The 57,671-nt window shown below is 57.5% G+C and carries 49 protein-coding genes and 1 pseudogene (2 of these 50 cut by a window edge); 18 read left to right on the top strand and 32 right to left on the bottom strand.

Translation table 11 applies throughout. The features are described 5' to 3' along the window. The 7 genes from phaC to RHM59_RS14715 all read right to left on the bottom strand — a co-directional run. Positions 1 to 522: the beginning of a class II poly(R)-hydroxyalkanoic acid synthase gene (gene phaC, locus RHM59_RS14745; RefSeq protein WP_322224532.1), read on the bottom strand. It extends 1,158 nt beyond the left edge of the window; the window shows 522 of its 1,680 coding nt (coding positions 1–522); the start codon lies at positions 520 to 522; the stop codon falls past the left edge of the window. Between the two features lie 344 nt (positions 523 to 866). Further along, a complete protein-coding gene (locus tag RHM59_RS14740) occupies positions 867 to 1,244 on the bottom strand; it encodes a DUF971 domain-containing protein (RefSeq protein WP_322224530.1) in 378 nt (125 codons plus the stop codon). Positions 1,245 to 1,332: 88 nt separating this feature from the next. Beyond that, positions 1,333 to 2,670: an ATP-dependent protease ATPase subunit HslU gene (gene hslU / locus RHM59_RS14735; protein WP_322167233.1), complete on the bottom strand. Its 1,338-nt coding sequence runs from the start codon at positions 2,668 to 2,670 to the stop codon at positions 1,333 to 1,335. A gap of 67 nt (positions 2,671 to 2,737) precedes the next feature. Then, a complete protein-coding gene (hslV, locus tag RHM59_RS14730; RefSeq protein ID WP_322167234.1) occupies positions 2,738 to 3,268 on the bottom strand; it encodes an ATP-dependent protease subunit HslV in 531 nt (176 codons plus the stop codon). 277 nt (positions 3,269 to 3,545) lie between these two features. Beyond that, the gene (locus RHM59_RS14725; protein WP_322167235.1) at positions 3,546 to 4,241 is read right to left on the bottom strand and encodes an SPOR domain-containing protein; all 696 of its coding nucleotides are present in this window, start codon (positions 4,239 to 4,241) and stop codon (positions 3,546 to 3,548) included. Position 4,242: 1 nt separating this feature from the next. Beyond that, on the bottom strand, positions 4,243 to 5,979 hold the full coding sequence (argS, locus tag RHM59_RS14720; RefSeq protein WP_322167236.1) for an arginine--tRNA ligase: 1,737 nt from the start codon (positions 5,977 to 5,979) through the stop codon (positions 4,243 to 4,245). Between the two features lie 232 nt (positions 5,980 to 6,211). Next, complete coding sequence (locus RHM59_RS14715) at positions 6,212 to 8,431, bottom strand: primosomal protein N' (protein WP_322224528.1); 2,220 nt, start codon at positions 8,429 to 8,431, stop codon at positions 6,212 to 6,214. Between the two features lie 166 nt (positions 8,432 to 8,597). Here RHM59_RS14715 and rpmE point away from each other — a divergent pair, with 166 nt between their 5' ends. From rpmE to RHM59_RS14700, 3 genes are all read left to right on the top strand, one after another. Continuing rightward, positions 8,598 to 8,840: a 50S ribosomal protein L31 gene (gene rpmE, locus RHM59_RS14710; protein ID WP_322167238.1), complete on the top strand. Its 243-nt coding sequence runs from the start codon at positions 8,598 to 8,600 to the stop codon at positions 8,838 to 8,840. A 21-nt stretch (positions 8,841 to 8,861) separates the two neighbouring features. Further along, entirely contained in the window at positions 8,862 to 9,665 is an 804-nt protein-coding gene (locus RHM59_RS14705) for a thermonuclease family protein (RefSeq protein WP_322224526.1), read from the top strand. A 180-nt stretch (positions 9,666 to 9,845) separates the two neighbouring features. Next, complete coding sequence (locus RHM59_RS14700) at positions 9,846 to 11,114, top strand: malic enzyme-like NAD(P)-binding protein (RefSeq protein ID WP_322167240.1); 1,269 nt, start codon at positions 9,846 to 9,848, stop codon at positions 11,112 to 11,114. 143 nt (positions 11,115 to 11,257) lie between these two features. On the opposite strand, the gene RHM59_RS14695 is transcribed toward RHM59_RS14700, so the two are convergent. Then, a complete protein-coding gene (locus RHM59_RS14695) occupies positions 11,258 to 13,702 on the bottom strand; it encodes a penicillin-binding protein 1A (protein WP_416194780.1) in 2,445 nt (814 codons plus the stop codon). 211 nt (positions 13,703 to 13,913) lie between these two features. Between RHM59_RS14695 and RHM59_RS14690 the strand changes: the two genes are divergently transcribed. The 13 genes from RHM59_RS14690 to RHM59_RS14630 all read left to right on the top strand — a co-directional run bounded on the left by RHM59_RS14690 (position 13,914) and on the right by RHM59_RS14630 (position 33,907). After that, positions 13,914 to 14,978 carry a pilus assembly protein PilM gene (locus tag RHM59_RS14690; RefSeq protein WP_322167242.1) on the top strand — a complete coding sequence of 355 codons (1,065 nt, stop codon included), beginning with the start codon at positions 13,914 to 13,916 and terminating at the stop codon, positions 14,976 to 14,978. After that, positions 14,978 to 15,544 (top strand): PilN domain-containing protein, encoded by a 567-nt coding sequence (locus RHM59_RS14685; protein WP_322167243.1) that lies wholly within the window; start codon positions 14,978 to 14,980, stop codon positions 15,542 to 15,544. Before RHM59_RS14690 ends, RHM59_RS14685 begins: the two co-directional genes overlap by 1 nt. Further along, positions 15,541 to 16,164 (top strand): type 4a pilus biogenesis protein PilO, encoded by a 624-nt coding sequence (gene pilO / locus RHM59_RS14680; RefSeq protein WP_322167244.1) that lies wholly within the window; start codon positions 15,541 to 15,543, stop codon positions 16,162 to 16,164. Before RHM59_RS14685 ends, pilO begins: the two co-directional genes overlap by 4 nt. Next, positions 16,161 to 16,688: a type 4a pilus biogenesis lipoprotein PilP gene (gene pilP / locus RHM59_RS14675; RefSeq protein ID WP_322184269.1), complete on the top strand. Its 528-nt coding sequence runs from the start codon at positions 16,161 to 16,163 to the stop codon at positions 16,686 to 16,688. Before pilO ends, pilP begins: the two co-directional genes overlap by 4 nt. A 55-nt stretch (positions 16,689 to 16,743) precedes the next feature. Beyond that, positions 16,744 to 18,831: a type IV pilus secretin PilQ gene (gene pilQ, locus RHM59_RS14670; RefSeq protein ID WP_322224523.1), complete on the top strand. Its 2,088-nt coding sequence runs from the start codon at positions 16,744 to 16,746 to the stop codon at positions 18,829 to 18,831. Between the two features lie 4 nt (positions 18,832 to 18,835). Beyond that, positions 18,836 to 19,354: a shikimate kinase AroK gene (gene aroK / locus RHM59_RS14665; protein ID WP_322167247.1), complete on the top strand. Its 519-nt coding sequence runs from the start codon at positions 18,836 to 18,838 to the stop codon at positions 19,352 to 19,354. 157 nt (positions 19,355 to 19,511) lie between these two features. Then, positions 19,512 to 20,618 carry a 3-dehydroquinate synthase gene (gene aroB, locus RHM59_RS14660; protein WP_322167248.1) on the top strand — a complete coding sequence of 369 codons (1,107 nt, stop codon included), beginning with the start codon at positions 19,512 to 19,514 and terminating at the stop codon, positions 20,616 to 20,618. 10 nt (positions 20,619 to 20,628) lie between these two features. Beyond that, complete coding sequence (locus tag RHM59_RS14655; RefSeq protein WP_322224521.1) at positions 20,629 to 22,242, top strand: AAA family ATPase; 1,614 nt, start codon at positions 20,629 to 20,631, stop codon at positions 22,240 to 22,242. Positions 22,243 to 22,608: 366 nt separating this feature from the next. After that, positions 22,609 to 27,054 carry a glutamate synthase large subunit gene (gene gltB, locus RHM59_RS14650; protein WP_322224519.1) on the top strand — a complete coding sequence of 1,482 codons (4,446 nt, stop codon included), beginning with the start codon at positions 22,609 to 22,611 and terminating at the stop codon, positions 27,052 to 27,054. A gap of 120 nt (positions 27,055 to 27,174) precedes the next feature. Beyond that, positions 27,175 to 28,593: an FAD-dependent oxidoreductase gene (locus RHM59_RS14645; protein WP_322167251.1), complete on the top strand. Its 1,419-nt coding sequence runs from the start codon at positions 27,175 to 27,177 to the stop codon at positions 28,591 to 28,593. A gap of 220 nt (positions 28,594 to 28,813) precedes the next feature. Then, on the top strand, positions 28,814 to 32,149 hold the full coding sequence (locus RHM59_RS14640) for a dermonecrotic toxin domain-containing protein (protein WP_322224517.1): 3,336 nt from the start codon (positions 28,814 to 28,816) through the stop codon (positions 32,147 to 32,149). 101 nt (positions 32,150 to 32,250) lie between these two features. Beyond that, complete coding sequence (hemE, locus tag RHM59_RS14635; protein WP_322167254.1) at positions 32,251 to 33,321, top strand: uroporphyrinogen decarboxylase; 1,071 nt, start codon at positions 32,251 to 32,253, stop codon at positions 33,319 to 33,321. A gap of 73 nt (positions 33,322 to 33,394) precedes the next feature. Next, positions 33,395 to 33,907 carry a cytochrome b gene (locus tag RHM59_RS14630; protein ID WP_322167255.1) on the top strand — a complete coding sequence of 171 codons (513 nt, stop codon included), beginning with the start codon at positions 33,395 to 33,397 and terminating at the stop codon, positions 33,905 to 33,907. A gap of 52 nt (positions 33,908 to 33,959) precedes the next feature. On the opposite strand, the gene RHM59_RS14625 is transcribed toward RHM59_RS14630, so the two are convergent. Further along, positions 33,960 to 35,252 carry an MFS transporter gene (locus RHM59_RS14625; protein ID WP_416195020.1) on the bottom strand — a complete coding sequence of 431 codons (1,293 nt, stop codon included), beginning with the start codon at positions 35,250 to 35,252 and terminating at the stop codon, positions 33,960 to 33,962. Between the two features lie 116 nt (positions 35,253 to 35,368). Between RHM59_RS14625 and RHM59_RS14620 the strand changes: the two genes are divergently transcribed. Further along, on the top strand, positions 35,369 to 36,268 hold the full coding sequence (locus RHM59_RS14620; protein WP_322184263.1) for a LysR family transcriptional regulator: 900 nt from the start codon (positions 35,369 to 35,371) through the stop codon (positions 36,266 to 36,268). Between the two features lie 69 nt (positions 36,269 to 36,337). Here RHM59_RS14620 and RHM59_RS14615 read toward each other — a convergent pair whose 3' ends face one another. From RHM59_RS14615 to RHM59_RS14525, 19 genes are all read right to left on the bottom strand, one after another. Then, positions 36,338 to 37,564: a beta-ketoacyl-ACP synthase gene (locus RHM59_RS14615; protein ID WP_322184261.1), complete on the bottom strand. Its 1,227-nt coding sequence runs from the start codon at positions 37,562 to 37,564 to the stop codon at positions 36,338 to 36,340. Then, positions 37,564 to 38,292 carry a 3-oxoacyl-ACP reductase FabG gene (gene fabG / locus RHM59_RS14610; protein WP_322224515.1) on the bottom strand — a complete coding sequence of 243 codons (729 nt, stop codon included), beginning with the start codon at positions 38,290 to 38,292 and terminating at the stop codon, positions 37,564 to 37,566. The genes RHM59_RS14615 and fabG overlap by 1 nt, the downstream gene beginning before the upstream one ends. Further along, entirely contained in the window at positions 38,289 to 38,744 is a 456-nt protein-coding gene (locus RHM59_RS14605; RefSeq protein ID WP_322224513.1) for a hotdog family protein, read from the bottom strand. The genes fabG and RHM59_RS14605 overlap by 4 nt, the downstream gene beginning before the upstream one ends. Then, a complete protein-coding gene (locus RHM59_RS14600) occupies positions 38,741 to 39,937 on the bottom strand; it encodes a beta-ketoacyl-[acyl-carrier-protein] synthase family protein (RefSeq protein WP_322167262.1) in 1,197 nt (398 codons plus the stop codon). The genes RHM59_RS14605 and RHM59_RS14600 overlap by 4 nt, the downstream gene beginning before the upstream one ends. Continuing rightward, a complete protein-coding gene (locus RHM59_RS14595; protein ID WP_322224511.1) occupies positions 39,934 to 40,422 on the bottom strand; it encodes a DUF3261 domain-containing protein in 489 nt (162 codons plus the stop codon). The genes RHM59_RS14600 and RHM59_RS14595 overlap by 4 nt, the downstream gene beginning before the upstream one ends. Next, positions 40,419 to 41,165 carry a class I SAM-dependent methyltransferase gene (locus RHM59_RS14590; RefSeq protein WP_322224509.1) on the bottom strand — a complete coding sequence of 249 codons (747 nt, stop codon included), beginning with the start codon at positions 41,163 to 41,165 and terminating at the stop codon, positions 40,419 to 40,421. Before RHM59_RS14590 ends, RHM59_RS14595 begins: the two co-directional genes overlap by 4 nt. After that, complete coding sequence (locus tag RHM59_RS14585; RefSeq protein WP_322224508.1) at positions 41,162 to 42,409, bottom strand: NAD(P)/FAD-dependent oxidoreductase; 1,248 nt, start codon at positions 42,407 to 42,409, stop codon at positions 41,162 to 41,164. Before RHM59_RS14585 ends, RHM59_RS14590 begins: the two co-directional genes overlap by 4 nt. 76 nt (positions 42,410 to 42,485) lie before the next feature. After that, positions 42,486 to 44,813 (bottom strand): MMPL family transporter, encoded by a 2,328-nt coding sequence (locus tag RHM59_RS14580; protein WP_322286707.1) that lies wholly within the window; start codon positions 44,811 to 44,813, stop codon positions 42,486 to 42,488. Between the two features lie 25 nt (positions 44,814 to 44,838). Further along, complete coding sequence (locus RHM59_RS14575) at positions 44,839 to 45,441, bottom strand: outer membrane lipoprotein carrier protein LolA (protein ID WP_322224507.1); 603 nt, start codon at positions 45,439 to 45,441, stop codon at positions 44,839 to 44,841. Continuing rightward, positions 45,438 to 45,863 (bottom strand): acyl-CoA thioesterase, encoded by a 426-nt coding sequence (locus RHM59_RS14570; RefSeq protein WP_322167267.1) that lies wholly within the window; start codon positions 45,861 to 45,863, stop codon positions 45,438 to 45,440. Before RHM59_RS14570 ends, RHM59_RS14575 begins: the two co-directional genes overlap by 4 nt. Beyond that, positions 45,853 to 47,400 carry an aromatic amino acid ammonia-lyase gene (locus tag RHM59_RS14565; protein ID WP_322167268.1) on the bottom strand — a complete coding sequence of 516 codons (1,548 nt, stop codon included), beginning with the start codon at positions 47,398 to 47,400 and terminating at the stop codon, positions 45,853 to 45,855. The genes RHM59_RS14570 and RHM59_RS14565 overlap by 11 nt, the downstream gene beginning before the upstream one ends. Further along, on the bottom strand, positions 47,381 to 48,319 hold the full coding sequence (locus RHM59_RS14560) for a glycosyl transferase (RefSeq protein WP_322167269.1): 939 nt from the start codon (positions 48,317 to 48,319) through the stop codon (positions 47,381 to 47,383). Before RHM59_RS14560 ends, RHM59_RS14565 begins: the two co-directional genes overlap by 20 nt. Further along, the gene (locus RHM59_RS14555) at positions 48,316 to 49,050 is read right to left on the bottom strand and encodes a glycosyltransferase family 2 protein (RefSeq protein WP_322167270.1); all 735 of its coding nucleotides are present in this window, start codon (positions 49,048 to 49,050) and stop codon (positions 48,316 to 48,318) included. The genes RHM59_RS14560 and RHM59_RS14555 overlap by 4 nt, the downstream gene beginning before the upstream one ends. Next, positions 49,043 to 50,722: an AMP-binding protein gene (locus tag RHM59_RS14550; RefSeq protein WP_322224506.1), complete on the bottom strand. Its 1,680-nt coding sequence runs from the start codon at positions 50,720 to 50,722 to the stop codon at positions 49,043 to 49,045. The genes RHM59_RS14555 and RHM59_RS14550 overlap by 8 nt, the downstream gene beginning before the upstream one ends. Next, positions 50,719 to 51,264 (bottom strand): hypothetical protein, encoded by a 546-nt coding sequence (locus RHM59_RS14545; protein ID WP_322224505.1) that lies wholly within the window; start codon positions 51,262 to 51,264, stop codon positions 50,719 to 50,721. Before RHM59_RS14545 ends, RHM59_RS14550 begins: the two co-directional genes overlap by 4 nt. Continuing rightward, the gene (locus RHM59_RS14540) at positions 51,261 to 51,515 is read right to left on the bottom strand and encodes an acyl carrier protein (RefSeq protein WP_322170669.1); all 255 of its coding nucleotides are present in this window, start codon (positions 51,513 to 51,515) and stop codon (positions 51,261 to 51,263) included. Before RHM59_RS14540 ends, RHM59_RS14545 begins: the two co-directional genes overlap by 4 nt. A gap of 24 nt (positions 51,516 to 51,539) precedes the next feature. Continuing rightward, positions 51,540 to 51,800 (bottom strand): phosphopantetheine-binding protein, encoded by a 261-nt coding sequence (locus RHM59_RS14535; protein WP_322167274.1) that lies wholly within the window; start codon positions 51,798 to 51,800, stop codon positions 51,540 to 51,542. Then, positions 51,775 to 52,587 carry a 1-acyl-sn-glycerol-3-phosphate acyltransferase gene (locus RHM59_RS14530; RefSeq protein ID WP_322170672.1) on the bottom strand — a complete coding sequence of 271 codons (813 nt, stop codon included), beginning with the start codon at positions 52,585 to 52,587 and terminating at the stop codon, positions 51,775 to 51,777. The genes RHM59_RS14535 and RHM59_RS14530 overlap by 26 nt, the downstream gene beginning before the upstream one ends. Further along, complete coding sequence (locus tag RHM59_RS14525) at positions 52,563 to 53,282, bottom strand: beta-ketoacyl synthase chain length factor (RefSeq protein ID WP_322224504.1); 720 nt, start codon at positions 53,280 to 53,282, stop codon at positions 52,563 to 52,565. Before RHM59_RS14525 ends, RHM59_RS14530 begins: the two co-directional genes overlap by 25 nt. A 320-nt stretch (positions 53,283 to 53,602) precedes the next feature. Here RHM59_RS14525 and RHM59_RS14520 point away from each other — a divergent pair, with 320 nt between their 5' ends. Further along, positions 53,603 to 54,382, top strand: a complete 780-nt coding sequence (locus RHM59_RS14520) for a ParA family protein (protein WP_322167277.1) — start codon at positions 53,603 to 53,605, stop codon at positions 54,380 to 54,382. 6 nt (positions 54,383 to 54,388) lie between these two features. Here RHM59_RS14520 and RHM59_RS14515 read toward each other — a convergent pair whose 3' ends face one another. The 4 genes and pseudogenes from RHM59_RS14515 to mscK form a co-directional block, all read right to left on the bottom strand. Continuing rightward, positions 54,389 to 54,799 (bottom strand): PAAR domain-containing protein, encoded by a 411-nt coding sequence (locus RHM59_RS14515; RefSeq protein ID WP_322167278.1) that lies wholly within the window; start codon positions 54,797 to 54,799, stop codon positions 54,389 to 54,391. Between the two features lie 130 nt (positions 54,800 to 54,929). Next, positions 54,930 to 55,364: a thioredoxin TrxC gene (trxC, locus tag RHM59_RS14510; protein ID WP_322167279.1), complete on the bottom strand. Its 435-nt coding sequence runs from the start codon at positions 55,362 to 55,364 to the stop codon at positions 54,930 to 54,932. A 174-nt stretch (positions 55,365 to 55,538) separates the two neighbouring features. Next, positions 55,539 to 57,002 (bottom strand): protein adenylyltransferase SelO, encoded by a 1,464-nt coding sequence (gene selO / locus RHM59_RS14505; RefSeq protein WP_322224503.1) that lies wholly within the window; start codon positions 57,000 to 57,002, stop codon positions 55,539 to 55,541. Between the two features lie 142 nt (positions 57,003 to 57,144). Beyond that, positions 57,145 to 57,671 (bottom strand): annotated as a pseudogene (gene mscK, locus RHM59_RS14500) (mechanosensitive channel MscK); its annotated part runs 2,740 nt beyond the window's last position; the annotation flags it as partial.

The raw sequence follows: 57,671 nt of genomic DNA, 5'->3' as shown, positions 1-57,671 counted from the left end.
GCTGGGCATCCCGCCGTTGTGTACCAAGTCCTTGGCCAAATGTGACAGGCCGTCGAGAACGCTTTTACCGCCGGTTTCGAAGAAGCGTTTAACCGCCGCGGGGTTAGCGGCGGTATTGGTCGGCGACATGGCCTCGGTCATGAGGTTAATCACAAAGTGACCGCGGCTGATGTCCTGCGGCGACAGGTTACTGTCGCCGATCCAGTCGTGCAGTTCTTTGCGCCAGGCAAGATAGGTCTGCAAATAGCGCCGGTACAGCGGGTTCTGGCTCCATGCGGGATCCGCGAAACGGCGGTCGTCGGCGGCAGGTTGCAGGGTGGATTTACCGAGTAATACGTTCTTCAGCTCGATACCGAAATGGGCCACATGCTTGACGCTATGGATAGGTTGTCTGAGGGCTTGGCTTAGCACCATGCGTGCGGTCGTCAGTAAATCTTTACGCCGCAGTCCCACAACCGGGTTCAAGTTCAACGTGCTTTCAGAGGCTTGACGCTGCAGGTCATCGTTGTTGTTGCTACTCATCTATGACGCTCCATTGTCCTGAGACGAGTACTGAATATTCCTGTGAAAGGCAGCAACACAGGTCAATTCCAGTACTACTGCTCGGGGTAATCGATGATGGCTAAACCAGACGTTCCCAGTCGGCATCTACGAACGAAACGCCGTAAACAAAAACGGCAGCGGGACTTCATTCGTTACGTATTTGCACGTACTGGTTCTGCAGAAATTAAATGCAGGGAACTTGCCAGATCTATTGGTTACCCGAGATTTCACAAAATCGCAAGCAGGGCCAATCGTTGGCCTCTGCGAGGGACATTGGAGCAAACAAAATTAGAATGGTCGCCCTAAAAGGCTAGACGGTTGAGCTAGAGCATCAGCTTGATGATTTGCTCGGAGGGGTCGCGGGACTTTCCAGCCGCTTTCAGCTCAGCAAGATAATCGTCCCATAACTGTTCCTGGCGTTGCGCCAATTGGTACAGATATTCCCAAGTGAACAGTCCGCTGTCATGACCGTCGTCGAAGGTCAATTTTAGTGCGTACTGCCCAACCGGTTCGATCTTGCTCAAGCCGACACCCAGCTTGCCGAATTGCAGGATCGGATGACCATGGCCCTGAACTTCCGCCGACGGCGAATGCACGCGCAAAAATTCGGCAGGCAGGTGGTACTCCTCACCGGGTGCGTATTTCAGCGTCAGGGTTTTCGAGGCTTTGTGGAGATTGATAGCAGAGGGAAGGTTGGGCATAGGACGAGAGCCTAAAGGGGTGAGTTACAAGCTGCAAGCTACAAGCGGATCGCAATCCACTTGCCGCTTGCGGCTTAAAGCTTGCCGCTTACAGTATGTACCTTGATAGATCTTCGTCTTTGGCCAGTTCGCCCAGGTGAACGTTGACGTACTCGGCGTCGATGCGGATGGTCTCCGCGCCCTGCGCGGCGGCGAGGTCACCGGCGCTGAACGACACTTCTTCAAGCAAGCGTTCGAGCAAGGTGTGTAGACGACGGGCACCGATGTTCTCGGTTTTCTCGTTCACCTGCCAGGCAATCTCGGCGATGCGCTTGATGCCGTCGGGCAGGAACTCGATGTTCAGGCCTTCGGTTTTTAGCAACTCGCGGTACTGCTCGGTCAGCGATGCATGGGGCTCGCAGAGGATACGTTCGAAGTCTTGCGGCGTCAGGGCTTTGAGCTCGACGCGGATCGGCAGACGACCTTGCAGCTCGGGTACCAGATCGCTCGGCTTGCTCAGGTGGAAGGCGCCGGAGGCAATGAACAGGATGTGGTCAGTCTTGACCATGCCCAACTTGGTGTTCACGGTGCAGCCTTCGATCAGCGGCAACAGATCACGTTGCACGCCTTCACGGGACACGTCGACACCACTGGTATTACCGCGTTTGGCGACTTTGTCGATCTCATCGATGAACACTATGCCGTGTTGTTCAACAGCTTCCAGCGCTTTGGCCTTGAGTTCTTCTTCGTTGACTAAACGCCCGGCTTCTTCATCACGCACCAGTTTCAACGCGTCTTTGACCTTGAGCTTGCGACTTTTCTTTTTGCCTTTGCCCATGTTCGCGAACAAGCTTTGCAACTGGTTGGTCATCTCTTCCATGCCGGGTGGCGCGGAGATATCGACACCCACCGTGTCGGCGACTTCGATTTCTATTTCTTTGTCATCCAACTGACCTTCACGCAGGCGTTTGCGAAACAGCTGACGGGTGTTGGAGTCAGAGGCCGGCGCGGCATCTTCGTTGAAACCCACTCGCGCAGGTGGCAGTAAGGCATCCAGGATCCGGTCTTCCGCCGCGTCTTCGGCACGGTGCTGAACCTTCGTCATTTCCTGTTCGCGCAGCAGTTTGATTGCGGCATCGGCCAAGTCGCGGATGATCGATTCGACATCGCGGCCGACGTAGCCCACTTCGGTGAACTTGGTGGCTTCGACTTTGATGAACGGCGCGTTGGCCAGTTTCGCCAGGCGACGGGCGATCTCGGTCTTACCGACACCGGTGGGCCCGATCATCAGAATATTTTTCGGAGTCACTTCAACACGCAGCTCTTCAGGCAGCTGCATCCGGCGCCAGCGGTTACGCAGTGCAATGGCGACGGCGCGTTTGGCATCGTCCTGGCCAATGATGTGCCGATTGAGTTCGTGGACGATTTCGCGGGGAGTCATAGACATGATAGTGGCGGTCCTCTAGCTGAAAAAAGCGCTCTTGCCGCTCAAAGTGGGCGGCCTGGAAAATGGCTTATTCGGCGAGGTCCTGCTCCTCAATGGTGATGTTGTGGTTGGTGAATACGCAGATGTCGGCAGCGATGCCCAGCGCGGTTTCGGCAATTTCACGCGCTGAGAGTTCGGTTTTCATCAACAGGGCGCGGGCGGCGGCTTGAGCGAACGCACCACCGGAACCCATGGCAATCAGGCCATCTTCGGGCTCAACGACGTCGCCGTTGCCGGTAATGATCAGCGAGGCATCTTTGTTGGCAACCGCGAGCATTGCTTCAAGGCGGCTCAGGGAGCGGTCGGTTCGCCATTCTTTCGCCAATTCAACGGCGGCGCGAACCAGATGGCCTTGATGTTTTTCCAACTGGCCTTCAAAACGCTCGAACAGCGTGAAGGCGTCGGCGGTGGCCCCGGCGAACCCGGCGATCACTTCGCCGTGGTATAGGCGCCGCACTTTTTTCGCGTTGCCTTTCATGACGGTATTGCCGAGGGAAACCTGGCCGTCGCCGGCCATGACGACTTTGCCGTTACGGCGCACTGAAACGATGGTGGTCAAGGGAGAGTCTCCACGCAGCGGGGCGAAAATGCCCTAGTGGAAACTCATATGGGGGTGGGGACTGGCATTTCAACCGTGGGGGATGAAAGGGTGAGTGTGGCGGCAGCTTCAAGTTTCAAGCTTTAAGCGGTAAGAAGAACAACATGCCCCCACAGGGCTGCATCAGACCTGTGGGAGTAGGCTTGCCTGCGAAGCATTCAACGCGGTGTTACAGATACACCGTGTAAAGCCATTGGCAGGCAAGCCCGCTCCCACAGGATAGATGTCATGTCCGAATTTACTTACCTTGGCGCTGCTGTAACAACAAGTTGCTAAAGCCGCTGCCGGCCAATTGCTTTTGGGCAATGGTCAGTTGTTCGCGGTTGCTGAACGGGCCGACCAGCACCCGGAACCAGGTTTCATCTTTCACCGTGCCCGACTCAACCTGTACCGCTTGCCCGAGCAAAATAATCTGCGCACGGACTTTATCGGCGTCAGTCTCTTTACGGAACGAACCGGCCTGCAAGAAGAACTTGGTCACGGCTGCCGGACCTGGTTTGACCACCGGCGGTGCCGGCGGCGGAGTGACGCCACTGAGGGCCGCTTGGGCGCGGGCAGTGTCAATTTTCGCCGCCTGCTCCGGGGTGACTGGCGCCACGATGGGCGCAACAATCGGTGGGGTTTTCTCCGGCACCGCTTCGTTGGGCACGATAACTTCCGACTCAGGCAGCAGGGTATAGAAGTCGTATTTGGGCTTCACTGGCGCCTGAGGGCTGGGCGGCACTTTGTTGGCTTCGGCGATTTTTGCCGCTTTAGTTTCTTCTTTGACGCGTTTGACCTCTGCGCCACTCGGTCCGATTTTCATCAGCACAACCACAAAAGCGCCTACCGCAAGGCCAATCGCTAGCCATAACCATCCCGGAATCGGCTTCTTTGCGGGTGCCTGATAACGGCTGGCGCCGCGCTTGGGAGCAGGTTTTTTCTTCACAGCCAACTTACATGCGCTCCAGAGTGTCCAGACCCAAGAGTTCCAGGCCTTGCTTGAGGGTGCGACCGGTTAACGCGGCAAGGCGCAGACGGCTTTGCTGTTGTTCCGGATTTTCCGCACCGAGGATCGGGCAGTTCTCGTAGAAGCTGGAGAACAAACCGGCCAGGTCGTAGACGTAAGCGCACAACACGTGCGGCGTGCCTCTTTCGGCGACGTTATTCAGGGTCTCACCGAATTGCGCCAATCGTGCTGCCAAGTCGGTTTCTTGCGGCGCTTCAAGGACGATCTGCCCTTGGGTGACGTCGAACGGTTTACCGAGCTTGCGGAAAACACCCGCCACGCGGGTGTAGGCATACAGCAGATAGGGGGCGGTGTTGCCTTCGAAGCTGAGCATCTGATCGAAGTTGAAGCTGTAATCGCTTGTGCGGTGTTTGGACAAGTCGGCATATTTCACCGCGCTGATGCCAACGGCCTTTGCAATGCTGCGCAGTTCGTCTTCGGCGACTTCCGGGTTCTTTTCTTTGACCAGGGTGTAGGCGCGTTCCTCTGCTTCATCGAGCAGGTCAACCAGCTTGACGGTGCCGCCGTCACGGGTTTTGAACGGACGGCCGTCAGCGCCGTTCATGGTGCCAAACCCCATGTGTTCCATCTGCATGCCGTTGGTCACAAAGTTGGCACGGCGTGCGACTTCAAATACTTGCTGGAAATGCAACGCCTGTCGTTGGTCGACAAAATACAGCGCCCGATCCGCTTTCAAGACGTTGCTGCGATACCGGATAGCGGCCAGGTCGGTGGTGGCATACAGATAGCCGCCGCCGTTTTTCTGCACAATCACCGGCAGCGGCGTGCCTTCGGCGGTTTTGAATTCTTCAAGGAACACACACTGCGCGCCGTTGCTTTCAACCAGCAGGCCGGTGGTTTTGAGGTCGCTGACAACCTTTGGCAGATCATCGTTGTAGGCGCTTTCGCCCATGACGTCGGCCGAGGTCAGTTTGACGTTGAGGCGTTCGTAGGTTTGTTGGCAATGCAGCAGGGAGATGTCTTTGAAGTGCGCCCACAACGCCAGGCAATCAGGATCACCGGCTTGTAACTTGACCACCAGACCTCGTGCTCGCTCGGCGAACTCTTCGGACTCGTCGAAGCGATGTTTGGCAGCTCGGTAGAAATTTTCCAAGTCTGACAATTCATCACTGGCCGTCGGTTTTTCCTGCAAGTACGCCAGCAACATGCCGAACTGGGTACCCCAGTCACCGACGTGGTTCTGCCGAATGACGGTGTCGCCTAGAAATTCCAGCACATTAGCCACGCCGTCGCCAATGATGGTCGAACGCAAATGCCCGACGTGCATCTCTTTGGCCAGGTTCGGTGCGGACAGATCGACCACTACCCGTTGTGCAGCGCCCACTTTACGCACCGACAGTTGCGGATCGACCAGCGCAGCATCGAGGCGCGCTGCCAGCGCTTGAGTGTTCTGAAAGAAGTTGAGGAAGCCGGGGCCGGCGATGTCCACTTTGCTGACTTGCGAATCGGCAGGCAGGGCAGCGACCAGCTTTTCTGCCAGGTCACGAGGCTTCATGCCGGCAGGTTTGGCCAGCATCATCGCGATATTGCTGGCGAAATCCCCGTGGGTTTTATCCCGCACGTTTTCCACTTGTATCGCCGGGGTCAGCCCTTCAGGCAGTACGCCTTCGTTGACGAGTTGGGTCAGGGCTTGTTGAATCAACTGGCGAATAGTGTCTTTCATGGTGCTCTCTTTCGACCGCAAGCGCGGCGGCGCCTGGATGCGCGGGTGGAAAAACTGGGCATTATCCGTTGCGAGGGCGGCCTTGCCAACCACGACGGATGTGCGGTCTCACAGAGGACTGCGTTTGTGAGTGTTTTGAACTCTGTAGGTACCAGCTTGTTGGCGAAGGCGGTTTGTTGGTTTACCGGCCTTCGCCAACAAGTTGGCTCCACAGAGGGGTGTTGTTTGACGCTCAATACAAATCTACCGGGTCCACATCCAGCGACCAGCGCACTTGTCGGCCGCTGGGCATTTGTTCAAGCACCAATAACCACGCGCTGAGCAGTCTATGCAGCGGCGCACGGGCGCTGGCTTGCAACAGCAACTGTGCGCGATAGCGTCCGGCGCGGCGCTCCATGGGAGCGGGCACCGGGCCCAGGAGCTCAATGGCGCCCAGGTTCATTTCTGCTAACAAGCGCTCGGCTTCGGCGCAGGCATTGTCGAGAAAGCTTTCGGCCTGCCCCGGCTTGTGCGCTTCAGCCCGCAGCAACGCTAGGTGAGAAAACGGTGGCAGGCCCGCAGCACGGCGTTCGCTGAGCGCTTGTTCAGCGAAGGCAAAATAGCCTTGTTCCGTCAGTTGAATCAGCAGTGGGTGGTCGGCCAAATGGGTCTGGATGATCACTCTGCCCGGTTCTTCAGCGCGCCCGGCTCGGCCCGCGACCTGGACGATCAACTGCGCCATGCGTTCGCTGGCGCGGAAGTCGCCGGAAAACAGCCCGCCATCGGCATCCAAAATCGATACCAGCGTTACCCGTGGGAAGTGATGCCCTTTGGCGAGCATTTGCGTGCCGACTAAAATGCACGGCTGACCGCGCTGAATGGTGGCAAATAACTGGTTCATCGCATCTTTACGCGAGGTGCTGTCGCGATCCACCCGCAACACTGGGAAGTCCGGAAACAAAATTCCCAAGCGCTCTTCGGCGCGTTCGGTGCCGGCACCTACCGGACGTAAATCGACTTTGCCGCACGACGGGCAGCGACGCGGCGTGCGCTCGACATGGCCGCAATGGTGACAACGCAGTTCGCCGGAGCGTTGATGTACGGTCATTCTCGCATCACAACGCGGACACTCCGACAGCCAGCCGCAGTCGTGACACAACAGGGTCGGTGCAAATCCACGGCGGTTAAGGAATACCAGCACTTGCTGGCCTGCCGCGAGTGTTTGGCCGATGGCTTGTTGCATCGGCCCGGAAATACCGCTGTCCAGCGGACGGCTTTTGACGTCCAAGCGCAAGAATTTCGGTTGCTGCGCGCCGCCTGCCCGTTGATTCAGGTGCAGTAAACCGTAGCGGCCGGTGTAGGCGTTGTGCAGACTTTCCAGCGACGGCGTAGCCGAGCCGAGCACGATCGGAATGTTCTCCTGCCGCGCCCGAACCAGCGCCAGATCGCGGGCGTGGTAGCGCAGGCCCTCCTGCTGTTTATAGGAACCGTCGTGCTCTTCATCAATGATGATCAGGCCGGGATTTTTCATCGGTGTGAACAGCGCCGAGCGGGTGCCGATAATGATGTCGGCTTCTCCGTCCCGAGCGGCCAACCACGCGTCGAGGCGATCCCGGTCGCTGACGGCCGAATGCACCAGCGCAATGCGCGCGTTAAAACGTTGCTCGAAACGCGCCAAGGTTTGCGGGCCAAGGTTGATCTCGGGGATCAACACCAGCGCCTGCTTGCCCGCTTCAAGGGTTTCGCGGATCAGCTGTAAATAGACTTCGGTCTTTCCGCTGCCGGTCACGCCCGCCAGCAGGAACGAATGAAAGCTGTCGAAGCCGGCGCGAATGGCTTCATACGCAGCGCGCTGTTCCGGGTTCAGCGGCAGTTCCGGTTGTGCGAGCCAGCGTTCATGGCGTTCGCTGGGCGCATGGCGACGCACTTCGACGTGGACCATGTCCTTGGCGAGCAGCAGACTAAGGCTCTCGCGGTTCAGCATTAATTTGCTGAGCAACTGATGCGCAACGCCGTGGGGGTGTTGCGCCAGCGTAGTCAGGGCTTCCCGTTGTTTGGGCGCGCGCGCGATGCGCGGGTCATCCAGCCGGGCGCCGGGGGTCACCTGCCAGAACCGCTCCTGACGAGATTGCGCGGGTTCGCCCTGGCGCAACAGTACCGGCAACGCCCAGCTCAAGGTGTCGCCAAGGCTGTGTTGATAGTATTGCGCGGTCCACAGGCACAGCTTGAACAATGACGGCGGCAGCGGCGCTTCGTGATCCAATATCGCCACGGCGGGCTTGAGCTTTTCAGCCGGCACTTCGCTGTGATCCACCACTTCGATCAAAATGCCGATCATTTCTCGACGCCCGAAAGGCACCCGCACCCGCATTCCGGGTTGCAGCGCGCTACGCAGCACTCCAGGAGGCGCGCGGTAGTCGAATAAACGTCTGAGCGGCGAGGGCAGGGCGAGGCGCAAAATGGCGTCGGGCACGCGGAGGGTTCTCTGTAACGGTCTGTGACGAAGCGGCGATCTTAGCAGACGGCCGGTGTAAAAGTTCGCTTGCGTCCTAGCAATTGTCTGGTAGTATCCGCAGCCTTATTACGTGCGGTATTCAACAATAGTGTTGAGTGGCGGCACGCTAGCCGAGGAAATACCCATGAAAGCTGATATCCATCCAGTATACGAAGCCATTGTCGCCACTTGCAGCTGCGGCAATGTGATCCACACTCGTTCTAACCTCGCCAAGCCAATGAGCCTTGACGTGTGCAACGAGTGCCACCCGTTCTACACCGGCAAGCAGAAGACTCTTGATATCGGCGGCCGCGTCGACAAGTTCAAGTCGCGTTTCGGTGCATTCGGCGCTACAAAAGCTCCTGCCGCAGAAACTGCTGCAGAGTAAATGGTGGGTCTGGGAGGTCCGATGGGCTTCTCCGGACTGCTTAAAAAGGCGTCCCTCGCGGGCGCTTTTTTTATGCCTGCGATTTGGTTGTCTACGGCTCAGGCGCTATGTCCTGCACCTAATACCCTTCCGGTATTCGCCGTTCAGCGGGTGGTAGATGGCGACACCGTGCGCCTTAGTGACGGACGCAGCGTGCGGATGATTGGCTTGAATGCGCCCGAGACCGGTAAGAAAGGCCGTGCTGCCGAGCCATTCGCCGATGCTGCCAAGCGTCGGTTGCAAGCGCTGATCGACGCCAATGACGGTCAAGTCAGTGTGCGGGTCGGGCAGGATCCGAAAGACCATTACGGCCGTACACTGGCCAATATTTTTGGTCGTGAGGGTGAGAACCTTGAGGCGCAGTTGCTGGTCGAGGGGTTGGCCTATCAAGTGGCAATTACGCCGAACGTCGCTTTGTTGGCGTGTCAGCAGGCGGCGGAGCGGGTTGCCCGTCAGGCAGGATTGGGCGTGTGGCGAGTATCCCCGGTGCAGCGTGTGGGGCAAATCAACGCTGGTGGATTTACCCTGGTTACTGGCCGGGTCGCCGATGTTCAGCGTAATGGCGGCGGGCTGTGGATCGAGTTGGAGGGGTCGCTGGTTCTGCGCATAGCGCCAAATCTCCTGAGCCAGTTCGACGTTGCGCAGTTGCTGCGCCTCAAAGGCCAAACACTGGAGGCGCGTGGCTGGGTGATTGACCGTTCCCGCCGTGGTGGTCAGTTCGCAGGTCAGGCGCGATGGATGCTGCCCATCACTCACCCTGCAATGCTCTATCTCCCCGATAGATAAAATTGTAGACAGTCTTGATAGCGGATTGTGAACACTGCAGGCCTTGTGTTCCGTGGCCCTAGGCGTAAAGTCGTAAGCGCTGGGGCTTGACACAAGTGACTGACCAGTCTTGTTAGGACTTTCCATCTTGCGTATCCTCGGCGACCCGTCATCCAACAGTAAAAAAAGCGGAATGCCCACATGTCAGATCTGAAAACTGCCGCTCTCGAATATCACGCCTATCCTCGCCCAGGGAAACTGAGCGTCGAGCTAACAAAGCCAACCGCAACTGCCCGCGATCTGGCCTTGGCTTACAGCCCGGGTGTTGCTGAGCCTGTGCGCGAAATTGCCCGTGATCCTGAACTTGCCTACAAGTACACCGGCAAAGGAAATCTGGTAGCAGTGATTTCCAACGGCACCGCTATCCTTGGCTTGGGTGACCTTGGCCCGCTGGCTTCCAAGCCCGTGATGGAAGGTAAGGGTGTTTTGTTCAAGCGCTTCGCCGGGATCGACGTTTTCGACATCGAAGTCGATGCCGAGAGCCCGCAAGCCTTCATCGATACGGTTAAGCGTATTTCCATTACGTTCGGCGGCATTAACCTCGAAGACATCAAGGCGCCTGAATGTTTTGAAATCGAAAAAGCCCTGATTGAGCAATGTGACATTCCGGTGTTCCATGATGACCAGCACGGCACGGCTATCGTGACTGCGGCCGGTATGATCAACGCTTTGGAAATCGTCGGCAAAACCCTTGAGAGCGCGAAAATCGTGTGCTTGGGTGCTGGCGCTGCGGCCATCTCCTGCATGAAGTTGCTGGTAAGCATGGGCGCAAAAATCGAAAACGTGTTCATGGTCGACCGCACCGGCGTGATTCACTCCGGCCGTACCGATCTGAACCAGTACAAGGCGGTATTCGCTCACGCCACCGAAAAACGCACGCTGTCTGACGCCATGCTTGATGCAGACGTTTTTGTGGGTCTGTCAGGTCCGAACCTGCTCAGCGCCGACAACCTGAAGCTGATGGCGGCTAACCCGATCGTGTTCGCGTGCTCGAACCCGGACCCGGAAATCGCTCCCGAGTTGGCTCACGCCACCCGTGATGACGTGATCATGGCCACAGGCCGTTCGGACTACCCGAACCAGGTCAACAACGTGCTGGGCTTCCCTTTCATCTTCCGTGGCGCACTGGACGTTCGCGCCAAGCGCATCAACGAAGAGATGAAAATCGCCGCGGCTAACGCTTTGCGTCAATTGGCCAAGCTGCCGGTTCCTCAGGAAGTGTGCGACGCGTACGGCGGCATCAAGCTGGAGTTCGGTCGTGAGTACATTATCCCGAAACCAATGGATGCTCGTCTGTTGGGCGTGATTTCCGATGCCGTGGCTAAAGCCGCCATCGAGACCGGCGTTGCAACGCTGCCGTATCCAAAGAACTACCCGCTGAAAAGCGTTGATGACGTTTTCAACGGCTAAGTCTTGATCGCGATGCAAAAAAAACCTCCAGCAATGGAGGTTTTTTTTGGTGCCAATTTCCTGTAGTAGCCAACTTGTTGGCGAAAGGCTTGACGCGGTGTATCAGGTACATCGCCTCGCCAACAAGTTGGCCCCTACGGGGATCAGAATAAATCGATCGGCGCCGATTCATCCGCTGGCAATGGGCTGTTTGGTCCGGTGCCGCTGCCGCCGACTTCATTCACGCTTGGTGGTGTGTCTTCGCTTTTGAACAGCTCGAAGTAGGCGTTAGGCGTTCCCGGTGACGCTGCGCGGCCACTGATCGGATCGACCCGTAAGCTAAGAATGCCTTCAGGTTCGGCCTGAGTATGGGGCGGTTTGTTTTTCAACGCGGCGCTCATGTAGTTCATCCAGATCGGCAGCGCAACCGTCCCGCCAAACTCCTGCCGGCCCAAGCTTTCTGGCTGGTCGAAACCGGTCCAGACGGTGGTGATGTAATCGGCGTTATAACCGGTGAACCACGCGTCTTTGGATTCGTTGGTTGTCCCGGTTTTACCCGCAATGTCTGGACGGTTCATCGACAGGGCGCGGCGGCCGGTGCCTTTCTTGATCACGTCTTCCAGCATGCTGTTCAGGATGTAAGTGGTACGGCCGTCGACTATCCGCTCTGCAACTGCAGGAACCTGAGGATCGGTCGGTGCGGTCGGGGTGGCAGGCGCAACCCCCGGGGTGTCGTTGATGGCAAACGTTGCGGTATCAACCGCGACCTTGGCATCGTTAAGCGGTACGCTCGGCGGGTTGGCAACGAACAGTGTTGCACCGTCACGGTTTTCAATACGCTGGATCAAGTACGGAGCGATTTTGTATCCGCCATTGGCAAACGTGCTCCATCCCGTGGCGATTTCCATTGGCGTCAGCGTTGCCGTTCCAAGCGCCAGCGACAGGTTGCGCGGCAGGTCCTGCTTGTTAAAGCCGAAGCGCGTGATGTAGTTGATCGCGTTCTCGACACCCAAACTTTGCAACAGGCGGATCGACACCAGATTGCGCGACTTATACAGCGCTTCACGCAGACGGATCGGACCCAGGAAGGTGTTGGTGTCGTTCTTCGGACGCCAGACCTTATCCAGGTATTCGTCGACAAACACGATCGGCGCATCGTTGACCAGGCTGGAGGCGGTGAAGCCATTATCCAGCGCCGCGCAGTACAGGAAGGGTTTGAAGCTCGAGCCCGGCTGGCGCTTGGCCTGCAGGGCGCGGTTGTAATTGCTCTGTTCGAACGCGAAACCGCCGACCAGCGCGCGAATAGCGCCGTTTTGCGGATCAAGCGACACCAGTGCGCTCTGTGCTGCCGGGATTTGGCTGAACTTGAGCGAGTCATTGGATTGACGCTGGACGCGAATCAAATCACCGACCTGCGCTACATCAGATGGTTGCGACGGCACTTTGCCCAAACTGTTGGTGTTCAGGTATGGCCGAGCCCATTTCATGGTCTCCCATGCCACGGTCTCTTCTTTGTCGCCGTTGCGGGTCAGGACGTGTAACCCGGTTTTATCAACCTGAGTCACGATGGCGGGCTCTAGTCCACTGATCGGACGCTGTTTGGTCATTTCCAGCACCCACGCTTCATGGGTCTTGCCGGCCAAACGCGTTTCCGGGCCACGGTAGCCGTGTCGTTGGTCGTAGCTGATCAAACCTTCCTGCACTGCAGTGTTGGCGTCTTCCTGGCGATCACTTGGCACCGTGGTAGTGACTCGGAAGCCTTCGGTGTACGCCTCGCTGCCATAACGGCCGACCATCTCGGCACGAGCCATTTCGGCAATATACGGTGCGTTCACTTCCGGTGTCGGCACGTGGTAGCTGGCGTTGATCGGTTCAGCCAATGCAACCTGGTAGGCGTTTTGGTCGATTTTACCCAGTTTGTACATGCGGCCGAGAATCCAGTCGCGGCGTTCTTTGGCGCGTACTGGGTTGGCCAGCGGGTTGAAGCGCGATGGTGCTTTAGGCAGGCCGGCGATCATCGCCATCTGCGCGATGCTCACATCACGAATCGACTTGCCGTAATAAACCTGGGCGGCGGCTTCAATGCCGTACGCACGGTTCCCCAGGTAAATTTTATTGACGTACAACTCAAGGATTTCGTCCTTGGTCAGTTGGCGCTCAATTTGCAGGGCTAAGAGGATTTCATTGGTTTTGCGTGAAAAACTGCGTTCACTCGTCAAAAAGAAGTTCTTCGCGACTTGCATCGTGATGGTGCTGCCGCCGGATTGGATATGGCCGCTTTTGATCAGCTGAGACGCCGCTCGCATAAGGCTGCTGGGGTCTACGCCGTAGTGATTGGCGAAGTTGTCATCTTCGGCAGACAGCAGCGCATTGATGAAATTAGGAGGAATATCGGCAAAACGAATAGGTGAACGGCGCATTTCGCCAAATTCAGCAATCAATTTGCCATCACTGCTATAGACCCGAAGCGGGATCTGTAGCTGAATGCTGCGCAGCGCGTCAACAGACGGCAAGCCGGGGGTCAAGTAGAGGTAGGCGCCGCTTAATACGAGCAGCAGCCCGCAAAATACCGCGACGAATGACCACCAGAAAAACTTCAGCAGGCGTATCAAGGCTTTTGGATTTCCAGATAAAAGAATGGGTTAAGCGAAAGCATCAAAAAAAGAGGCATGCCTTGAAGCTTGGCTTTACGAAAAAAACGCTGGGCATTATAAGCATTTTTCGTGTCCGAGCGTTATTTGCGCTACTGTTCGGGCAGGTGCAAGAGGCATAGGGCGCTAAACAATCCGTAAGTGACGGAAACTCATAGGGAATCGGTTTGTGTTCGAACTCTTCGGTAAGAAGGCCAATACCCTTCTAGGGATCGATATTAGCTCCACCTCGGTAAAACTCCTGGAATTGAGTAGATCCGGCACCCGCTACAAAGTTGAATCGTATGCAGTAGAACCGCTGCCCGCCAACGCTGTAGTAGAAAAGAATATTGCCGAGCTCGAAGGGGTTGGTCAGGCGCTGTCTCGTGTGCTGATCAAGGCCAAGACTAATGTCAAAAATGTGGCGGTTGCAGTGGCCGGTTCTGCGGTCATTACAAAAACCATCGAGATGGATGCTGGCCTGTCAGACGATGACATGGAAAACCAGCTGAAGATCGAGGCTGATCAGTACATTCCCTATCCGCTGGAAGAAGTCGCTATCGACTTTGAAGTGCAGGGTTATTCGGCGCGCAACCCCGAGCGCGTCGAGGTATTGCTGGCTGCCTGCCGCAAGGAGAACGTCGAAGTCCGTGAAGCAGCCTTGGCGCTTGCGGGCCTGACAGCCAAAGTGGTTGACGTAGAAGCGTACGCATTGGAGCGTTCCTTTGGCCTTCTTACCGCGCAGCTTGGCCATGATCACGAGCAACTGACCGTGGCAGTGGTCGATATCGGCGCCACCATGACCACCTTGAGCGTTCTGCACAGCGGTCGAATTATCTATACCCGCGAGCAACTGTTCGGTGGCCGCCAACTCACTGAAGAAATTCAACGACGCTACGGCCTCGTAGTGGAGGAGGCTGGCCTGGCGAAGAAGCAAGGCGGGCTGCCCGACGACTACGTGACCGAAGTGCTGCAGCCGTTCAAGGATGCGGTGGTTCAACAAGTGTCGCGTTCGTTGCAGTTCTTCTTTGCTGCTGGCCAATACAACAGCGTGGATTACATCATGCTGGCAGGCGGTACCGCCTCGATTGCGGGTCTGGATCATTTGATTCAACAACGCATCGGCACGCCAACACTGGTCGCCAACCCCTTCGCTGATATGGCGCTGAGCAGCAAAGTCAATGCCGGGGCCTTGGCCAGTGATGCACCGGCATTGATGATTGCCTGTGGTCTCGCGCTGAGGAGTTTCGACTAATGGCGCGGATTAACTTACTGCCGTGGCGTGAGCAACTGCGCGAAGAGCGAAAAAAACGCTTCCTGACAGCCCTTGTCGGCGTATTGGTCATTGCCGTTGGTGTGGTCTTTCTGGGTGATCAATACATCAGCAATTCCATTGAGCACCAGGCTGCGCGCAACGCCTTCATACAGAAAGAAATTGTTCAGCTCGACCAGCGAATCAAAGAAATCAGTGAGTTGAAAGCGCGTCGCAAGCAATTGCTGGAACGGATGAAGATCATCCAGGACCTGCAAGGCAACCGTCCAATCATCGGTCGAGTTTTTGACCAACTGGCCCGCACGCTGCCCGATGGCGTGTATTTCACTGAAGTAAAAATGACGGACAAGCTCATTGGTATTTCCGGTGCTGCGGAGTCGAACAACCGCGTTTCCGACTTGATGCGTAATCTCGAAGCGTCCGACTGGCTTGAAGGCCCGAGTCTGACCGAGGTCAAGGCCACCACTGCCGGGGGGGTCGATCAAGCGAATACGTTCCAGCTGACCGTGCGCCAAACTCAGCCACAAGTTGAGGGGGGTAAACGATGAAGCCTGGAGAATGGCTGGACAGCCTGCGCAAGATCGATTTCAACGACCTGGACTTGAACAATCTCGGTTCATGGCCTGCGGCGGTCAAGACCATCGCTGGTGCGCTGGTTTTGATTATCGTGCTGGCGCTGGGTTACAACTTTTACCTGAAGGACCTACAGGATCAACTCGACCAGTCACTGGCCAGTGAGGTCACGCTCAAGGAGCAGTTCTCTACCAAGGCCTATCAGGCAGCGAACCTGAATGCCTACAAAATACAAATGAAGGAAATGGAGAACTCGTTCGGCGCACTGCTGCGGCAGTTGCCCAGCGACACTGAGGTGCCGGGACTGCTTGAAGATATCACCCGAACGGGGTTGGGCAGTGGGCTGGAGTTTGAAGAGATCAAGTTGCTGCCAGAAGTGACCCAGCAGTTCTACATCGAACTGCCGATTCAAATCACTGTGGTCGGGGCTTATCACGACCTGGCTACCTTCGCCAGCGGCGTTGCCAGCCTGCCGCGAATCGTGACGCTGCACGACTTCCAGATCAAACCGGTCGAGCCCGGCGGTACGCAAAAATTGCGTATGAGCATTCTGGCCAAGACCTACCGTTACAACGACAAAGGGCAGCAGAAATGAGGGCCACTGGACTGTTGTGCATCAGTGTCACCTTGATCAGCCTGGCCGGTTGCGACAACGCTAATCAGTTTGGCGACTTGCAGACCTACATGGACGAGGTGCGCGCTCGCCCTACCGGCGTGATCGAACCTCTGCCGAAATTTCGTCCTTATGAAGCGTTTTCCTACAGCGCCGCCGCACTGCGCAGTCCGTTTCAGCCGCCGATCAAGGTTGACTTGACCAAGCGTCAAAAAGGTTCGAAGGAAGTTAAGCCGGATGAAACTCGGGTTAAGCAGTTCCTCGAAGGGTTCAACATCGAGCAATTCGAAATGGTAGGCACGATGGCCAACCTCTCGGGAACCTTTGCCCTGGTACGTGGCGCGGGTGGTGTGTATCGGATGAAGGTCGGCGACTACTTGGGCCGCAATGACGGACGCATCGTTGCAATCAGTGATTCGCAGGTCGATGTGGTTGAATTAGTTCCTGATGGAGAGGGCGCATGGCTAGAGCGGCCACGCATTATTTCCCTCAAAGAGAAATCATAAAAGGGTGGAGCCAAGCATGTACAACACCCTCGGATCAGCACAACGGAATTTGATCATGAACAGGATTTTCTCGGTTATCGGCGTTTCGCTTTGGGTCGCGATGATATCGCCGATGCTCGAAGCTGCCAGCTTGAAAACGCTGGATGTTGCGGCGTTGCCGGGAGACCGCGTAGAGCTGAAGTTGACCTTCGACGGGCCGATCCCCGTTCCGCGTGGCTATACCACCGAGCAACCGGCGCGGATTGCGTTGGACTTGCCTGGCGTGACCAGTCAGTTGGCGAGCAAGACTCGCGAGTTGGGCGTAGGGAATGCCCGCAGCGTGGTAGTGGTCGAAGCTAAAGACCGTACGCGGGTGATCATTAACATGACCACGCTTGCGCCTTATAGCTCGCGGGTCGATGGCAACAACCTGTTCTTGGTGGTGGGTCAGGGCGCCGCGACGGCTCAACGCTCCCAGCCAAGTACTGCCACGGGTGCAGCGCGGGTTTCGGTACCTGCCGCTGCTCCGGCTAAATCCTATGCCGCAGTGGGTAAGGCGATCAAGAACATCGACTTCCAGCGCGGCGAGTTGGGCGAGGGTAACGTAGTCATCGAGTTGACCGACTCGGGCATCGCTCCAGACATCCAGGAGCAGGGCGGTAAAATTCGCGTGGATTTTGCCAAGACCCAATTGCCGGACCCTTTGCGCGTTCGGCTGGATGTGAAAGATTTCGCAACACCAGTGCAGTTCGTCACCGCCAGCGCGACGGGTGACAAAGCCAGTATCAATATTGAGCCAACCGGGGCGTTCGATTACTCGGCCTACCAGACCGATAACAAGCTGACCATCAGCGTGCGTCCGTTGAGCAACGATGATGTGGATCGTCGCAACCTCGACAAGCTGGTCTACACCGGCGAAAAGCTTTCGCTGAACTTCCAGGACATCGACGTGCGCTCGGTCCTGCAGTTGATTGCCGATTTTACCAACCTCAACCTAGTGGCCAGCGACACGGTGCAGGGCGGGATTACCTTGCGTTTGCAGAACGTGCCGTGGGATCAGGCGCTGGATTTGGTGCTGAAAACCAAAGGCCTGGATAAGCGCAAAGTGGGCAACGTATTGCTAGTCGCGCCGGCAGACGAAATCGCTGCCCGTGAGCGGCAGGAGCTGGAGTCGATGAAGCAAATTGCCGAGCTGGCACCGCTACGCCGCGAGCTGCTGCAAGTGAACTACGCCAAAGCCGCTGATATTGCCAAGCTATTCCAGTCAGTCACCAGCGCCGAAGCTAAAACCGAAGAGCGCGGCTCGATTACCGTGGATGATCGGACTAACAACATTATTGCCTACCAGACCCAGGATCGACTCGATGAGTTGCGCCGAATTGTCTCGCAGTTGGACATCCCGGTACGTCAGGTGATGATCGAAGCGCGGATCGTCGAAGCCAACGTCGGTTACGACAAGGCGCTGGGCGTGCAATGGGGCGGTTCGACCAATGCTAGCGGAAACGGCAAAACGACAGTGGGCGGCTCCGGTCTGGTGACGACGCCCACGGGCACTACTCCAAACCTCAATTCTCCGTATGTCGATCTGGGCGCAGCCAATGCGACCTCCGGAATCGGTATTTCCTTCCTGACCAACAATACGTTGCTGGACCTTCAGCTCAGCGCCATGGAGAAGACCGGAAACGGCGAAGTAGTTTCCCAGCCGAAAGTTGTCACCTCTGACAAGGAAACGGCGAAAATCCTGAAAGGTACGGAAGTCCCGTATCAGGAGGCCAGCTCCAGCGGTGCAACCTCCGTATCCTTTAAAGAGGCTGCGTTGTCTTTGGAGGTAACCCCGCAGATCACGCCGGATAACCGCATCATCATGGAGGTCAAGGTGACCAAGGATGAGCCGGACTACGTCAATACCGTGCTCGGCGTACCGCCGATCAAGAAAAACGAAGTGAATGCCAAGGTGCTCGTAGCGGACGGTGAAACCATCGTGATTGGTGGCGTATTCTCCAACACCCAAAGTAAAACCGTTGAAAAGGTGCCATTTTTGGGTGATGTGCCGTATGTTGGCCGCCTTTTCCGGCGCGACGTAGTCTCGGAAGCGAAATCCGAACTGCTGGTGTTTCTTACCCCGCGTATCATGAATAACCAGGCGATTGCTGTGAGTCGTTGATTCTGTGCGAAATATAATACTTGTAGGGCCGATGGGGGCGGGCAAAAGCACCATCGGTCGATTGCTGTCCAAAGAGTTGCGCTTGCCGTTCAAAGATTCCGACAAGGAAATTGAACTGCGTTCCGGTGCCAACATTCCGTGGATTTTCGACAAAGAGGGCGAGCCAGGCTTCCGCGATCGCGAACAGCAAATGATTGCTGAACTGTGCGAGGCCGACGGCATCGTGCTCGCCACCGGTGGCGGAGCAGTCATGCGCAGCGAGAATCGCCAGGCGCTCCATGCGGGTGGGCGCGTGGTGTATTTGCATGCCTCGGTAGAGCAACAAGTCGGGCGCACTGCCCGTGACCGTAACCGACCTTTGTTGCGAACCGCCGACCCCGCCCGCGTGCTGCGCGAACTGCTGGAAATCCGTGATCCGCTCTATCGAGAAATCGCTGATTTGGTGGTGGAAACCGATGAGCGGCCGCCGCGAATGGTGGTATTACACATTTTGGCCCGCTTGGCCGAACTCGCTCCCCGTTAAAGCGTGGAGCGAAATGCGTTATCCTCCGTCACTCACCCTTGGCATAAAAAACAGCGTTGCGATGTGGCGTAAAGCCATGATTTTTATAGCAGCCATGATTTCATAATCAGACTCAGAGATGACGCGGCAGGCGCACTCTTTATCAGCGTGGGGACACATGCAGACACTTACGGTCGAGCTGGGCGAACGAAGCTACCCGATTCACATTGGCGAAGGCTTGCTGGATCGGCCTGAACTGCTGGCGCCACACATTGCCGGACGGCAGGTGGCGATTGTTTCCAATGCGACCGTTGCGCCCCTTTACCTTGAGCGACTGACCCGCACGCTGAGCAATTACAACGTGTTGCCGGTGGTGCTTGCTGACGGCGAAGCGTTCAAGAACTGGGAAACCCTGCAAACCATTTTCGATGCTCTGCTCACTGCACGGCATGATCGCCGCACCACGGTTATTGCCTTGGGTGGCGGCGTGATCGGCGACATGGCCGGTTTTGCAGCCGCCTGTTATCAGCGCGGCGTAGATTTCATTCAGATTCCAACCACTTTGTTGTCCCAGGTCGATTCGTCCGTGGGTGGTAAAACCGGGATCAATCATCCGCTAGGCAAAAACATGGTGGGCGCGTTTTATCAGCCCAATGTTGTACTGATCGACACCACCACCCTGAACACCTTGCCTGAGCGTGAGCTGTCGGCCGGATTGGCGGAAGTCATCAAATACGGCCTTATCTGCGATGAGCCGTTTCTGACCTGGATTGAAGAAAACGTTGACCAGTTGCGCGCCCTCGACCAAGCGGCGCTGACGGTTGCCATCGAGCGCTCTTGCTCGGCAAAAGCGGCAGTCGTCGGTGTTGACGAGCGCGAGACCGGCAGCCTTCGAGCAACGCTGAATCTGGGCCACACCTTTGGGCATGCCATTGAGACCCATATGGGTTACGGCGTATGGCTGCATGGCGAAGCGGTTGCAACAGGTACGGTCATGGCACTCGAGATGTCCGCCCGCCTGGGCTGGATCACCCAGCAGGAGCGTGATCGCGGTATTCGCTTGTTTCAGCGCGCTGGATTGCCGGTAGTACCGCCGGAAAACATGACCGAGGAGGATTTCCTCGAACACATGGCCATTGACAAGAAAGTCATCGACGGACGTTTGCGTCTGGTCCTGCTACGGCGGATTGGCGAAGCTGTCGTGACGGCCGATTATCCGAAAGAAGTATTACAGGCCACGCTGGGAACGGACTACCGGACCCTGGTGGATCAGCTTAGAGGTTAATGAAAAATCCATGACTAGTTTGCATGCCGACGAGGCCTTTCTCGGCCATTACCAGTTGAGTCATGACCCCTTTGCAACGCGGGTACCTGGCTTCAAATTTTTCCCGGCGCAGCGTAAACCGGTACTCGGCCAGCTCCATCACCTGGCGCGCTACAGCGAGTTATTGTTAGTCGTCACTGGCCCCCAAGGCAGCGGCAAGACGTTATTGCGTCAAGCTCTTGTGGCCAGCACCAATAAGCAGTCGGTGCAAAGTGTGGTCATATCGGCACGCGGTGCCACCGATGCCACAGGTGTACTTCGTCAGGTTGCCCAAGCCCTTGGTGTCGTTCAGCCAGAGATGCGCGCGATCCTGTCGCAGGTCGTGCAGCTGGCGTTGACCGGGCAAGAAGTCTATTTATTGGTCGACGATGCCGAACAACTTGGGGAATCCGCACTCGAAGCCTTGCTTGGGTTGGCCGTGGGGACGCAAGAAGGTCGTCCGCATGTCTTCCTGTTTGGCGAGTCGTCGTTGATCGACCGCCTGGATCAGCTCGGCGCAGAGGAAGTGCAAGAGCAAGAACGCTTCCACGTCATCGAGTTGCAACCCTACACCGAAGAGGAAACGCGCGAGTACCTGGCTCAGCGACTGGACGGTGCCGGTCAAGGCATCGAATTGTTCACGGCTGATCAGATTGCCGATATTCACGAGCATTCCAGCGGCTGGCCGGGCGCGATCAACCAGGTCGCCCGCGATGCCATGATCGAAGCCATGATCGCTAGCCGCACGGCGGTTAAGCGTCCAAGTATGGGGTTCAAGATGCCAAAGAAACATGTACTGGCTTTAGGAGCCGTCGTTGTCGTCGGAATATTGGCCGCATGGCTGATGCCGGGCCGTAACGCCAATAACACCGCCACGGCGCCTGCCGCCACCGCGCCGGTCAATGCTCAGGCGCAGTTGCCACTCGGTCAGGGCCAGCCTGCCGCTCAGCAATCGAATAATCAGGGTGGTCCAGCGATTGAGTTCGCCGGCAATTCACAACCCATGCCATTACCATTGGTGGGCAAGTCGCAGCCGGTCATGCGCGGTCCGCTGGCTGAAGCCGCGGGCGGTAGCGATGGTGACGAAGGCGGCCCGGCGGGCAATCTTCAGCCGCCCACCGTGACTACCACCGCGCCACCGGTTGGCGTTCCTGCTGGCCCGGCACCAACGGCTGCACCTGTTGCTACTCGCGCTGTCCCGGTCGCGGCTGCCAAGTCGGCGCCAGTTGCCAAGCCTGCGTCGGTTCAAGTCGCTACGGCCAAACCAGCGCCGAAGGTTGCAGAGAAACCAGTGGCCGCTGCGGCCAAGCCAGCTGTTGGCGGTAACTGGTACGCCGGTCAGGCGCCGGGCAACTACGTCGTGCAAATCCTGGGCACCAGTTCCGAAACCACCGCTCAGACCTATGTTCACGAACAAGGCGGCGAATACCGTTATTTCAAGAAAACCCTGCAGGGCAAACCCTTGTATGTCGTGACCTACGGCAATTTTTCTACCCACGCAGCTGCTAGCGCAGCCATCAAGGTATTGCCAGCCAAGGTTCAGGCTGGTAAACCTTGGCCTCGTACTGTCGCCAGCATCCAACAGGAACTGGCCGCAAGTCGCTGATATGCTGGCGGCCTGCGCTAAAAGCGTGGGTCGCCGATACGGCACTCCCGAAATCTCGCGTGAGCGTGCTGCTTAACCGCAGCGCGCCTTCTGGTGTCTGTGTTACAGGCATAAGCGATGATTTAGGGCAGTCTGGTCGATTTCATAAAAAAGACTTTGACTAGCACAACTTCTAGCTTTAAACCTTTCATCAATGCGACATAGATTTGCGACTGTTCGTCGCCGAGTTTGTGAGCTTTTGTGTCGGTGTGTACAATGACCTCCCTTTTGCCCCCGCAAAGCTGGCGAACGTCTGGCGCGGTTGGTAACTGATTGAATTGAAAAGAAAATTGCCTCAAAAAGAGGCAGCCTGGTGAGAAAGTGTCTATGAAAGCAGGTCTGTACCATCCAGATGAGTTCAAGGATAACTGTGGTTTTGGCCTGATCGCCCATATGCAGGGCGAGGCGAGCCATAACCTGTTGCAGACGGCCATCGAAGCCCTGACCTGCATGACCCACCGTGGTGGGATCAATGCTGACGGCAAGACCGGCGATGGCTGTGGTCTGCTGATTCAAAAACCCGATGCGTTTTTGCGGGCCATGGCCCAGCAACATTTCGATGTAGAGTTGCCCAAGCAGTACGCCGTCGGCATGGTGTTCCTCAATCAGGACACGGCCAAAGCAGACGCTGCGCGCGAAAACATGAACCGTGAGATTCTGGCTGCCGGTCTGCAATTGATCGGCTGGCGTAAAGTTCCGATTGATACCAGCGTACTCGGCCGTCTGGCCCTGGAGCGTCTGCCGCAAATCGAGCAGGTCTACATCGGTGGCGAAGGCCTCAGCGATCAAGCGTTCGCGATCAAATTGTTCAGCTCCCGTCGTCGCTCGTCAGTGGCCAACGCCGCCGACAGCGAGCATTACGTGTGCAGCTTTTCGCACAAGACCATCATTTATAAAGGCCTGATGATGCCGGCCGATTTGACGGCCTTTTTCCCAGACCTCCGTGACGAACGCCTGCAAACCGCGATTTGCGTGTTTCACCAGCGTTTCTCGACCAACACCCTGCCGAAATGGCCGCTGGCACAGCCTTTTCGCTTTCTCGCCCACAACGGCGAGATCAACACCATCACCGGGAACCGCAACTGGGCCCAGGCCCGTCGCACCAAGTTCGCTAACGAACTGATGCCGGACCTGGAAGAGCTTGGCCCGCTTGTAAACAGCGTAGGTTCCGACTCATCGAGCATGGACAACATGCTTGAGCTGATGGTGACCGGTGGTATCGACCTGTTCCGTGGCGTGCGAATGCTGATTCCGCCTGCGTGGCAAAATGCCGACACCATGGACGCCGAACTGCGTGCGTTCTACGAATACAACTCCATGCACATGGAACCGTGGGATGGCCCTGCCGGTGTCGTAATGACCGATGGTCGTCACGCGGTGTGCCTGCTCGACCGTAACGGTCTGCGTCCGGCACGTTGGGTCACCACCAAAAACGGTTACATCACCCTGGCATCGGAAATCGGTGTCTGGAACTACAAGCCTGAAGACGTCATTGCCAAAGGCCGTGTCGGTCCTGGGCAGATTTTCGCGGTGGACACTGAGACCGGCCAGATCCTGGATACCGACTCCATCGACAACCGCTTGAAATCGCGCCATCCGTACAAGCAATGGCTGCGCAAGAATGCCCTGCGCATCCAGGCCAACCTGGTCGATGATCAAGGTGAAGCCAGCTACGACTCGGACCAGCTCAAGCAATACATGAAGATGTTCCAGGTGACGTTCGAAGAGCGTGATCAGGTGCTGCGTCCGTTGGCCGAACAAGGCCAGGAAGCCGTCGGTTCCATGGGTGATGACACGCCGATGGCCGTGCTGTCCCAGCGCGTGCGCTCGCCTTATGACTACTTCCGTCAGCAGTTCGCGCAGGTGACTAACCCGCCCATCGATCCGCTGCGTGAAGCCATCGTCATGTCGTTGGAGATCTGCCTCGGTGCCGAGCGCAACATCTTCCAGGAATCGCCTGAGCACGCGTCACGGGTGATTCTCAGCTCGCCGGTTATTTCCCCGCCGAAGTGGCGTGCGCTGATGACCCTGGAACGTCCGGGTTTCGAGCGTTATTTCATCGACCTGAACTACGACGAAAGCGTTGGCCTTGAAGCGGCGATTCTGAACATCGCCGATCAGGCTGAAGAAGCCGTGCGTGCGGGCAAAACTCAGTTGGTACTGAGCGATCGCCATATCGCCCCCGGCAAGCTGCCAGCTCACGCTGCATTGGCAGTCGGCGCGGTACACCATCGCCTGACCGAAAAAGGCCTGCGTTGCGACAGCAACATCCTGATTGAAACCGCCACAGCCCGAGACCCGCACCATTTCGCGGTGTTGATCGGTTTTGGCGCTTCAGCGGTTTACCCGTTCCTCGCGTACGAAGTATTGGCCGACCTGATCCGTACCGGCGAAGTGCTCGCGGACCTGGACGAAGCGTTCAAGTACTACCGCAAAGGCATCTCCAAAGGGTTGCTGAAAATCCTGTCGAAGATGGGTATCTCAACCGTTGCGTCCTACCGTGGCGCGCAATTGTTCGAAGCCATCGGCTTGGCCGACGAGATCGTCAATCAGAGCTTCCGTGGTGTGCCGAGCCGGATTAAAGGCGCGCGCTTTATCGACCTCGAGGCCGAGCAGAAACTGCTTGCCGTCGAAGCCTGGAGCCCGCGGAAGTCGATCCAGCAAGGCGGCCTTCTCAAGTTTGTGCACGGCGGTGAATACCACGCCTACAACCCTGAAGTGGTCACTACCCTGCAAGCCGCCGTGCAGCAAGGGGACTACAGCAAGTTTAAGGAATACACCACGCTGGTGGACACCCGTCCGGTGTCGATGATTCGCGACATGTTCAAGCTCAAGACCCTTGACCAGCCGTTGGCGATTGAAGAAATCGAGCCGCTGGACAAGATTCTCAAGCGTTTCGACTCGGCAGGCATCTCTCTCGGCGCGCTGTCGCCTGAAGCTCACGAAGCCCTGGCCGAAGCCATGAACCGCCTGGGTGCGCGCTCTAACTCCGGCGAAGGCGGCGAAGATCCTGCGCGTTACGGCACGATCAAAAGCTCGAAGATCAAGCAAGTCGCGACCGGCCGTTTTGGCGTTACCGCCGAATACCTGGTCAATGCTGAAGTGATGCAGATCAAAGTCGCGCAGGGCGCCAAGCCCGGCGAAGGTGGTCAACTGCCAGGCGGCAAGGTCAACGGTTTGATTGCCAAGCTGCGTTATGCAGTGCCTGGCGTGACCCTGATTTCGCCGCCACCGCACCACGACATCTACTCCATCGAAGATTTGTCGCAGCTGATTTTTGACTTGAAACAAGTCAACCCGGCAGCGCTGGTTTCGGTCAAGTTGGTCGCGGAAGCGGGCGTCGGTACCATCGCGGCCGGCGTCGCCAAGGCGTACGCCGACCTGATCACTATTTCCGGCTACGACGGCGGAACCGGTGCATCGCCGCTGACCTCGATCAAATACGCGGGCGCTCCGTGGGAACTCGGCTTGGCCGAAACTCACCAGACCCTGCGTGGCAACGACCTGCGCGGCAAGGTCCGGGTGCAAACCGATGGTGGTTTGAAAACCGGCCTCGACGTGATCAAGGCTGCGATCCTCGGCGCCGAAAGCTTCGGCTTCGGTACCGCGCCAATGATTGCGCTGGGCTGCAAATACTTGCGTATCTGCCACCTGAACAACTGCGCCACCGGGGTTGCCACCCAAAACGAAAAGCTGCGCAAAGATCACTACATTGGCACGGTCGACATGGTGATCAACTTTTTCACCTTCGTCGCCGAAGAGACGCGTGAGTGGTTGGCCAAGTTGGGCGTGCGTAGCCTCGAAGAACTGATCGGCCGCACGGACCTGCTGGAAATCCTGCCGGGCGAAACTGCCAAGCAGCAGCAATTGGACCTGACGCCACTGTTGGGCAGCGATCACATCCCTGCCGACAAAGCTCAGTTCTGCACCGTGGACCGCAATCCGCCGTTCGACAAAGGCTTGCTGGCCGAGAAAATGGTCGAGCTGGCCAAACCAGCCATTGTCGAACTTAGCGGCGCCGAGTTTTCACTGGATATCTGTAACTGCGACCGCTCCATCGGCGCGCGGATTTCCGGTGAAGTGGCCAAGCTGCACGGCAACCACGGCATGGACAACGCCCCAATCACGTTCCGCTTTAAAGGCACGGCCGGGCAAAGCTTCGGCGTGTGGAACGTCGGCGGCTTGAACATGTACCTCGAAGGCGACGCTAACGACTACGTGGGTAAAGGCATGGCTGGCGGCAAGCTGGTCATCGTTCCACCGGTTGGCAGTGCGTTCAAGACTCAGGACAGCGCCATCATCGGCAACACCTGCTTGTACGGCGCAACCGGTGGCAAGTTGTTTGCTGCTGGTACCGCAGGCGAGCGTTTCGGTGTACGTAACTCCGGCGCCCACGCGATTGTCGAAGGCACTGGCGATCACTGCTGCGAATACATGACGGGCGGTTTCATCTGCGTGCTGGGCAAAACCGGTAACAACTTCGGTTCCGGCATGACCGGTGGTTTCGCCTACGTGCTGGACCAAGACAACACCTTCGTCGACAAGGTTAACCACGAGTTGGTGGAAATCCAGCGGATCAGCGGCGAATCTATGGAAGCCAACCGCAGCCATTTGCAGCGTGTATTGGCCGAATATGTCGAGGAAACCAACAGCGAGTGGGGCCGTAACCTCTCGGAAAACCTCGATGACTATTTGCGTCGGTTCTGGTTGGTGAAGCCTAAAGCAGCGAGCTTGAAATCGCTGCTGTCCAGTACCCGAGCGAATCCGGAATAAGAGCAGCCATAAGCTTCAAGCCCCAAGCTGCAGTTTGAAGCAGCGCGGGGTTTGGGCTTGATATGATTTTCTTGCAGCTTGAAGCTAGAGCCTGAAGCTGCAGTCAGGAGTTTTTTAGTAATGGCTGACCGTCTGAGTAATGACTTCCAGTTCATCGAGGTTGGGCGCAAAGATCCGAAGAAGAAGCTCTTGCGTCAGCGCAAGAAAGAGTTCGTCGAGATTTATGAACCGTTCAAGCCCCAGCAATCGGCCGATCAGGCCCACCGCTGTTTGGGCTGCGGTAACCCGTATTGCGAGTGGAAGTGCCCGGTGCACAACTTTATTCCCAACTGGCTCAAGCTGGTTGCGGAAGGCAACATTCTGGCCGCCGCTGAGCTGTCGCATCAGACCAACACGCTGCCGGAAGTTTGCGGCCGTGTGTGTCCTCAGGATCGTCTGTGTGAGGGCGCTTGCACCCTCAACGACGGTTTTGGTGCGGTGACTATTGGTTCGGTCGAGAAATACATCACCGACACCGCCTTCGCCATGGGCTGGCGTCCCGACATGTCCAAGGTCGTGTCGACCGGTAAGCGGGTTGCGATCATCGGCGCCGGGCCTGCGGGCCTCGGTTGCGCCGACGTATTGGTGCGCGGCGGCGTGGCTCCGGTGGTGTTCGACAAGAACCCGGAAATCGGCGGTCTGCTGACCTTCGGTATTCCTGAGTTCAAGCTGGAAAAAACCGTACTGAGCCATCGTCGCGAAGTCTTCACTGGCATGGGGATCGAGTTCCGTCTCAATACCGAAGTCGGTAAGGACGTGACCATGGATCAACTGCTCGAAGAATACGATGCCGTGTTCATGGGCATGGGCACTTACACCTACATGAAGGGCGGTTTTGCCGGTGAAGACCTGCCGGGCGTGCATGACGCGCTCGACTACCTCATCGCTAACGTCAATCGCAATCTTGGCTTTGAAAAGTCGTCGGAAGACTTCGTCGACATGAAGGGCAAAAAGATTGTGGTGTTGGGCGGTGGTGACACTGCGATGGACTGCAACCGTACCGCGATTCGTCAGGGCGCCAAGTCGGTAACCTGTGCATATCGTCGTGATGAAGCGAACATGCCGGGCTCGCGCAAAGAAGTGAAGAACGCCAAGGAAGAAGGGGTGCGATTCCTCTACAACCGTCAGCCGATTGCTATCGTGGGTGAAGACAAAGTTGAAGGCGTGAAAGTGGTTGAGACTCGTCTTGGCGAGCCTGATGCCCGCGGCCGACGCAGCCCTGAGCCGATTCCGGGTTCTGAAGAGATTATTCCGGCAGACGCCGTCGTCATCGCCTTCGGTTTCCGTCCAAGCCCAGCGCAGTGGTTCGAAGCGTTCAGCATCCAGACCGACAGCCAAGGTCGCGTTATCGCCCCGGAACAGGCGCAATTCAAGCACCAGACCAGCCACCCGAAAATCTTCGCGGGTGGCGACATGGTTCGTGGTTCTGACTTGGTAGTAACGGCCATTTTCGAAGGCCGTAACGCGGCCGAAGGGATTCTGGACTACCTGGGCCTTTAAATTCAGCCGCTGCACAGGTTTCTGTAGAAACTGCTAAAGGCTGCTATAAGGTCCGATGGCCCATCACTAACGTGTGGCTTCTACAGGTACTGTGTTTTCCTGATATTTCCGAGCGCTATTTCTGTTTGCACAGTGTGCTAGCGTGCACCTCTTCAATTACGGGGAGGTCGCCGCCAGTGTTGTCCTCCTCCACACCCATGTCATTTGCAAGGATGCAATCATGACAGCACCTACCGCAACGCCTCTTCGATCCATGCTTTCCGAAAGTGCCACCGGCTTCATGCCAAGCTCAGTGTCAGCCCGAGAGCAACGCGCTCGCGAAAAGACAGATCGGACCATCAAGCAGTTCATCGAAAAATTCATCGGAAAAGGTTTTTTTCCGCTGGACAGCGAGCCGCTGATCTTTTGTCTGCTGCCTCAACTCACCGAGTGGCCATCGGACGTGCAACTTAAGGTCGTCAACGAAAACGGCGATACCATCGCGACCTATCTTAAAGGCAGTGACCCCAGCGTTATTAAACACAGTGTTTCAGTGGTGCAGGATCGCTCTGGCGAATATGCCACCTCGTCAGACGACGGCGACGAAGAACTGCTCCCGCTCATCATCAGCCAACTTCCTGCGGGTTCTCAACTGGGGGTTGGCGGTGACTTTCCGAACAGCTCCAGCCCAGACGGGCGCATTGTTACGCTACGCAAGCAGCTGGTTGATTTACTCAAGTCAGAGCGAGCCGCTGTATTTGAGGCTTTGCTCTGGGACGATGGCGCGATGAAGTGCGATCCCTACTTCAGCCATCGCAACCGCTTCTTGCCTCTTTGGCTACAGCAAGTTCACGAGCATTCACCTGTATTAAAGGTGTTATTGGCACTGAGCCCCTCAGTCCCCGCCGAGCGTCTCAATGCGCTGTTGGACCGATTCCCTCTGTCGGAGGCAGAGGAACAAGATTTTTTGGATAAAGATGTATTGCCTGCTTCCTTTATTAAAGCTTTGAATCATTCCGTAGAAGAATGGCGTAATGACCGAGCGCTTGATGGCATTTTCCATAAAAGAACCTACAACGAAGATGCTGACGCACTCACTAGAACCTGCGCCCAACGTATATTAAAGAGTCTTTTGGGTTACCAATTATTGATCGCCGAAGTCGATCAGGAAGGCAAGTATGTTATTGACCCTGAGCCGTCGACAGCCTCAATTGTTTTGTTACATAGCGGCAATGGTTACTACGCGGCGAAAAACCTCGGCAATGATGAGGTTTACCGTTTCAGTGGCGGCACCGACACCTTTTATCTGGCCATTGCATCGGTGCTGCAACCTCATGAACGTTTAAGTCTCGGGATGCATTCTGATACCGATGTTGACGGTTTACGCCTGATGCTAGGCAATGTCGCCGCCGCTGCGAGCGGCGGTTGGTATGACCCGCAGCAACCTTTGCAAGTTAAGGAGGCGTCGCTGCCCGATTGGATGAAGCAGGCCTCAACCGCGGACAAACTCATTTGGAACAATGCTACTCAGAACTATCGTCAGGCGTTGATAGAAGCGCAAGCGCCTGCGCTTCCAAGCCTCAGTGAATACGGCGATGCCGATCAACTGCGCGTTTACGCCAAAAACCTGCTCAGAGACCGCCTTGAATTCGACCTGGGTTTGCGGCTGGATCCGGATGATATAACGGTCGAGATCACCAACAGTGAGTGGACACCCTATCAGGGGCCGGTAGGTCTTGGGCCCGGCGGTGCGGTTCCTCCGGTAGTCGGCGGGGGACTTAACATTACTCCGACACGGTGCAGTCTCCCTCAGCTCTGTTTGCAAAATATAAGCCTCTTCGATTTAAACTTTTTGCTGACGGCGAGCTTCGTTGATAAAAGCGAGATTCCAATTAAGGAATTAAGCAGCCGTTACGTGCACAGTCTCGTCCGCGAACTAAATGTGGGCGACAGCTACACCGCATTTCTGAAGCAGCGTTTGCTGACCTCCTTTCATGGCCAGTGGAGTCGCGATCAATATGCACGGGTCATGGATGCGCAAATGCGTCTGGACGCCATCGAAGCCAAAATGGCCATGGATTTTCTAGGCGACGGTAGTTTGCCGCCAGAACTCGCGGACCGAGGCTATAAGTGGGTAATGGCCGTTCTTGATCGCGCGGTCGATGGCGAGGCGAGCGCACGGGTTGAAGGTCACCGCATTCGGGTGCAGGAAGTTAAGCTCACCGATTCGACGCCGACTAACTTGCATTATTACGGCCCACCGGGGGTTTACTCCCCTGGCCAATTCGATGGTCTGACGTTGCAGGGGGTGTTAATAATCGCTCCCGAATCCAGGCAAAGCATTCCGAGTGTAGTGGTCTATACGCCCTCGGCACCGGACAGCGTGAGTTTCCGTGAATATGCCAGTGAGCAGGAAATGCTGGAGAAACTATTCGCTAATTCTCTGTTAGCTGACTATCTGATAAGCAGGCTGCCTGTTGAGCCGAAAACCGCATTGGGTGAAGTATTTGGCACACTTATAAGTGAGGGCCACTTGAAAGTCACATCTTCCCGGGTAATTGCTGAGAACGTCTACTTCGCCAGTTACGAGGCTGAAGTTCAGCGCATTATCGATCAAGTCAATGCGCAAACGACCAGCACTAGCGAGGTCAACTGGCAAACGGCCTGGACCATTGCTAGCTCATTGGCCGAATTGGCGATTGAGTTCACGCCGTTTAAGGTCAGATTGCCCATCGCTGCCGCGCGCAGTATTTATGCCGTTTCGCGGGGGGTTCGCGCGGTGGGCGAGGGGAATAGCAGCGCTGCTGTGCATTTTGTACAGGCCGCGTTACTTCTGACTGATGGTTTACCAGGGAGCAACAAACCAAAAGCGAACAGGACGCGCTTTGGCGGGCTGACACCGGCAACGGTCTTGTCGGATAAGCCTGGAGGGTTGAAATTACGTACCGACGGCGTCTACAGCGGCGTATATGAAAAAGCGAATATTTCCGGCCCTTCGAGTTTTTATGGCCAGCGTGCAGGGAAGACCTTTCCTATTCGGTACGATGCCGATAACGCCACATGGCGTGTTATCGATCCGCGAAGACCGGATGCTTATTACCAGATGCCCATTCGCATTGATGAACAGGGAAACTGGAATTACAACAACATCGGATTATCGGGGGGAGGGCCAGGTAAGGGCGCGAAAAAAGCTGCGAAAGCTGCCAAAGCCTCTAACGTCAGCGATGCGCCGGCAGCAGCCAGTTCTGTAAATGTTTCGTCGGTCGGTAAGAAGAATTTCACAATTGAAATGGGTGACTTCTTAGACAGTCATGCGTTTAAGGATGCTCAAAAACGTCTCCCGAATGATGACCTTGCCGCCGCCATTAACACTGCTGTTGAAAGGTACTTACTTAACGGTGAAGGCAAATTGCACCCCTCTGCGGGTGGTCTCTATACCTTGGATCTTCCGGGCATCGGACAAAGCACCGGGCGAGGAAATTGGCGCTTATGGTTCGACCGGCCAACGTTAAATCCTAAAAACCCTAAATCCAAAAGGGCGATGCAACTGATATTTAACAAGGTTGATACTCACTAAACCTGCGACAAATCGCCTCGATAGATAAAAGGCACGGCTCTTGCCGTGCCTTTTGCGTCCGTCTCTGAGAAAATGCCCACACTTTTTAACCGGATGCCGACATGACTGTCCTGAAGAACGATCGTTTCCTTCGTGCCCTGCTAAAGCAGCCCGTCGATGTCACCCCCGTGTGGATGATGCGTCAGGCCGGTCGTTATCTGCCGGAGTACCGCGCCAGTCGCGCCAAGGCCGGTGATTTCATGAGCCTGTGCATGAATCCGGAGTTCGCTTGCGAAGTCACACTGCAACCGCTGGACCGCTACCCCCAGTTGGACGCGGCCATCCTGTTCTCCGACATTCTGACCATCCCGGACGCCATGGGCCTTGGTCTGTATTTTGAAACCGGCGAAGGTCCGCGCTTCAAGAAAACCGTCAGTACCTTAGCCGACATCGAAGCGCTGCCGATTCCTGATCCGCAGAAAGACCTTGGCTACGTAATGGACGCCGTCAGCACCATCAGCCGCGAGCTCAACGGCCGCGTGCCCTTGATTGGCTTCTCTGGCAGCCCATGGACCCTGGCGACGTATATGGTCGAAGGCGGTTCATCGAAAGATTTCCGCAAGTCCAAAGCCATGCTCTACGACAATCCACAGGCCATGCATCTGTTGCTGGATAAATTGGCGCAGTCCGTAACCTCGTACCTCAACGGCCAGATCCTCGCGGGCGCACAAGCGGTGCAGATCTTTGACAGTTGGGGCGGTAGCCTGTCGGCAGCGGCATATCAGGAATTCTCACTGGCCTACATGCGCAAAATCGTCAACGGCCTGATCCGTGAACACGACGGGCGCAAAGTGCCGGTCATCCTGTTCACCAAAGGCGGCGGCCTGTGGTTGGAAAGCATTGCTGACGCGGGCGCTGATGCACTGGGCCTGGACTGGACGTGCGACATCGGCGAAGCCCGTCAGCGCGTCGGCAACAAAGTCGCATTGCAAGGCAACATGGACCCGACCGTGCTTTACGCTAATCCTGCCGCAATCCGCAGCGAAGTCTCACGCATCCTCGCCAGTTACGGCAGCGGCACCGGACACGTCTTCAACCTCGGTCATGGCATTACGCCTGAAGTTGACCCGGCTAACGCAGGCGTCTTTATGGAAGCGGTGCATGAAATGTCGGCGCAGTATCACGCAGACTAAGTAGTTTTCACCCCGTTCCTGCTACCGCACTCGCCGTAGCAGGTTTTTTTGTTGGGTAGAAATAAGCAGGGCAATGAACATTCAAAAATATTCAAAGCTCATGGTCACCTTGCACTGGATTTCAGCGTTAGTGATTTGTTGGGCGTTGGTCAGCGGCTTTTATACCGGCCTGTTGCCGGTGAACCCGGAGATCAAAAAATGGGTGGCATTCGTTAACGTGTCGGTGGGCACCTTATTCATTCCGGTGTTTATCCTTCGGTTTTACGCTCGACAGACCCACGTCAGGCCCGCGCCCTCCTCAGGCAAGCCATTCGAGCAACTCACCGCTGCGCTGGTGCAGTCGTTGATCTACGGGACAGTAAGCCTGGTATTGGTGACCGGTGTGCTGATGATGGAACGGCCCATCAACGTTTTTAACGCGATCAGCATCCCGAACCTGATCAATGACCCGCGCTGGTTGGCAGCGTTGTTTACTGTTCATGAGGTGGCCTGCGCACTGTTGGCTGTATTGGTCGTGATGCACATTGCTGGCGTGATCAAGCACGAGGTCAGTGGGGCACGGATAATCCAGCGGATGTCGCTTTAAGCGCTGGAACTGGAACGTCCGGCTTCCGGGCGTTTTTGTAGCGCAGGAAACATCAGCCCTGAGCGTTCGTCCCCAATGGCTGCAACTTCGCCAAGCGCAATGCCACCGCCAATGCTGCCACCAACAACACCCCGATGAACGCGCCGATACCATTCCACCCTGCGTAATGCCAAAAAAAACCGCCCGCAGTGCCCGCTATGCTGGAGCCTGCGTAGTAGCAAAACAAATACAGCGACGATGCCTGGCCCTTGGCCTTGATTGCGCGACGGCCGATCCAACTGCTGGCGACGGAGTGCGCGCCGAAGAAGCCGAACGTGAACAACAGCACGCCAATGATGACCATCGACAATGGGTTGAACATCGTTACTGCGATGCCGACCAGCATCAAGACGATGACCGACCACAGCACTTTGCGTCGGCCGAGTTTATCGGCCAATGCGCCGATCTTCGCCGAGCTGTAGATGCCCGACAGGTACACCAGCGAGAACAGACCGACTAACGACTGACTCAAATGATAAGGGTCGGCCAGCAAGCGGTAGCCGATGTAGTTGAACATCGTCACAAACGCGCCCATCAGCAGAAAACCTTCGAGGAACAGCCACGGCAGGCCTGCATCACGGAACTGCAAGGTGAAGCCATCAAGCAGGCTGCGAGGGTGCAATGAGCGCGGACGGAAGTTGCGTGATTCCGGGAGAATCTTCCAAAACACCGCCGCAGCGATCATCGCCAGGCCGCCAATGACCAGCATCGCGGTGTGCCAGCTCACATAATCCACCAAGACCCCAGTGATCACCCGACCGCTCATGCCGCCAATGGCATTACCGCCGATGTAAAGGCCCATCGCCAAACCGATGTGTTGAGGGTGAATTTCTTCACTCAGGTAGGTCATCGCCACTGCCGCCAAACCGCTGAGCGACAGGCCAACCAGTGCGCGCATCAGCAGAATTCCTTCCCACGTCGGCATCAAGGCGCCAAGCAGGGTGAACAGGGCAGCACAAAACAGCGCCGTCACCATCACCGGTTTTCGCCCGAGCCGGTCTGAAATCGGTCCGGTAATCAGTAAGCCGAAGGCGAGCATGCCGGTGGCGACCGACAGAATCAGGCTGCTTTGTGCGGCATTAATTGAATATTCGCGGGACAGCACCGGCATCAGCGGTTGCACGCAATACAGCAACGTAAAGGTCGCAAAACCGCCAGAGAACAATGCCAGCACCGTCCGTAAAAATAGGGGCGTGCCTTTCTCGATATAGATTTCTTCCAGTGCCTCGATCCCACCACGGACAGGCGCTTGTTGGCGACGTCGGCCATCGGCAATCTCGGAGGGTAGAGCAACAGCAGTTTTCAAAATGACCTCGATGGCGTGTGCGGCAAGCAATGTAAAAAAGAATATAGCTCGCTAATGATTCTTTCCAATATATTGTTCGACCTGTTTGATATTTAAAAAGACCTAATGGTGGGTTCATGGAATTACGTCATCTGCGCTACTTCATCGCCGTAGCCGAAGAACTGCACTTTGGCAGGGCCGCGCTGGCGTTAGGTATTTCTCAACCGCCGTTAAGTCAGCAAATTCAGGCGCTGGAAAAAGAGGTCGGAGCGAGACTATTTGATCGTACCAACCGTCGGGTTGAGTTGAGTGAGGCTGGCCGGTTGTTCCTTGACGAGGCGCGCCTAGTCTTGGCCCAAGTCGGGAAAGCCGCCGATGTGGCGCGTCGTGCCCAGTTGGGGCAGCTCGGTGAACTGAAGATTGGCTTCACGGCATCGGCGCCGTTCAACTCCAGCATTCCCCAAGCGATCTTCGCGTTTCGTCAGGCTTTTCCTGCCGTCCACTTGGCTTTACAGGAAATGAGCAGCAGGGAGACCGCCGAGGCGTTGGTGGAAAACTCGGTGCAAGTCGGGATCATGCGTCCCTTGCCACTGCCGGATTCACTGGTCGCCGTGGAGCTGTTCCGCGAGCCCTTGGTGGCGATTATTCGTGCTGACCATCCGTTGGCGGCGGGCAGTGAGAAAGGATTGTATTTGTCCGCGTTGGCTGCGGAGCCTTTCGTTTTTTTCCCCCGAACCTACGGCAGCGGTTTGTATGCACAATTATTGAGCCTGGCACTTCAAGCCGGATTCAGTCCGCAGATAACCCAAGAGGCTGGCGAGCCTATGACCATCATTGGGTTGGTCGCGGCAGGACTGGGCGTGACCGTGTTGCCAGCGTCTTACCAACGGATGCGAATCGACGGCGTGGTCTATCTGACGGTACTGGACGAAGGCGCCAACACGGCCGTTTGGCTAGTGCAACGCAAAGACCAACATTCACCGATGGCCAAGGCGTTTGTTGAGTTGTTAACTCAACAGGCTGTAGTCCAAGACTAACGTTGCTCTGTGGTTCATCAATCTGTACGAGCCAACAAGTTGGCTCAGATAGGAACCTGCGTGGTCAACTCACGCCCAACGCTTGAATATCAGTGACGTGTTCACACCACCGAAGGCAAAATTATTGTTCATTACGTACTGATTGCTCATCTGGCGCATTTCGCCGCGTAGGTAGTCCAGCTCGCCGCACTGGGGGTCGATAACGTCGAGGTTGAGGGTGTGAACATAACGGTCGCGGTTCATCATTTCGATGCAGAACCACGACTCCAGTGCACCACAGGCGCCCAAGGTGTGGCCGAGAAAGCTTTTCTGCGAGCTGATGGGCATGCGCGGGCCGAACAAGCTGTTGGTGGCCAGGGTTTCGGCGATGTCGCCTTGTTCGGTGGCGGTGCCGTGACCGTTGACGTAACCGATCGCGTCGGGCGTCAGGCCTGCGTCTTCCAGGGCCAACTCCATGGCGCGGCGCATGGTGATTTGCTCCGGGCGGGTGGAGTGAGCGCCGTCGGCATTGCTGCCGAAACCGACGATCTCAGCATGAATGTGCGCACCTCGGGCCAAGGCATGTTCCAGCTCTTCGAGCACCAGCATGCCGCCGCCTTCACCGATGACTAAGCCATCACGCGCGCTGTCGTAAGGGCGCGGAGTGGTGTGCGGAGCGTCATTTTTCAAGCTGGTGGCGTACAGCGCATCAAACACCATGGCTTCGGTTGGACACAGTTCTTCAGCGCCGCCGGCGAGCATCAATGGCAGCCGGCCAAACTTGATCGACTCATAGGCGTAACCGATGCCTTGGCTGCCGCTGGTGCAGGCGCTGGACGTGGGAATCAAGCGCCCGGTCAGACCAAAGAAGATGCTGATATTTGCGGCCGTGGTGTGCGGCATCATCCGCACATAAGAGTTGGCGTTTAGCCCTTCGGCCACCGAATTGAGCAGCATATTGCCGAAGGCTTTGATCTCGTCGGTGCTGCCGGTGGACGAGCCGCAGGCCACCCCCATCCGTCCGTCCCGAATGATCGCGTCGCCCAACAAACCGGCGTCGAGGAGTGCTTGTTCGGCGGCCCCGACGGCCAGCCGCGAGACTCGGCCCATGCTGCGCAATTGCTTACGGTTCCAGTGTTTGGGCACGGCGAAATCATCGATAGGCCCCGCGAGCCGGGTGTTGAGCTCTGTGAAACGGTTCCACTCATCCATCCGCCGAATGCCGCTGCGATTGGCGATGAAATTAGCCTGAATGCTGGCCCAATCACTGCCTAACGAGGTGATGCCGGCCATGCCGGTGACGACGACGCGCTTCATCAGCACAGGCCTCCGTTGACTGCCAAGACCTGGCGGGTGATGTAGGACGCTTCGGCCGACATCAGAAAATTCACGGCACCTGCGACTTCTTCGGGGGTGCCCATGCGTTGTGCCGGGATCATCTTCATCAATTCTTCCACCGGCACGTTTTCGTCGAGCATCGCGGTGTCGATCAAACCGGGCGCGACGCAGTTGACGGTGATCTTGCGTTTGCCCAGTTCGATGGCCAGTGCTTTAGCGGCGCCAATGATCCCGGCTTTCGACGCACTGTAATTGACCTGCCCACGGTTGCCGATCATCCCCGAGACCGAGGTAATGCAGACGATACGTCCCGCCGCACGGCGTCGAATCATCGGCATCATCACCGGGTGCAGCACGTTATAAAAGCCATCGAGATTGGTGCGCATCACCAAATCCCAGTCTTCATCGGTCAGCGCCGGGAACGCGCCGTCCCTGGTAAGTCCGGCGTTGCAGACCACCCCGTAATACGCGCCATGGGTTTCCACGTCGGCTTCGAGAATGGCTTTGCAGGCCGCTCGATCGGCGACGTCAAATTGCAAGATACGCGCGGCGCGGCCCATAGACTGGATTTCAACCTGTACCGCTTCGGCTTCAATTCGACCGTTGCGGCAATGCAGGATCAAGTCATACCCGGCTTGAGCCAGGCGCAGTGCAATGGCGCGGCCAATGCCACGGCTGGAGCCGGTGACCAGTATCGATTCAGTCATGCGGGAACTCCTTCGGCAAGATAGGCGGCGGGCTGGGGCGGGCAGTACACGTTAAGGCGCGCCGTGGCGTGAATGCCGGGGGCTCTCAAGTGGCATTCAAACACGCCCATGCCAGCGTCATCCTGCAACGAGCAAAGGGCGTGGATCGTCAGTTCAGTACCGACGGGAAAATGCTCGACGTTGCATTCGAACTTGCGTGTCCCCAGCAAAAACCCCAACTGCACCGGTTTGCCCTGTTCACGGGCGTGACAGCCAGCGAACGCGGCGATGCTTTGCGCCATGAGTTCGACGCCGACCCAGGCGGGCAGGCTGCCATCGGCGCGGTTGAACAGACCATTAGGGCGCACCGTCAGCTGGGTGTGGATTTGCTCAGCATCGAACGACAGCACCCGATCAATGAGGATCATGTTCCCGGCGTGGGGCAACAGTTCGGCAAGCGGCCAGTTGATCACGAGGCGTCTCCAATAATCAGGCTGACGTTGTTGCCACCGAACGCGAAAGAATTGCTCATCAGTCGACGGGGATGGGCGTACGTCAAACATTGGCCGGGTTCGACCCACTGTAGCGCGGGTAATAGCGGATCGGCTTGACCGTCCCAAGCGTGCGGAGGCAGAGCGTTTTCGCTGTTTTCAGGGGCCAGGCACAACCAGCAAAACGCTGCTTCCAACGCCCCGGCGGCACCGAGGGTATGACCGCTCAATGGCTTGGTCGAAGAGCAGGGCACGCCGTTGGGGAATACCGCGTCCACGGCGAAGCTTTCCATGGCGTCGTTGTGTTGAGTCGCAGTGCCATGCAGGTTCAGATAACCGATGTCTTCGACCTGTAAGCCGGCGTTGCTCAGGGCTTTTTGCATGGCTTCCTGCGCGCCCCGGCCGCTAGGTTCCGGCGCGGAAATATGGTGCGCGTCCGACGTGGCGCCCGCACCCAGCAGAGCAATCGGGTGGGTGCCGCTGGCTTCGCGAGTCATCAAAAACAACACGGCGGCTTCGCCGATATTGATCCCATTGCGATTGCTTGAAAACGGATTGCAGCGTTGTGCCGAGACCGCTTCCAGTGCGCAAAATCCACACAGTGTCAGCTTGCACAAACTGTCGACGCCGCCACACAACACCGCGTCGCAAAGACCCATGTCGAGCAACCGCCGGGCGCTGAGCAAGGCCCTGGCGCTGGACGTGCAGGCGGTAGAAATCACATACGCCGGTCCGCTGAGGTCCAGCCACGCCGCAAGAAAATTCGCCGGGGCGCTAAGTTCTTGTTGCTGATAGTCATAATCGGCGGGGAATACTTGATCCCGCAGGTAGGCGGCGAGACCACGGCTGGCTTCATCGATCCCTGAGGTACTGGTGCCGAGAATCACGCCAATCCTTGACGGGCCGAAATGTTTGATCGCCTGCCGAATCTCGTCCTCGATTTGCAGCGCGGCGGCCAACAACAGCTGATTGTTGCGGCTGCTGTGCTGGGCCAATTCGTTGGGGATAGATGGCAGCTCACCTTGAACAGCCCCGACTGGGAAAGAGCGCCCAGTCACCCAACCGCTGTCGTCACGCATGCCCGAACAATCACCCGAAAACAGCGCGCGAGCGACGTTGGCCTTATCAGCCCCAAGCGCACAGATCACGCCCAAGGCGTTTAGGTAGGCCGTCATGGGTTGGCCTCTTCATTCAAGGGGCTGACGTGATACGCCACGCCTTGATCCATCCGTACATCGAATACCAGGGGCAGACGGTACTCAACGTGCCAGCGGCTGCCAAGGTCGCGCTGCCCGGCATTAATTCGCGCTGCTGGGTAGTTGCTGCGCAATTGGGCGGCAGGGGTCAGGGCAAACAGCAATGCAGCGAACAGTTCTCGGGCTTGTGGGTTGGGCGGCAACAAACCGTCAGCCTGCCACGTACCGTCAACCAAGCGTTGGCGCGCGACCGGGATTCCGAGCGGGTCCATCAACGACCAACGCAGGCCGCCGCTTTCCTGTTGGATCACCAACAACCAGTCCTGACGCTGCTCAGCCTGTTCGCGCAAAATATGCAGTTGCATCGGCAGCGCCAGTTGCGGCGAATGTTCAGGCAGCGGCGCTTGGCTGGCGCAGGCACACAGCAGCAAAAAGCCAAGGCTGAGCAGTAGACGACGAATCATCCGGCAGCGCCTTGCACGGGTTTGCGCGCCACCACGTTGACCAGGGTTTCATCGCGCTGACCAAACGGCGCCGGACGCTTCAGTCCGAAACGCTCCAACAAACCGAAATCCTTGGCGCGACTCCACCACAGGTACGGATACGAGACGTTTTGCGGGCCGAACTCAAATCCCTGGCCGCGGAGCATTTCCAGGTACTGCGCCGCGCTTTTCTGCACCTGCATAGGGTGGCGAAACAACCAGCGGATGACCCAGGTATCGATATAGGCCTTGGTCGATTCGGCAAACAGTAAATAACCACCCGGTTTCAGCACCCGATAGAACTCGGCGAGAGCTTTTTCCTGCTCCACCAGATGGTGAAACGTCTGATGGCAAAACAACAGATCTACGCTGGCGTCCGGCATTGGCAACTGTGCACAATCGCTGCCGGTAAGCTCGACGCTGATACTGCGTATCCGAGCTTCAGTCCGGCTCAGTGTCAGGCTCCGCGGATCGGCGTCCACGCCCAATAACCGCGCCGGTGAGAACACCTCTTTCAAGCGCTGAAATGATTTTCCCTGACCGCAACCGACATCGAGCAACACTGGGTCGGAGGGCGGAGGCGTGCCCGAGCCGTCATTGAACAACCGGCGCAGATCGTTAATCGCGACGCGCAGGACATGATGCTGCCAGGTGTGGCTGCGCAGAAACCATAAGCCGAAACGAGTTTCCTCGACGTAGGTCTCGCTGAAATTGTGGGCGCTCATGGGGCGCTGCTCGCGCAAATTTGCGCAATCATCCGCAAGCGGCGCTTGGGTTCACTGACAAACGGGTTGCGTTCGTCCCAGGCATAACCGGCGAGAATCGAACTGATCATGCGGCGGATCTCCGGGGAACTGCCAGGATGGAAAATAACGTCCTGAAAACTGCCGTCATACCAACCCTCGACATAGGCGCGGAAGGTGTCCACGCCACGTTTCAGTGGCACAGCGAATTCGCTCTCCCAATCAACGGTTTCGCCCTGCAACTGACGTTTCAACACGGCCGCGGCCATGCTCGCCGAACGCATGGCGATGGTCACGCCAGACGAGAACACCGGATCAAGAAACTCAGCGGCGTTGCCCAGTAAAGCGAAGCCCTTGCCGTGCAAGGATTTTACGTTGGCAGAGTAACCCTCGATGGTCCGTGCCGGCGTGTCCCACACAGCGGCGTGCAGCAGGCGTTCCAGCTCGGGTGCTTCGGCGATAAACGCTCGCAGGCACGCATCGAAGTCTGCGGGTTTGTCTTTGATCTTTTCGACCGCCCCGACCACGCCCAGTGAACAGCGGCCATTGCTGAAGGGGATCAGCCAAAACCACACGTCGCGATGTACGGGGTGGGTGGTGATGAGAATTTTCAGGCGGTCGAAGCGTGGGTCATCGATACGGTCTTCGATGTGGGTGAACACCGCATGGCGAACCGGAAAGCTCGACGGTGCTTCGAGGTCCAGAAAGCGCGGCAACACGCGGCCATAACCGCTGGCATCAAGGACAAAATCTGCCTCTACGCTGTACAGGCTGCCGTCTGCACGACGCGCTCGAAGGGTGGGTTTTGCCGCGTCAAAATCGACGGCGATGATTTCTTCCTGATAACGGATTTCCACGCCTTGCAGTGCGGCCTGATCGGCAAGCAGCTTGTCGAAGCTGGCGCGCTCTACTTGAAAGGTGGTCGGTTTGCCGTTGCTGAATGTGTCACCAAAGTCGAAATGGGAGCAACGATCTCCCCAGGCGAAGGCCGCGCCGTTCTTCATTTGAAACCCGGCCGCGTTTACCGCGTCGAGCATGCCGGCTTCTTCGACGAAATCCAGGCAATGGGACAGCAGGCTTTCGCCAATGGAAAAACGCGGGAAAAGCTGACGCTCAACGACCAGTACGTCGTGACCCTGGCGTTTCAACAGTGCAGCGGCAATCGCGCCGGAAGGCCCAGCCCCAATGACCACAACTTGGCGTCGCTCCATTTCAGCTATTGGCACAAAGGCTCCCTTGCCTGTTCGGCATTCTTAATGAAAGTTCGGTACATGCCCGCCAAAGCAAACAGCAGCACGCTCATCATACGGCGGCCTCGCTAACGGTTTTGGCATCCGCTTGACGGCCGGCCCATGGCGCGAGCATGAAGCTGAAAGCCAGACCGAGACTCACCGACAAACCAAAATTGCTCACCGCAGGCGTGCTTGAAATCGCCAGTAAACCAAACGATAGCCATGTGGTGACGGCCGCCAGGAGGGTCCCGAGCAGGCTGACTGCCGCACCGCCGATCTGCTCCCGCATCAAAATCGCGTAATCGACACTGATGGCCGTGACCAGCAGCAGTCCGAACACGCTGAACAGGGTCAGCGGTTGGCCCATCCAGCCGAGGCTCGCCAAGCTGCACAGCGCGGCCAGCAGTGGCAACGCGATGATCCGCAGCGCGCCCTTGAGACCAAACGGCAGAATCAACAGCAGTGCGATCAGCGCGCAAGACAGCAGTTTGAGCTCCGCCGCACTGATTTGCGTGGCGGCAAACACGCTGTTCAAGTCGCCGAGACGATCAACCAGTTGCACGCCTTCAATGTCTAACGCCTGCACGCGTAACAAATTAGCGTCGTTCAAGCCGCGCAGGCTGACCATGCCCGCGACGCCATCAGCGGTCGACCCCAGCCATAATGTGCGCCACGGTTCGCCCAGCGGTCCGGCCAGTGCGGCGTCGATGTCTTGGTCCGGCAGCATCTGCAGCCGCGTCAGCTCCGCTTGAAGATTGGCTTGGGGAACACCGAGGTCAATCAGCGGTTGCCAAAACAAGGGCAACTTACCCAACGCATCCCGCACCTGGTGTTGTTCGCAAGGTGAGCTCAGCAGCTGGTTCAGCGATAAGTAACCCTGCAACTTGTCCAGGCTGACCAGTTGATCGAGGCGCTGGCTTAACTCGGTTTGCCTCTGCAGCAGTTGCTGTTGATTGGCGGCGCGCACCAAATAGAATTGACTGGTGGGTTGATAACCGGTGATACGCGCAATGGCCTGCGCTTCGGCCAGCAGTTGCGGCGGCGCGCCGATCCATTGGCGAATGTCGTTTTTGGTGGTTAATTGCCACAGCCCGGCGGCACAAAACACCAGCAACAGCACCAGCAGAACAGGTGTGCCAACGCGCCGAAGCAGGGCCTCACGCCAGCTCATCAAGCGTTCGGCGACACGTAATGGCCATTGGGCCGGACGCAGTTCGAGGGTGTTGAGCATCGCCGGCAACAGGCACACGGCAGTCAAATAAGCGCCCACGAGGCCGGCGGCGGAGAACACTGCGATCTGCGTCAGTGCTGGAAACGGCGTCCAGGCCAAGGCCAAGTAACCGATGCAACTGGTGACCAGGCTCAAGCTCAGGCCGCCCACTGTAAGGCGCAACGCCGGCCAGCTTCGCCAGGGTTTCATGCTCCAGCTTTTCGACAGCGAGTGCAGTGGGTAATCCACTGCCACGCCGATCAGGCTTGAACCCAGCACCAGCGTCATGACGTGCATATGCCCGAACAGCGCGACACAGGTCACCGCGCCGAACAGCATGCCAATTACCACCGGCACGAATGCCAGCAGCACCCGCCAACGACGGAAGGCCAATAACAGCAATAACAAAATTCCGAAGGTGGCGCCGCCGCCCACCCAGGTAATTTCGCGAGTGGCTTGGCGCTGACCGTTGGCGGCGTACAGCAGGCCGCTGGCAGCCAGCAGTTGCGCATCGGTTTGATGGGCCTGCACCCGCGCGGCGCTGAGCAAGTCCGCGACCTGCATCGGCAAGTGCATATCAAACGCATTGCCCGTGGTTCTGGCGCGCAGCAATACCCAGCTTTTGCCATCTGCGTTGGCGATCAGGGCACCGCTGCCGATATCGAGCTGCACCGAACCATGTTGCGGCTGGCTGTTTTGAATGCGTCCGGTCAGGCCAAGCCAGTCATCCTGGCTGGCGACCAGACTGAAGCCGGTGAACGGGTCAAACAGGCTTTCGACCCGTTGCTGAATAAAAGCTTGGGGTTGATTGATCAACTGGCTGCGATCTGTCGGCGACAACATCGCCAATCGCCCTTGCAGCAATTGTTGGCGCACGCCCGGCAAGTCCGCCTGGAGGTTCCATTGGACCTTTTCGAACAGGCCACTGGCTTGCCATTGTTCACCGAGTTTTTGCGCGAGATCGATGGCCTGTTGGCGGTCGGCGTGCCCGACCAGCACTAGCATTTCGCGGTTGAGCGGCTCTTGCATGCGCTCTTCGGCGCGCAATTCCAAGGCGTCTGGGGTTGATCCGGGAACCAATTCCATCAAGTTGGCCGACAACGGAGGACCGTCGCGCCATTGCCAGCCTGCCAGGGCCAGTACCGCCAGCAGCACGATCAGGAATAAACGCGGCAGCCAGTATTCCATCAATGTGTGTTTAATCGGTTCGCGGCTAGTCAACAAAGTCGTGGTGCTCCGCGTCGCTCAGGCCCGTTGCGCTGGTACTGTCGATCATCCGCAACAACGTGCTGTCGCCTTGGGTTTCCAGCAGTTCAATGCGCTGCACCAGTTCGCCGCCGTCAATATTGATCTGCTTGAACACTTGTTGCAGCAGCAGTGAGCGCGGGGTCAAGGTCAGTTGCCATGCTTGAGCGTCACCTTTTAGCTGCAAGTCAAAATCACGTTGCAGGCCGCTGCTGTCGCCTTGCAGCACCGCCAGGAACAACCGGTTTTGTTCCGCTCCGGCGTTCTTGTTGGGCAACAGTTGCCAGCCATGGGCATCACGCCGGGCGATCCCGACGGTATTGATTCGGTAGTCCTGTTTCAGCGGGGTTGCCAGCAGCCAGAGCAGGCCGAAGTCTTTGGCCAAGACGAACTTGCCTTTGCTGGTCAAGGGTTGCGGCAGGGCGCGCAGGTGTTTTTCCTGAATGAAATCACCGTGAATCACTGAAGGCTTACCCAGCTGCGCGCTGAGTTGTTGCACGTCAAACGCATTGGCCATCTGCGACAGGCCAATCAGCGCCACAGCGCAGATCATTTTTAAAACGACAGTCATGGCAGCGCTCTCAATACCGCATCGATAAACACCTTGGGCGAGGCCAATTGCATCTCGCGGCTGGCAACTTCCACGGCCACTTGAACCGTGGTGGCGCGTGTCAGGCGCTCACCGGTCACGGCGTCGGTGATCAGGTAATTGATCTTCAGGCGGTTCTCCCACTCAATCAGGTTGGCCCGGACATTCAGCCGCTGTCCGAACACCGCGCCACGCACGTAGCGCAGTTGCAGGTCGATCACTGGCCACGCATAGCCCGACTCCAGCATCTGCATGTAGTTGTGGCCGAGTTGGTCGAGCAGTGCGCAGCGGGCGACTTCCAGGTATTTGATGTAATGGCCGTGCCAGACCACGTTCATCATGTCGATGTCGAAAAACGGCACCACCACTTCGGTGTCTGCGTGAATCGGGCCTTTACTGCGCATGCAGCCTCCAATGCCGGTCGCCGATTCGCTGCAGGCACAGGCGCAGTTCGCGCTCCAATGCTCGGTCTTCGATGACCGGAGGAAAGTCTTCCTGCAACTGCTGGTGCATGGCCGCCAAGGCCGGGGGCAATGGCCGTGCGTCTGCTGCCTGACTGCGCAGCCACAGGCCTTGGTTCGCGGCGATCAAGGTGGCGGCCGCGACCTGTTCGGTCAGCTCCAGCACCCGAATCGCGTCGCGGGCAGCGATGGTGCCCATGCTCACTTTGTCTTGGTTGTGGCATTCGGTGGAACGTGAGAACACGCTGGCCGGCATCGTATTTTTCAAGGCTTCGGCGGTCCAGGCGCTGGTGCCGATTTGTACCGCTTTGAAGCCATGGTTGAGCATTGCCCGCTCGGCGCTGGCGCCGGACAAGTTACTCGGCAGGCCGTGGTTGTAACGCACGTCCACCAACAGCGCTAATTGCCGATCCAGCAGATCGGCGACGTTGGCCACTAGTGTTTTCAGGCTGTCCATGGCAAACGCGATGTGGCCGCCATAAAAGTGCCCGCCATGCAGCACGCGCTCGTCTTCGGCGTCGATGATCGGGTTATCGTTGGCGCTGTTCAGTTCGATTTCGATGAACGAACGCAGCCAATTCAAGCTGTCGGCCAAAACCCCCAGTACGTGTGGCGCGCACCTTAGCGAATAGCGATCCTGTAAACGGTGCAGTGGCGCGGTGGGTGCGTCGATGGCCAGGTCCTGGCGTAACCAGGCGGCGACTTGCATCTGCCCAGGGTGTGGTTTGGCGGCGAACAGGCGCTCGTCAAAATGCTCGGGGTTTCCTTCCAGCGCGACCACGTTCATGGCCGTGATGCGCGTTGCCAGCTGCATCAAATAGTCAGCACGGGCGAACGCAAGGCAGGCGATGCCGGTCATCACAGCGGTGCCATTCATCAGCGCCAAGGCTTCTTTGGGCCGCAGCACTAAGGGATCCCAGCCCAACTCACGATGCACATCGCTGGCCTCACGGCGTTCGCCGCGGAACATCACTTCCCGCTCACCGGACAAGGTGGCGGCGACGTAGGACAGCGGGGTTAAATCGCCGCTAGCGCCTACCGAGCCTTCTTCCGGGATCAGCGGCAGAACGTCTTGGTCGAGAAATCCTTGCAGGCGTTCAAGCAATTCGACGCGGACCCCGGAAACGCCTTGGCACAGCGATTGTAAACGCGCCGCCAGCACGGCGCGGGTGGCTTGCGCATCGAGCATTTTGCCCAGACCACAGCCGTGGAACGTGTACAAATGTCGCGGCAGCGCCTCGACGTGATGCAGCGGCACCGCCACCACGCAGGAATCGCCGTAGCCGGTGGTCACGCCATAGATCACGCCTTCTTTATCCAACAGAGAATCAAGAAATTGCGCGCCTTTGGCAATCCGCTGGCGAAAGGCAGCATCACTTTGCAAGCGGGTCGGCACTTGGCGGTTGGCCAGCGCCAAGACTTCTTCGATCTGCAACGGCCGTTCGCCGAAGGTTACCGATTCAAGCGCTTGGGTCGTCATGGGTTTTCCAAAAAGGGTAAAAGTTGAACCACTGCTGTGGCGCCTCAAGGCAATAGAAACCGAGGCGGTCGGCGTAGCGCTGAGTGTGTTCGGCGATTACTTGCTGGCGGTCGCTGCGGCGCCATTGAATGGCGTCGGCGAACGGTTCGAGAATGACTCGATAGCCACGGGCGCCTTTCAGGCAAAAAATCAGGTTGATCGGGCATTTCAATAACCCGGCCAACAGCCACGGGCCTTGTGGGAACAGGGCCGGTTGGCCGAGGAAGTCTACTTGCACGTTGCGCCCGCCGTGCAGGGCAACGCGGTCCCCCGCGATGGCGAGCCATTCGCCACGGTCCAGGCGTTGGCTCAATTGGAGCATGATCGCTGGGTCCAGTTCGCTGACTTGAACCAAACGCAAATGGGTTGCGCCGGCTTCACCCAGCAGTCGATTGAAGTGCTCCGCATGCTTGGTGTGCACCAACACGTTCATGGTGACTTTCTCGCCCAGCTCGGCCAGTGCGCGGCAGACCTCAAGGTTGCCCAAATGAGCACCCACCAGCATTTGTCCGCGCTTGCCGCGCAGTTCTTGGCGTAATAACGCGGGGTCGACGATTTCGATGTGTTCGACTTTGAGTGTGCCGTTCCACATGTCGAGCTTGTCCAGCAGCGAGTCTGCAAACGCCATGAACTGCTTGAACACGCGCCAGCGGGTGGGGCGCAGTGCCGCTTGGTTGCTCCAGTCGGCCAAGTGTTGCTGGTATTGCCAAGCACTTGTTTGCGCGGCGCGGCCGAACAGGAAGAAGTAAAAAACAATTCCGTGCAGGACTGGGCTTAGTACCCGCCGGCCGAGATGACGCACGGCCCAGGCGGTCAGTTTCATCAGCAAAAAACTGCCACGTTCCCGGTGGTCGGCCCAATGCCGTTTGGTGTCGCTCATGGTAGCCACCTTCGCCAGAGGATCAATGGCAGCCGCGCCAACATTCCAAAGAACAGCTTGGCGTGCATTTTTGAAATCAGCGCATTGTCGTGGAGCAGTCGGAAGTGCGACACACCGTCTTGGGGGTAGTGCACCCGAACCGGCAACCAGCGCATGGGTTGGTTGCGCCATGACAGGCGCACGATGATTTCCGTATCGAAGTCCATGCGCTGACCGATCTGCACAGAGTCCATCAGGGTGAGCACCGGCGGCAGTGGATAGATCCGAAAACCACACATGGAATCGATAATCTGCAACGACAGGCTATTGATCCAGACCCAGACGTGGGTCAGATAGCGTGCATACAAACGCCCCTTCGGCACACTGGCGTCGTATTGCGGGAAGCCGCAGATCAGCGCCTGCGGATGGCCGCGTGAAGCCTCCAGAAACAGTGCCACATCTTGCAGGTCATGTTGCCCATCGGCATCGACCTGTAACGCATGGCTGAATCCCAAACGCGCCGCTTCGCGAAATCCGACCATCACCGCACCGCCTTTGCCCTGATTGGTAGATAGGCGCAACAGATAGACGTCGGGTTGCTCTGCCAAAGTCTGCAGCACAGCGGCGCAACACGGATTGCTGCCGTCATCCACCAGCACGCAGGCCAAGCCGGCGCTTAACAGTTTCTGCACGACCGCAGACACCGCGTGTTCGTGGTTATAAACCGGGATCACCGCGCACGGGTTATGCATGCGCCGCCTCCAGCAAAATCCGGCCACTGGCGCAGGGGGCATCGGCGTTGCGGTAGGTGAAATACAATTTACTGCGCTCGGCATCGAAGCGCAGGGTCAGGGAAATCTCATCGCCGGGGCGTACCAGTTGCTGGAATTTCAAGACTTCCATGCCGGCAAATCGGGTCGGCAGATCCAGCAACCGTTGGCCCATGCTCAGCGCCCAATCTACTTGCACCACGCCGGGCAGCACCGGGATCTGCGGAAAGTGCCCGCTGAAATACGCCAGGTCGGGCGGGATAACCAATTCCACGCGCCATTCACCGTCTACCTGCTGCTCACTGAGCAGTTCGGGCGCCAGTGGGCGAGGGGCGCGCAGTAAGGCGTCGACGTCAGCCTGAGGCAATTTTCCTTGAGAGTTAAAGGGCAATTGGCGCAGCAGCCGCCAGCGACGGGGCAGGGCGATGGCTTCGCAGTGCGGGCGCAAATGCGCGCGCAGTCGCTCGGTCAATGCCCGCCGACCTTGGTTGCGCAGGGCATGCAGGCCGCTCGGACTGAGCACCAGCAACGCTCCCAGCGACGCCCGATTCTCTTGAACCACGCCCAGACGGGCCTCGCTGATCCAACGGTGAGTTTCCAGCGCACGCTCCAGCAGTGGCAGGGAAATACGCTTTTCTTCCAGTTTGACGATGCGGTCCAGACGGCCCAACAGCTCGAAACGACCATCATTGGCGAAGCGTATGGCGTCGGCGGTGGGCTCAATGTGCCCGGTTGGCAGATACGGTGACTCAATGCATAGCGCGCCATCGTTGTCCTGGCTCAGGTTCACGCCTTCAAAAGCTTGCCAGAGGTTGTCGCCCTGACGCCAAGCAATGCCGCCGGTTTCCGAACTGCCGAAAATCTCGGTCGGCCATTGTCCCAAGCGTTGGTGCAGGCTTTGAGCTGCCTCGGACGGCAAGGCGCCGCCGGATGAAAATACCCGTCGCACGGCGCTCAATCCCGGCCAGTCCAGATTGTCGCCCATGCGTTTGAGTAGGGCGGGGCTGGCGACCCAGGCAAATGCCAGGTGTTCTTGGCTGGCGCGCTGCAAGTCTTCGGGGAATGGCAGTTGATGGCGGACAAAGGTGCGACCGGCACACAGCGGCCACAGCAACCGAAACAGCAAGCCATAGATGTGTTGCGTCGCGACGCTGCCGACGATGCAGGCGCTCCCAAGGTCTGCGCCCCACAGCCGCTCCAGCGCGTCGACTTCGTTGGTCAACTGCCGCAAACGCTTTTCGATCAGCTTCGGCTCGCCACTGGAACCGGAAGTGCACAGGCTTAGGCTGCACGTGTCCAGATTCAGCAGAGCAGGCGATAACGGTTCAGCCAGCAGATCGTTCAACCGCGTGTCTTCGGCCTGATCGGTTAACCACAGATCAACTTCGCTCGACCAGCGCGCCCGGGTCGGCGCTTGTATGTCGGCCGGCATCAATACACTGACCCCGGCACGCCAGGCGCCAAATAGCGCCACGGCCAACTCGCCCGCATCGTCCAGATGCACCGCCAAGCGCTTTATGCCTCGGGCCTGTAAACCGGCAGCAAGGCTCAGCGCTTGTTCGAAAAAGTGAGCGTGATCAAGGACGGGGGCTCGCGTCAGGTCACGGCCCGGTGTAGCGTCGAGCAACAGACGCTCAAGGGGTATCCACTTCATGCGCGGCCTCTTACACGCTGGCGTACTAACCACTCGCCAGCAAACAACAGGCCCATCAGCCCGTATGAAATCAATCCGTTGTACAGCGTCCACCAACTGAGCGGCGCCCACAGGGTCAGTGCGCTCGCGATCAGCCCGTTGCCGAGAAAAAACAGGCACCAGATTTTGGTCACTGTGCGGGTGTAGCGGACGGCGATGTCAGATAATTCTGGGTCGGTCAGGCGTGCCAAACGCTCAACTATCGGCATGCCATAAATCAGGCTTACGCCGAACAGAATCAACATGAACCCGCTGCTCAGCACCGGATACCAGCTCAACAGCGCGGGGCTATCGACGACCCCCAATAACAGGCAGAAACCGATGGCAACCACCGCCATCCAAAGGCTGCCGGGTCTTCGTTCGCCGGTCAGCCCACGGAGCAGCCACAGGCAACCCAGAAGCAAGGCGAACTGCCAAGGCGCGATGTGGCCCAGACCGAAATAAACGGCGAACGGGTACAACATGCCCGCCAGCAACAGCACCAGGCCGATCAGCCGACTCATGCGGCGGGGTGAACCAGGCGATAGACAGCCTCGACCACATCGTTGACGGTGCGTACGGCTTTGAACTCTTCGGCAGCGATTTTCTTGCCGGTTTTGCGTTTGATGTGATCAATCAGGTCAACAGCGTCAATGCTGTCGATTTCCAGGTCCTGATACAGGTTGGACTCCAGGGTGACACGCTCGGGCTCAAGTTCGAACAGCTCGACCAGCGCAGTGCGCAGGGTTTCAAAAATGTCTTCGCGGGTTTGCATCACGTGCTCTTGAGTGATCATGCCTCAGGCCGCCCGTCTGGCGCTGACGAACGCCGCTAGGCTGTCGACGCTGGTGAAATGGTTGCGGGTATCCTTGGCGTCGGCGTCGATCTTGATGCCGTAGTGTTTCTGGATAGCCAGGCCGAGTTCCAGCGCGTCTACCGAGTCCAGCCCTAAACCTTCGCCGAACAGGGTCTGGTCGTTGCCAATGTCTTGGGTGCTGATGTCTTCGAGGCCCAGAGCATCGATGATCAGTTGCTTAATTTCCAGGTGCAGATCGCTCATCTATGGCGAGCTCCTTAATGAAGTATTGATGCAGGTAGTCGTTGAGCTTGCGTGACGCCACGGGCGCCGGGCCAAGCACAGCAAAGGCTTGTGGGTCTATATCGGCACCTACTTTCAAACTGAAGTGAAAGCGCCGCTGTGGAATTCGATACCAAGGCTCGGCCTTGGTCAGGGTGCTTGGGTTGACTCGGATAACCACCGGGGTCACGAGTTTCGCACCCCGCAAGGCGATTGCGGCGCCACCGCGATGAAAGGCCGGTGGCTGTCCGGGTTGGGTGCGGGTGCCCTCCGGGAAAATGATCAAGGTCTGTCCGCTATGTAACGCAGCGGCGGCGGCATCGAGCATGTCCATGCTGCCGTCGTTGCTGATGTAGTCGGTGGATCGCACGGGCCCTCGGGTAAAGGGGTTTTGAAACAGACTCTGTTTGACTACGCAATTGGCGTCACGTACTAGGCCAATGAGAAACACCACGTCGATGAGCGACGGATGGTTGGCGATGATTATTTGTCCGGGGCGCCCTAGGCGCTCGGCACCTTGAACGTCATACGTCAGCACGCCGGTACGCGCCATAAAGCGAATGAACAGCCAGAACAGCTGACTGACCGTACGTCGTGCGCGTTGCCGATGGTTGCTTGCGGAGCCTGGCAGGCAACTCAACACCGGAAAAATCAATAATCGCAGGCACAGGCCGCCCACCCCGAAAAGGGTAAAGCTCACGGCGGTTGCCAGCAGGCGCCAATAGTAGGCGTCGCGGCTTTTGCTTAGGGTCGTCGTTGCCAGTTCCACAGCCGGTTCTTCCATGAATGTTGGCAGCAGGAGTGCCCGCTCAATAAAGTGCGCAGCAGGTTAAGGGCATGCGGCAGTTGCATGCGGGGCAGGCTTTCCTCGCAGGTGTTCAACGACAGTTGCCAGTCTGTGCCCGGTGTCAGTAACAAACCGACGGCATACGGGAAAGGCACGTCGTCCACCCACGTGGCGTAGGCCTTGGGCGGTTGTTCTTCGGTGACGATAAGCAATACCGCTGGCGCCCCTTCGGCGAGCAGCGCCCCCACTTCAATGACGCCGTGTTCAAGGCCATCGCCCGCCGCAGCCAGTGCGGTCATTTCGCTGGTTTCGCCACGCATGATCGACCACAGGCCGATTACTGCGTTGTGCACAGAGAGGCTGAACTGTGTGGGAGACAAAGGTTGGTCGGCAGCCAGTTCGCTAAGGATTTCGAAAGTGCGCGGGGTTTCGCCGTGGCGGGAGACGAAGACAAGGGGCAGCTGCTCGCGACCATCGGCCAGCGGCCAGCCGACGCTAAACGCCATCCGCGCCAGACGGCTCAAGCGTCTGCGCTGCATGGCTGGCAAGAACGAGACGTCAGGCGCCGTGTCGCCGATGTCGACAGTTGCCTGGCCACTGTTCCACTGCTGCCAGTCCTCGATCGTTTCCAGGCCGGGAGCCCAGGCACGCCACTGTGCGATGTTAAAGGTGATCACGATTGTCTTCCCGTCCCTTCGGACTACTTCTAGTACAGCTTCCCGAACGGGGCCAACCTTGGCGGGACGATATAGCCCAGTGGCGCACATTATCCCGGTGGGGATGATCAGTAGCAAATTCTGTTACAAATAGCTTGTTTACATCAGTCTATTCCTACGCTTACTCATGTTCTGTTCTGACATTGTGATGTAGGACATTCGATTTACGGTGTAACTCTTTACTCACTTTTGCTGTCCTTAGATCTATCGCTCGCCCTTGCGACCTGCTTTGCATAGACTCGGGCGATTCTGGACTCTTTCAGAACCAAGGAGTTTTTCCTATGCGGCGTGTGGTGTTCAATCAAAAGGGTGGCGTGGGCAAGTCCAGCATTGCCTGCAATCTCGCGGCCGTCAGCGCCTCAGAAGGGTATCGGACGCTGTTGATCGATCTTGATGCCCAAGCCAATTCAACCCAGTACCTCACGGGTTTGACCGGCGACGATATCCCGATGGGAATCGCCGACTTTTTCAAACAAACCCTGTCTTCCGGGCCGTTCGCCAAGAAAAACAAGGTCGATATCTACGAAACTCCTTTCGATAACCTGCACGTGGTCACTGCCACCGCTGAATTGGCAGACTTGCAGCCCAAGCTTGAAGCCAAACATAAGATAAACAAACTGCGCAAACTGCTGGATGAGTTAGACGAGGACTATGACCGTATCTATCTCGATACGCCGCCAGCCCTGAATTTTTACGCGGTTTCGGCGTTGATAGCCGCCGATAGAGTCCTGATTCCTTTTGACTGCGACAGCTTTTCCCGACAAGCGTTATACGGTCTGCTCAAAGAGATCGAGGAGCTGAAGGAAGATCACAATGAGGGCCTGGAAATCGAAGGCATCATCGTCAATCAGTTCCAATCCCGGGCCAGTCTGCCGCAACAAATACTCGACGAGTTAATCGCTGAAGGGTTGCCGGTACTGCCGGTCTACCTCAACAGCTCGGTAAAAATGCGCGAGTCGCATCAAGCTAATACGCCGCTGATCTACCTCGATCCTCGACACAAGCTGACCCAGCAATTTGTCGAGCTGCATAGCTTGCTGGAGAGCGCCTCGCCGCATTGAGAGTGGTCAGGTTTCGGCGGGTGGCCGTAACGGTGAAAACAGATGTTCGCCCAGCGTGCCGGCCTGAATGGCACTCAACAGCCGCTCGGCGGCAATGTGTGCAATCTCGGCCAAGTCAGGAGGGATGCTGACGGTCGCGTCCATATCCGCCGGAACGCTATCCGCGCTCGCCAACAGGCGATGGCTACCCGGCGAGCACTCGCACCGGACCGTCTGGCCCTGAGTCGCGACGGCCACATAGTGGTCGATATAGGTCGGGTTGCCCTCGGCGATAAAACCGACGCGCTCGCACCCCGGACACCACACCAAGTCACCCATCCGCGCTAGCTTGCGTGATTGCACGACGACCTTGCCCGATGCGCGAATGACGAAACCGTCCGTGGTTGTGCGATCACCTTCCCTGATGACATACGTCATGACTGCTCCCGGCTATTGCTCGATTTGAGTCCGCAAGGCTAGAGCAGAAAAGCACCGATGAGTAGGCGCAAAAGCGGTTTCGGAAATGCCCTACGGGAAAGTCAGTGCACATAACCTGTCCGCCCATGACCTAAATGCCCTGGGTTTTTAACCAAGCCAGCAGTTGGGACAGGGGGAAGGCGCCACTTTGACGTGCGACTTCTCGGCTATTTTTAAACAGGATCAAGGTAGGGATTGAGCGAATGTTCAACTGGCCGGACAGTTGCTGATTGGCTTCACTGTCGAGTTTCGCCAATCGGCATCGGCCCGAGAGTTGAATCGCCGCTTGCTCGAAGGTCGGTGCGAACGACTTGCATGGCCCACACCACTGCGCCCACACATCAATCAACAACGGCAAATCACCTTTGATCTGACTGGCGTAATTGGCTTGGGTCAGCGCGAAGGGTTTGCTGAGCAACACCGGCTCCTTGCAACGCCCACACTTAGGCTGATCGCCAACGCGGTCGGAAGGAATGCGGTTGAGCCCGTTGCAGTGTGGGCAAGGGATCGTTAGAGGGTGGGGCATGGCGGGTTCCATAGTTGGCTGATGAGGATGTCTGGCCACGCGACTAACGCCGCAGTTCAGTCTTCTGTAAGAGCGAACTTGTTCGCGAGGCGGCTTAGCTGAAATACCGCGTCACCGGGTCAAGCGCTTCGCCAACAAGTTGGCTCTACAGAACGAACTGCGCCGCAGATGGGGTCACGACGAACAACTGATCTCCAAATGCTTGCCCCACTCCGGCGGCCGCTCAGCGTAGCTTTCCATTCCTGGCTGAGCCTCGAAGGGTTTGGTCAGGACACTGTGCAAACGACGGACTTCTTCGTAGTCACCGTTCTCGGCAGCGTCAATGGCCTTTTGTGCCAGATAATTGCGCAGGATGTAGAGCGGATTGACGGCGTGCATCCGGGTTTGGCGTTCAAGTTCGCTGCCGTTGTCTTCGCGGGCGATGCGCGCTTGATAGTCGCCGGCCCAAGCGTCGAAGCCTTGAATGTCGATGAAATCGTCGCGCAATCGACTGCACGCGACTGGAGCAGATTCATCGCCCAACCGACGGAAGAACAAGGTGTAATCGACGCCACCGGTTTGCATCAGTTTGAGCAGGCGTTCGATCAAGGTGGCGTCTGCGTCTTCAGCGCTGGTCAGCCCCAAGCGGCGGCGCATGAGGTCCAGATAATGAGCCTGGTACAGCGGCAGGAACAAACCGAGGGCTTCACGCAATGCTTCGACGCTGATGAACGGCGTTAGGGCTTGGGCGAGGGCGCTGAGGTTCCATTGACCAATGGGCACTTGGTTGCTGAAGGAGTAACGGCCGTCATGGTCGGAGTGGTTACAGATGAAGTTTTGATCGAAGTCGTCGAGAAACGCGAACGGGCCAAAGTCGAAGGTGATGCCCAGGATCGACATGTTGTCGGTGTTCATCACCCCATGGCAAAAACCGTAGGCTTGCCATTTCGCGATCAATTCGGCGTTGCGCTCGACGATCTGGCGAAACATCGCCAAATAAGGTTCGGCGTGCTCCAGGCATTCGGGGTAGTGCATCGCAAGTACATGCTCGCCCAGCGCCTTGAGTTCATCCGGCTGCTTGGTATAGAAAAAGTATTCAAAACTGCCGAAGCGGATGTGGCTGGGCGCCAAGCGCAGCACCATGGCCGCGCGTTCCTGCTTTTCACGCCACACCGGGGTGCTTGAACCGATGACAGACAGCGCTCGGCTAGTGGGAATGCCCAGTGCATGCAGGGCTTCGGACGCCAGAAATTCGCGAATCGACGAGCGCAATACCGCTCGACCGTCACCCATTCTTGAATACGGCGTTTGCCCGGCGCCTTTGAGGTGCAGGTCCCAATGTTCGCCGGCGTCGTTGTAGACCTCGCCCAGCAGCAGGCCACGGCCATCACCCAAGCGTGGATTGTACGAGCCAAATTGATGACCGGAATACACCATCGCCCGAGGGTCGGCAGTGGCCCAGAGTTTGTGGCCGCTGAAGATTTCGGCGAAGACCGGCAATTCGGCTTGGGCCGGATCGAGGTCAAGCAACGCCATGGCCGCCGCGCTTGACACGACTAGCCGTGGGTCAGCAATGGGTTCAGGCAGCACCGACGTTGAGAACGCGTCCCCCAGTCGGGCGAAGCGGTTGTCGAAGGTCAGTTCGTCGAGGGCTTTCAAGGGCCATCTCCCAGCAGAATGTCCGACCATTCTGCTGGGATTAAAGCCATCAGTCGAGCTTAGCCTCTGGTGGCTCGGGTACGTCGCTGATCGCAGAGGGGGCTGGAAGCGAGGGTTTGCCTGCGTCGCCCGGTTCGTCGGTGGGCACCAACCTGTATTCCTGCCCATGCAGATTTTTGAGGTGAATCTCCATCTGCCGGAACGAAATGTTGATGTTGTTGGCTTTGAACTCTTTGTTGATGAAGCGATTTATCTCATCGACCGCCGGGTTACGGTCACCCAGATCACGAACGTGTATGCGCAATTCGTGGTCTAGCGTGCTTTCGCCAAAGTTCAGGAAGAACACATGAGGCGCCGGGTCTTTGAGTACCCGTGGGTTGTCATTGGCCGCCTGCAACAGCAGGGTGCGGACCAATTCCAGGTCCGAGCTGTAGTCGACGCCTACTTTGAGCGTTACACGGGTGATGGTATCGGTCAGTGACCAGTTGATCAGTTGCCCGGTAATAAACGTCTTGTTCGGGACAATAATGTCTTTGCGGTCAAAGTCGGTGATGGTCGTGGCGCGGATGCGGATCTTGCTGACCGTGCCCGACAGGCTCCCGATGGTGATGGTGTCGCCGATGCGTACCGGACGCTCGAACAGAATCATGATGCCGGAGATGAAGTTGG

It is taken from the genome of Pseudomonas sp. MH10 (assembly GCF_034353045.1).
In the GTDB taxonomy this organism is placed as follows: Bacteria; Pseudomonadota; Gammaproteobacteria; order Pseudomonadales; family Pseudomonadaceae; genus Aquipseudomonas.
The sequence above is the reverse complement of the archived record's forward strand: the minus strand, read 5'-3'. Positions and strand labels throughout refer to the sequence as shown.

Bases quoted from the DNA above. Each gene is read 5' to 3' on its own strand.
- RHM59_RS14615 (WP_322184261.1), bottom strand. From the start codon at position 37,564: ATGAAGCGCGTCGTCGTCACCGGCATGGCCGGCATCACCTCGTTAGGC.
- RHM59_RS14560 (WP_322167269.1), bottom strand. From the start codon at position 48,319: ATGAGCGACACCAAACGGCATTGGGCCGACCACCGGGAACGTGGCAGT.
- RHM59_RS14570 (WP_322167267.1), bottom strand. From the start codon at position 45,863: ATGCGCAGTAAAGGCCCGATTCACGCAGACACCGAAGTGGTGGTGCCG.
- RHM59_RS14645 (WP_322167251.1), top strand. From the start codon at position 27,175: ATGGCTGACCGTCTGAGTAATGACTTCCAGTTCATCGAGGTTGGGCGC.
- pilP (WP_322184269.1), top strand. From the start codon at position 16,161: ATGAGGGCCACTGGACTGTTGTGCATCAGTGTCACCTTGATCAGCCTG.
- RHM59_RS14705 (WP_322224526.1), top strand. From the start codon at position 8,862: ATGGGCTTCTCCGGACTGCTTAAAAAGGCGTCCCTCGCGGGCGCTTTT.
- rpmE (WP_322167238.1), top strand. From the start codon at position 8,598: ATGAAAGCTGATATCCATCCAGTATACGAAGCCATTGTCGCCACTTGC.
- RHM59_RS14595 (WP_322224511.1), bottom strand. From the start codon at position 40,422: ATGATTCGTCGTCTACTGCTCAGCCTTGGCTTTTTGCTGCTGTGTGCC.
- RHM59_RS14740 (WP_322224530.1), bottom strand. From the start codon at position 1,244: ATGCCCAACCTTCCCTCTGCTATCAATCTCCACAAAGCCTCGAAAACC.
- RHM59_RS14555 (WP_322167270.1), bottom strand. From the start codon at position 49,050: ATGCATAACCCGTGCGCGGTGATCCCGGTTTATAACCACGAACACGCG.
- RHM59_RS14700 (WP_322167240.1), top strand. From the start codon at position 9,846: ATGTCAGATCTGAAAACTGCCGCTCTCGAATATCACGCCTATCCTCGC.
- RHM59_RS14550 (WP_322224506.1), bottom strand. From the start codon at position 50,722: ATGAAGTGGATACCCCTTGAGCGTCTGTTGCTCGACGCTACACCGGGC.
- fabG (WP_322224515.1), bottom strand. From the start codon at position 38,292: ATGACTGAATCGATACTGGTCACCGGCTCCAGCCGTGGCATTGGCCGC.
- RHM59_RS14540 (WP_322170669.1), bottom strand. From the start codon at position 51,515: ATGCAAACCCGCGAAGACATTTTTGAAACCCTGCGCACTGCGCTGGTC.
- RHM59_RS14685 (WP_322167243.1), top strand. From the start codon at position 14,978: ATGGCGCGGATTAACTTACTGCCGTGGCGTGAGCAACTGCGCGAAGAG.
- RHM59_RS14600 (WP_322167262.1), bottom strand. From the start codon at position 39,937: ATGACGGCCTACCTAAACGCCTTGGGCGTGATCTGTGCGCTTGGGGCT.
- RHM59_RS14535 (WP_322167274.1), bottom strand. From the start codon at position 51,800: ATGAGCGATCTGCACCTGGAAATTAAGCAACTGATCATCGATGCTCTG.
- RHM59_RS14545 (WP_322224505.1), bottom strand. From the start codon at position 51,264: ATGAGTCGGCTGATCGGCCTGGTGCTGTTGCTGGCGGGCATGTTGTAC.
- RHM59_RS14575 (WP_322224507.1), bottom strand. From the start codon at position 45,441: ATGACTGTCGTTTTAAAAATGATCTGCGCTGTGGCGCTGATTGGCCTG.
- RHM59_RS14640 (WP_322224517.1), top strand. From the start codon at position 28,814: ATGACAGCACCTACCGCAACGCCTCTTCGATCCATGCTTTCCGAAAGT.
- RHM59_RS14620 (WP_322184263.1), top strand. From the start codon at position 35,369: ATGGAATTACGTCATCTGCGCTACTTCATCGCCGTAGCCGAAGAACTG.
- aroB (WP_322167248.1), top strand. From the start codon at position 19,512: ATGCAGACACTTACGGTCGAGCTGGGCGAACGAAGCTACCCGATTCAC.
- argS (WP_322167236.1), bottom strand. From the start codon at position 5,979: ATGAAAGACACTATTCGCCAGTTGATTCAACAAGCCCTGACCCAACTC.
- RHM59_RS14590 (WP_322224509.1), bottom strand. From the start codon at position 41,165: ATGAGCGCCCACAATTTCAGCGAGACCTACGTCGAGGAAACTCGTTTC.
- RHM59_RS14655 (WP_322224521.1), top strand. From the start codon at position 20,629: ATGACTAGTTTGCATGCCGACGAGGCCTTTCTCGGCCATTACCAGTTG.
- RHM59_RS14565 (WP_322167268.1), bottom strand. From the start codon at position 47,400: ATGACGACCCAAGCGCTTGAATCGGTAACCTTCGGCGAACGGCCGTTG.
- RHM59_RS14580 (WP_322286707.1), bottom strand. From the start codon at position 44,813: ATGGAATACTGGCTGCCGCGTTTATTCCTGATCGTGCTGCTGGCGGTA.
- pilQ (WP_322224523.1), top strand. From the start codon at position 16,744: ATGAACAGGATTTTCTCGGTTATCGGCGTTTCGCTTTGGGTCGCGATG.
- hemE (WP_322167254.1), top strand. From the start codon at position 32,251: ATGACTGTCCTGAAGAACGATCGTTTCCTTCGTGCCCTGCTAAAGCAG.
- RHM59_RS14520 (WP_322167277.1), top strand. From the start codon at position 53,603: ATGCGGCGTGTGGTGTTCAATCAAAAGGGTGGCGTGGGCAAGTCCAGC.
- RHM59_RS14630 (WP_322167255.1), top strand. From the start codon at position 33,395: ATGAACATTCAAAAATATTCAAAGCTCATGGTCACCTTGCACTGGATT.
- trxC (WP_322167279.1), bottom strand. From the start codon at position 55,364: ATGCCCCACCCTCTAACGATCCCTTGCCCACACTGCAACGGGCTCAAC.
- pilO (WP_322167244.1), top strand. From the start codon at position 15,541: ATGAAGCCTGGAGAATGGCTGGACAGCCTGCGCAAGATCGATTTCAAC.
- hslU (WP_322167233.1), bottom strand. From the start codon at position 2,670: ATGTCTATGACTCCCCGCGAAATCGTCCACGAACTCAATCGGCACATC.
- RHM59_RS14515 (WP_322167278.1), bottom strand. From the start codon at position 54,799: ATGACGTATGTCATCAGGGAAGGTGATCGCACAACCACGGACGGTTTC.
- gltB (WP_322224519.1), top strand. From the start codon at position 22,609: ATGAAAGCAGGTCTGTACCATCCAGATGAGTTCAAGGATAACTGTGGT.